This window comes from Shewanella sp. GJ50-10 (genome assembly GCF_055808815.1).
This window is the reverse complement of the sequence record NZ_JBVVSS010000001.1, coordinates 1,730,144-1,787,814: the sequence shown is the minus strand read 5'-3', so window position 1 is coordinate 1,787,814 and position 57,671 is coordinate 1,730,144. Positions and strand designations below refer to the sequence as shown.

The window sequence follows — 57,671 nt, the reverse complement described above, 5'->3', positions numbered from 1 at the left end:
TATCGAAAAAGCCAACAAGCTGCTTCGTTTAGAGCTAGATTTAGGCGGCGAAACCAAACAAGTATTTGCTGGTATTAAATCGGCTTATGCGCCTGAAGACTTAATTGGTAAGCACACTGTTATGGTCGCTAACCTTGCACCGCGTAAAATGAAATTCGGCGAATCTGAAGGCATGGTTTTAGCTGCTGGTCCTGGTGGTAAAGATATCTGGATTTTAGAGCCTCATGCAGGTGCTAAACCTGGAATGCGAGTCATGTAATAAGTGATTTCACTTTTACATTAATAAAAAAGCCGTCATTTGACGGCTTTTTAATATCACCAATAAGCTTGGAACAAAGATATTAAGACATTAACTTTGTCTCTGAGGGGGTATTGTTAGCGGTCTTGATGTCGCTGTCATTGCTCTGACCACATTCACCTTTATCAGGATCACAAGGTGCTTCTTGTGCGAAACGCTGGCTTTTATAGGCTTCAGTGTCTGCTTCAATCGCTTGTCTTAAACGATCTTCATATTCAATAAATAACTGAATAAAGTCACCACCAAATTTTTCGCCATCAGAACGGCTCGCCCATTCATTATAAAGCACTTCAGATGCTTCATTTTCAACTCGCATATAGGTGCGCTTTTGTCTTTCGACAAGTTCATTAGAAAAGCCCATTGCCTTCATCGACTCAGCACCAACCTTAAGTGCAGAGCGGAAGGTTTCAGACTCCACATAATCAGCTCCAGCTTGGCGAAGTAAATGCCCGTGTCCACGGTCAAACGCGCGACTAATGACTTTTAGCTGAGGGTATTTGTGTTTGAGGTGTTTAACTAGCTCAACACTACTTTGAGGGTTATCTATCGCCACGACAAAAGCAGATGCCGTTGCAACACCAGCTGTTTCCAATAAATCTGGACGAGTTGCATCACCATAATAAGCTTTAGTGTTAATTTTGCGAAGATTATCGACTTGCGTCGCTTGGTGATCAAGTACCACCGTTTTAACACCATTAGATAATAAAAGTCGATTAACAATCTGCCCAAAGCGACCAATGCCAGCAATGATGACCGTGCCCTGCTCGTCTACAGTATCTTGCTCACGATCGTTTGAGGTTTGCTGGTATTTAGGCAATATGACTTTCTCATAAAATATGAATAAGCCAGGGGTCAAAAACATCGATAACGCCACCACTATCGAAAGAGGCTGAGCAATTTCGGCTGAAATAACATGATTTTGTTGGCTAAAGCTCAATAATACAAAACCAAACTCACCAGCCTGCGCCAAACTTAAAGTGTATAGCCACCTATCACTGCCTTTAATCTTAAATATAAAGCTTAAAAGTAATAGTACCAATGCTTTTACTATCATTACTGCAGCTGTCATACCTATAATCACACCTAGGTATTCCCACAGAATTGCGAAATCAATTCCAGCACCTACGGTGATAAAGAATAGCCCCAGCAATAAACCTTTAAATGGACCAATATGAGTTTCTAGCTCATGCTTAAATTCACTATTAGCAAGGACTACACCAGCTAAAAATGTACCTAGCGCAGGCGACACACCGACTAAACTCATTAATGTTGCAATGCCAATAACCAGTAATAAAGCCGCAGCGGTGGAGATCTCACGGACACCAGAATCTGCAATAAACCTAAACACAGGTCTGCTTAGGTAATGGCCACCAAATACCACAAGCCCTATTGATAGAACTAATATCAAAGCGTATAAGCCGCCATGTAAATCAGCAACCAAAGACAGCTCTTCATGATGTTCTGCAGCAACGGCAACAGACGCTTGCGCCGCCTCTACTAATTCAGGCAGTGCCAACAGCGGTATTAAAGCGAGCATAGGGATCACGGCGATATCCTGAAACAGTAATACCCCAAATGCGTTTTTGCCGGCTGTTGTTTTGGTTAGCCCCTTCTCATTCAATGTTTGCAGCACAATCGCCGTAGAGGATAATGAGAATATTAAGCCGATAGTGAGAGCTACAGTCCACTGCATTTCAAACATCAATGCAATTGCCATCACTATCCCTGTCGAAAGCCCGACTTGAAGACCGCCCATACCAATTAATCGATGGCGCATTGACCAGAGCATTTTAGGTTCAAGTTCTAAACCAACAAGAAACAACATCATCACTACACCAAATTCAGCAAAATGCTGAATAGTGTTAGTCTCGCTGCCAACAAGCCCCACAATAGGACCAATTACAACGCCAGCAATCAAATACCCAAGCACTGAACCTAAACCCATTCGCTGGGCTATTGGGACTGCAATAACAGCTGCTGAAAGGTAAATAAATGCTTGGATAAAATATTCTGTCATGATTCGCTTCCCTATTAGCTAATAATAGCTATGGCCTAATGATAACTTCTAGCGACTAATAATTATGGGCTGATTACAACTTTGAATTAGTGAAATTATGACTGAGTGATAACTACACAGGATTCACAATATCAATAAAATGATGTTTTACACCAAACTCTTGCGCTAAATGCTCACCTAATGCTTGAATGCCAAATTGCTCAGTTGCGTGATGACCCGCCGCAAAGTAATGGATGTTTTGTTCCATAGCGCAATGATATGTGCGCTCTGACACTTCACCACTAATAAATGCATCCACGCCCAATAATGCCGCATGGTCAATATAATCTTGCGCTCCACCAGTACACCAAGCTAATGATGAAATGAGTTTTTGCTTATCACCAATATGAAGCGGTTCTTTATTTAGTTTATCTGATAACAACCCACTCATTTGATCTGCAGTTAATGGCTTAGGTAACTTACCTTGCCATAATAAATTTTGCGGAATGTCAGTACAGACTTCGACGTCAATTAACCCCAGTTTATTAGCAAGTTCAGCATTATTACCCAGTGTTGGATGTGCATCTAATGGTAAATGATAGCCGAATAAATTAATGTCGTGAGTCATTAAGGCCTTAATTCGATTGTATTTCATTCCTGTTATGACTTCTGGCTCACTTTTCCAGAAAAAACCGTGGTGAACCAAAATTGCATCAGCATTTAACGCCGCAGCTTGCTCAATTAACGCTTGGCAAGCAGTAACGCCAGTCACAATGGTTTTAATCTGATCTGTGCCCTGAACTTGAAGACCGTTTGGTGCATAGTCTTTAAATTGGTTTACATTAAGAAAATCATTTAGATATTTGGATAATTGTTGGCGAGATACAGACGTTAATGACATAAAACTAACCCTAAAATGTTTGATACTAACAGTGTAACGCAGTCCAATAGTTATTGAAAAACCCTTGTTAAGATTGATTATTTGCTAGGCTATTTTTGCTTAAATTGGACTTTTGGGTGCATTAAACACTAAAATTAGGCTTAAGGGATGTTGAAAACATTAAATAAACTATTCATTAAAGAAAAATAGGTCTCAAAATGTCTAACTTGACTAAAGAAGCGCTTATCGCCGAATTAAAAGCTGCTCTTGAAAAGCAAACTTCAAAAACTGTTGAAATTGAACAGAAAGGCAGTTGGTATAAAATTGATGGCGGCAAGTCTTTACGCTTTAGCGATCTTGAGCAAATGCACCTTGAAGCGACTCAAGGTCAACCAGCAGATAAAGCTCCTGCGGCTAAAAAAGAAGTTGCTAAAAAAGACGTTGCGAAAAAGCCTGCTGCAAAACCAGCGGCTAAAAAGCCAGTTGCTAAGAAAGCGAATACTTCAGGTGGTAAAACACCTAAAGAATTATGGCGTGAAAAATTAGCAAATGCGGGTAAGAATACTCTGCCACGCGGTTTCTAATAATCGCTAAATCTATAAAAACTAAAAAGGAGCCTCTGGCTCCTTTTTTATTATCGCATTTGTTTACTTGTTAAAGCCTTAAGCGCAAAAGCAAACTACATTGCAATATCAACTCTGACATAACCTTTAAGATAAACCACTCTAACTTCATCGCCAGCAACAAATGTCAAACCAGGATCTAAGTCTTGAATCACCATCACTTGGGTTCCATCATCTAAATTTATCATCATTTCAATCAGCTTATATTCAAGCGTTCGAGTTGAATTACCATATCGATTTGCCGCAGCGCCGCCTAATAAAGCGCCCAATACTGTTGCGACATCTTGACCTGAACCACCACCAAATTGATGGCCTACAACACCGCCGATTAATGCTCCACCAAAGGTTTTCCAACCAAGATTACGATCTTCAACTAATTGAGTTTCAGTGACATGCTTGATGGACTCGACTTGACCGTATACGACCTTCTCAACTGGGACGGCTTGGTTTCTGTCATAAGCTGCCAAGGTGGAAGTGCTAACAATGGACATAAATAACGCAAAAAGCGCACTAAATCTTATCGCTGAGCTGTTTGTGAGTTTCAACATAGACAAAATTCCGCTAACGTAGGCATTAAGGTTTAGTCAATAATATACTTAATTTGAACTCACTGTCTTATTTAAATCATCTTCCGCATTTTCCAGATCCCAAACAAGCACTCGATGATCCTAATGGGTTGCTTGCTGTCGGAGGTGACTTGTCGCCACAGCGTTTAGTTGAAGCATACTATCAAGGAATTTTTCCTTGGTTTAATGATGATGACCCTATTTTATGGTGGTCACCTGAACCTAGAGCTATTTTTACGCCAAAAGCTCAGCCGCTTAATAAAAGCATGAAAAAATATCTACGCAAGACACAGTGGCGTTATACCATCAATCATGCCTTTACCGATGTCATCAAAGCATGTTCAGAGCCTAGACTCACCCAACAAGAGACTTGGATTTCAACTGATATTCAAGAAGCTTACATTCAGCTACATTTATTGGGCAAAGCTCATTCAATCGAAGTTTGGGATGGTAATCAGCTTATTGGTGGCTTATACGGTATTGCTGTTGGCAGTGTGTTTTGTGGCGAATCTATGTTCCATCGTCAAACTAACGCATCAAAAGCCGCTTTTGCCATGCTCAACCAGCATATCGCTAAACACGGTTTTAAATTAATCGATGCGCAAATCATGAATCCACACTTAGAAAATTTAGGGGCTCAAGCATGTCCTCGGGAGGACTTTTTATCTTCTTTGAAGCAATTACGTAATCAAGTTATCGATAATAAGGCTTGGGTAGCACAAGAGGTTTGTTTTGAGTTCTAGAAGTATCAGTGTGGGTATTAGCCACCCTTTTGATTGCAACTACATCGAAGGATTAAAAGAGCAGCTGCTTATCATTCAAGAGTCTCAGCTTGATAGTGCTTTGTTCGAGCAATTGCTCGGCATGGGCTTTAGACGTAATGGTAACTCGATATACAAACCACGCTGCCCTAGTTGCTCAGCATGTCAATCCATTCGAGTTGTTGTGCCAGAATTTAAAATATCTAAAAGGCAAAAGCGTACACTTAAAAATAATCAAGATTTACATTGGAAAGTGACTCATGAAGTCACAGATGCCCATTACGCATTATATGAAAAATACATTACTGGTCGTCATTCAGATGGACCTATGTATCCGCCCAGTGAGAATCAATATAAAGATTTTTTATTGTGTGACTGGCTAAAGCCCACGTATATCGAAGTGTACCAAGAAAATAAATTAATTGGGGTCGCCGTCACTGACGCTATGAATGACAGTCTATCGGCGATTTACAGCTACTTTGATCCCGACTACGCGAAACGCTCGCTTGGGGTTTATATGATTTTATTACAATGTGAATTAGCCCAGCAGTTAGGCAAGCAATTTCTGTATTTGGGTTATCAAATTGATGAAAATAGAAAAATGAATTACAAACGTTTATATCGCCCTTATCAAATATTAACGGCAAATGGATGGCAACATATTGAAAAAGAACCCACGCTATAGTGTTTCAATCCTTTACAGCAAGCGCTTTTTGGGGCATGATACGGCGAATTTTTTTATATTTGAAGGCATAAAGGTAACCAATTAATGGCGAAAGAAGACAACATTGAAATGCAGGGCACAATCCTTGAGACCTTGCCAAATACAATGTTCCGCGTTGAACTTGAAAATGGTCATGTTGTGATTGCACACATTTCTGGCAAGATGCGCAAAAACTACATCCGTATTTTAACGGGTGATAAAGTTACGGTTCAGTTGACTCCTTACGATTTAAGTAAAGGTCGTATCGTCTTCCGCGCACGTTAATACTGCCTCATCTATTTAAAAACCCGGCTTAAATGTCGGGTTTTTTATTGGCTATAGATTAACGTTGATACAAAAAATGGCTATCTGATTTCAGATAGCCATTTTTATTGAACGATTAACACATCAACGCTAAACCGATTTGCAAATTACGACACTTTTTCTTCGCATTCGCAGTTAATGACAATTTCATTGTCCTTAACATCCACTTTAGCAGTTCCGCCCGCTTCCAATTTACCAAACAGGATTTCGTCAGCTAAAGGTCGTTTAATCAATTCAGTGACAACACGTCCCATAGGTCGTGCACCCATATTTTTGTCGTAACCTTTTTCAGCAAGTAAGGTACGCGCCTCATCAGTCACTTCCAATGTCACCCGTTTTTCGTCAAGTTGCGCTTGTAGTTCAATTAAGAACTTATCAACCACTTTGGCAATAATGGTCATATCTAAATGATTAAACCAAATAATTGAATCTAAACGATTACGAAACTCTGGTGTGAACACCTTATTAATTTCAGACATCGCATTAAGACTATTGTCTTGCTGCTTAAATCCAATTGAAGTGCGAATGGTTTCTTGCACACCAGCATTGGTCGTCATGACTAAGGTAACGTTTCTGAAATCGGCTTTACGGCCATTGTTATCAGTTAATGTTCCGTGGTCCATGACTTGCAGTAGCAAGTTGTAAACATCTGGATGGGCTTTTTCAATCTCATCCAATAGCACCACGCAATGTGGGTTTTTAATCACAGCATCGGTCAACAAACCACCTTGCTCATAACCAACATAGCCTGGAGGCGAACCGATTAGGCGTGAAACCGCATGACGTTCCATGTACTCAGACATATCGAATCGAATTAACTTCATGTTTAAACAAGCAGCTAATTGATTGGTCACTTCCGTTTTACCCACACCAGTAGGCCCCGCAAACAAGAAACTACCAACAGGCTTTTTCTCAGCGCCTAAACCACTTCGAGATAATCGAATGGCTGAACTAAGCCCTTCAATCGCCTTGTCTTGGCCAAACACCAACATTTTAAGGTTACGCTCAAGGTTTTTAAGTAAATCCTTATCAGTCGACGATACGGACTTTTCAGGAATACGAGCAATCTTGGCGATTATCGCTTCAATTTCTGGCTGACCAATGGTTTTCTTACGTTTGCTTTGCGGCAACATCACCATACGAGCGCCCGCTTCATCGATTACATCAATGGCTTTATCAGGCAAGTGACGGTCATTGATGTGTTTCGCCGATAAACTCGCAGCTGAACTTATGGCAGCTTGAGTGTATCGCACACCATGGTGCTCTTCGTATTTGGATTTAAGTCCTAATAGAATTTTAGTGGTCTCAGCAACCGATGGCTCATTAATATCAATCTTTTGGAAGCGTCGTGCTAAAGCGCGATCTTTCTCAAAAATACTTTGATACTCTTGGAAGGTCGTTGACCCCATACAGCGCAACGTACCGTTAGACAGTAATGGTTTTAACAGGTTTGATGCATCCATCACGCCGCCAGAAGCCGCACCTGCACCAATGATGGTATGAATTTCATCGATGAACAAAATAGCATGCTCATTTTTACCCAGCTCTTTAAGTAAGCCTTTAAAGCGCTTCTCAAAATCACCACGGTATTTAGTGCCCGCGAGTAGTGAGCCTAAATCTAATGAGTATACTGTTGCATCTTTGATGACATCAGGCACTTGGTCGTTAACGATACGATAAGCTAACCCTTCTGCAATGGCAGTTTTACCAACACCTGCTTCACCCACCAATAATGGGTTATTTTTACGGCGACGACATAAGGTTTGAATCGCACGCTCAACTTCATCATCACGTCCAATCAATGGATCAATCACACCATCTTTGGACATTTGATTTAAGTCAGTAGCAAATTGCGATAATAGACTTCTGTCTTCAGCAGATTCACCGCCTTCTTCTGATGCTTCTGGATTATTTATTTCACTGTCATCATCATCTTTCGGTAAACCGTGAGAAATGTAATTCACCACGTCTAAACGGGTAATTTCACAACGACGTAATAGATAAACGGCTTGAGATTCTTGTTCACTAAAAATAGCCACTAGCACATTGGCGCCAGTCACTTCGTTACGCCCAGAAGATTGCACATGAAAAACGGCGCGTTGTAGCACACGTTGGAAACCAAGTGTAGGTTGAGTTTCTCGTTCTTCAGTGCTTTCGGCGATTAATGGGGTTGTTTGTTGAATGAAGTTAGATACTTCCTCATGGAGACGAGTAATATCCGCGCCACAAGCCAGTAGTGCTTCTTTGGCCGATGGATTATTGATTAATGCTAATAATAAATGTTCTACCGTCATATATTCATGACGTGAATCTCTAGCTTGTTGAAACGCTAGGTTCAAGGTGACTTCGAGATCTTTGTTTAGCATAAGCACCCCCTAAAAATACTCATAAACTGCAGAGTTACCGTTCGAAAATTAACAAACTCATTATTCGGCTTCTAATGAACACAGTAATGGATGTTGGTTTTCTTTGGCAAATTGATTTACTTGTAACACTTTCGTTTCGGCAATGCCAAACGAATAAACACCACATATTCCCTTACCTTGGTGATGGATAGCCAACATAATATCGGTGGCTTGTTGTTCATCCTTATTAAAAAAGCGTTGTAACACTTCTATCACGAAATCCATCGGAGTGTAATCATCGTTATTTAACACGACTTTGTACATTGAAGGTGGTTGTAGCTCCGATTCAACACGTTCTTCTGTGTGCTCTACGCTGCCTAATCTACCCATGAGTTAATACTAGCCTCTAGTTTGGTACAAGACCAATTGATATTATTAAATTAATTAAATGTTGTCATATTGTTAATTTTTACTTGACATCTTTTCGTACAAATTTCATTCTGTTCTGAGGCGGCAAAAGAGACCGCTGATAAAAATAAGTTTTACTATCTTACTGGTAAGTAGACAACAGAAGGAAGTGGAAGTATGGCAAGCGGAACTGTTAAATGGTTCAACAACGCCAAAGGATTCGGGTTTATTTGCCCAGATCAGGGTGGCGAAGATGTATTTGCACATTATTCAACAATCGAAATGGAAGGTTACAGAACGCTAAAAGCGGGCCAACCAGTAGATTTCGAAACTGAGCAGGGCCCTAAAGGGATGCATGCTTCAGCCATTTCACCAACTAAATAGTCGGTGAAACTATAAAACAAAAAGGCAGAGATTTTAATCTCTGCCTTTTTTATTTAATAATTTTATTGCAAATCACAGCTCGTTCGCCTAAAAAACACTCAATTAGATTTCTTAAACACAAACTTTCTTACAAATTAACGAGGGCCTGTTGATCTTTCAAAGTTGTTTTTGCTTCGAATTGTTGGTCATTTATACAAGGCAAAGACTTTGAGGTGTAGTTACTCTACATAAAAAGTCGATAACGCAGTAAAAATCGCCAACAAACGCTGCCCAAAGGGTTCGACTAAAAGCGTTTTACTCTTTGTTGGATGAATCTATATGAATAAAGAGGTGCTTAGATGACTAGGCATCAACCCATTCGCCTCAATTAAAACGCTTTTATTTCGAACAAAACTTAACCAGCAAAGATCAACAGGCCCTAGTTCAGTAGCCGACACATTTAAGTTTTTTCCAAAATAAGCAGAAACTTTCGTTTCTGCTTTTAATATTTAAGCGTGTTGATGCCCGTTATTAAATTAAGCCGTAATGAAAGAATTCAATAATGCACTTGGGCGCATAGCCGCTTCAGCTTTTGCAGCATCTAAACGGAAGTAACCACCTAAATCAACTGCGGGTCCCTGTGAATCATTTAATTCGGCAACAATTGAAGCTTCATTTGTTGTTAATGATTCAGCTAACGCTGCAAATTCAGTAGCTAATTCAGCATCAGTTGTTTGCACTGATAACGCTTGAGCCCAGTACATAGCAAGGTAAAAATGGCTACCACGGTTATCGAGCTCACCTACACGACGTGAAGGAGACTTGTTGCTATCTAAGAATTGACCAATAGCCGTATCAAGCGTATCCGCTAATACTTGTGCTTTAGGGTTATCCTCAGTTTGGCTTAAATGCTCTAACGAAGCCGCTAACGCTAAAAACTCACCTAATGAATCCCAACGTAAGTGCCCTTCTTTCTCAACCTGCTGAACATGCTTAGGCGCACTACCACCTGCACCTGTTTCAAATAGTCCACCGCCATTCATTAACGGAACAATTGAAAGCATTTTCGCACTTGTGCCTAGTTCAAGAATTGGGAATAAATCAGTTAAGTAATCACGTAATACGTTACCTGTCACTGAAATTGTATCTAACCCTTCATGAACGCGCGCAAGTGTTGCACGAGTTGCTTCAACTGGCGCTAAGATTTGTAAATCAAGACCCGCTGTATCGTGATCTTTTAAGTACAGTTCTACTTTTGCGATAAGCTGAGCATCGTGAGCACGATTACTATCTAACCAGAAAATTGCAGGTGTGTTGCTTAAACGAGAGCGTTTAACAGCTAATTTCACCCAGTCACGAATTGGTGCGTCTTTAACTTGGCACATTCTAAAAATGTCGCCTACTTCAACGTTGTGGCTCATTAGCACGTCACCCGCACTGTTGATAACCTTAACAACACCCGCAGCTGCAACTTCAAACGTTTTATCGTGGCTACCGTACTCTTCTGCTTTTTGCGCCATTAGACCTACGTTTGGCACACTGCCCATTGTAGTTGGGTTAAATGCGCCATTGGCTTTACAAAATGAAATAGTTTCTTGGTAAACGCCGGCGTAACAACGATCTGGGATCATTGCTTTAGTGTCTTTTAGTTGACCATCTGGTCCCCACATTTTACCTGAAGAACGGATCGCAGCAGGCATAGATGCATCAATAATGATGTCACTTGGTACATGCAGGTTAGTAATACCTTTATCAGAATCAACCATCGCTAGTGCTGGACGCTTGGCGTAAACAGCAGCAATATCTGCTTCAACTTCGGCACGTTTAGCCTCTGGTAGCGATGCGATTTTAGCGTAAACATCACCAAAACCATTGTTTACATCAACACCTAGCTCATCAAACAATGCTTGATGCTTAGTGAATACGTCTTTAAAGAACACTTTAACAGCGTGACCAAATAAAATCGGGTCAGACACTTTCATCATGGTCGCTTTTAAGTGAAGCGATAATAAAACATCTTCAGATTTAGCTGCTTCGATTTCACGCTCATAAAAAGCTTGCAGTGCTTTGTTGCTCATTACTGCAGTATCGATGATTTCACCCGCTAGCAAAGGCAAGTTTTGCTTAAGCACAACTTCTTGGCCGTCAGCTTGTGTTAGCACGATATTAACAGTGTCCGCATCAGCTAGAGTAACTGACTGCTCGCTTCCGTAAAAATCACCTTCTTGCATATGAGCAACATGAGATTGTGAGTCACTTGCCCACTTACCCATTGAATGCGGATTTTTCTTAGCGTAGTTTTTAACTGAAGTCGGTGCTCGGCGATCTGAGTTACCTTCACGTAATACAGGGTTTACCGCACTACCTTTAATCTTGTCATAACGACTTTGAGCAACGCGCTCAGCGTCGGTTGTAGGCTCATCCGGGTAATTCGGAATGTCGTAACCTTTAGCTTGTAGCTCAGCAATACACGCTTTTAATTGTGGAATTGACGCACTGATATTAGGTAATTTAATGATATTGGCTTCAGGAGTCCCAGCCATTACACCTAATTCAGTTAATGCATCAGAGATTTTTTGTTCTGCAGTTAACTTTTCAGGAAAGTTTGCAATGACACGGCCTGATAAAGATATATCTCGGGTCTCAACTTTAACACCAGCAGCATTGGTAAATGTGCGGATGATAGGGAGTAATGAAAGCGTGGCTAATGCTGGTGCTTCATCAGTTTCAGTATAAATGATCGTTGGAGAGTTATCTTTCATGCTTTTTCCTACATTATTGAAATAAAAAGTTTTTAAAAATTATTATTGTAATAACTATCTACCTAAAACAGCTTCAATCTTGTCGTCAAAGTCTGCTTATTTGTGGTGCAAATCCATATGAAATAGAAAAATAAACTGTGGCTGCGGTTACAAAAGTGGGCACAGATCACATTTTTTAGGCCAACATCATAGATCATTATCTCGCAGATTCAAATTCCACTAAGGCCCAATGCCAAGTAAACTATGCAAAATAACTTAATTTCGCCCTTAAATAGGCTTATCTATGCCAGCAAATGACAAAGCAAAACGATTTAATACCAAACCGGCATTTGCCCGAACAGCTAAAAAGTCTACCAACAATACCAGAAAACCCGTTAAACGCACCGTGAAAAAAGCAGTTGATAATCCAATAATTGTTTTATTTAACAAACCCTTTGATGTTCTTTGTCAGTTTACTGATGAGTCAGGTAGGCAAACGTTAAAAGATTTTATTCCAGTAAAAGATGTTTACGCTGCTGGTAGGCTTGATAGGGACAGTGAAGGCTTATTGCTGCTTACAAATGATGGCAAGTTACAAGCGCAAATAACACAGCCAAAAAAGAAAACATTTAAAACCTATTGGGCTCAAGTTGAAGGCGAACCCAGCGAGCAAGCTATAAAAGATTTATGCCAAGGTGTTGAATTAAAAGACGGAATGACCTTACCTGCTAAAGTGTCTGTTATGAGCGAGCCTAACGTTTGGGAGCGAATACCACCTGTTAGGGAAAGAAAATCAATTCCGACAACTTGGTTAGAAATTCAAATTTGCGAAGGTCGTAATAGACAAGTTAGAAGAATGACAGCCCACATTGGCCACCCTACTTTAAGATTAATTCGCTATAAAATAGGTCAATGGAGTTTAGATGATATCGACAATGGCCAATATAAGACGATTGCCCAGTAATCGTTTTAAAGCCTTGTGAGTCAACATGATTAGGGCCTGTTGATCTTTCAAGGTTGATTTGTATAACGAGTTTAAGTAGTTAGTCTGTAACGTTTAAACAATTATATTTGAATGTATATAGGATAAATCATGACGAAAGAGCGTTATAAACCTAATACCACGGTCGCTTGTGTTATCCATTGCCAGAATAAGTTTTTATTTGTCGAAGAAATCATTGATGGTGAAGTTCGTTTTAATCAACCTGCAGGCCATATCGAAGCACATGAATCATTGCCGCAAGCTTGTAAACGCGAAGTTAAAGAAGAAACCGGATTAGACGTTGAGCTCGCAGGCTTGATTAGCATCTATCAATTTAGCGCTGATGAGCAGCTTTCATTTGTACGTTTCACCTTTGCAGCAGAAGTTGAAAACTTAATAAACTGCCAGCCTTTAGATAAAGATATCCATGCGTGTCATTGGTTTAATTTAGCTGAAATCAACACACGAAAACATCAGCTTAGAAGCCCATTAGTGATAAAATCCATTGAAGACTTTTTACATAAAGGTCACAGCCCATTATCACTGATTAATAGTGACTTGCAGATGATAGCCGACAACAACAATGCGTGATAGAATATGCGCCGCACATTTTTGAGATTTTCGTGATGTTTTTCATCGATTTTTAAGGTCAGTTTTAAAGATCAATATCAACATCAAATATAGCGACAATTAACTAGCGACTTGAAAAGCGCTAACGTCGACCACATGATCATCTCTTGTATCCGTAAATTCACTGGTTTTTAGGTTTTATGACATCAATCAATCCCAATTCAAATGGTAAAAAAGTCATCGTAGGCATGTCCGGCGGTGTAGATTCTTCAGTTTCAGCTTATCTGCTTATGCAGCAAGGCTATCAAGTTGAAGGATTATTTATGAAGAACTGGGAAGAAGATGACACGGATGAATATTGTCTTGCTGCCGAAGATTTAAAAGACGCTCAAGCTGTCTGTGACAAACTTGGCATCAAATTACACACGGTTAACTTCGCATCAGAGTACTGGGACAATGTATTTGAACATTTCCTTGAAGAGTACAAAGCGGGTCGAACGCCAAACCCCGACATCATGTGCAACAAAGAAATCAAATTCAAAGCATTTTTAGAATTCGCAGATGAAATTCTAGATGCTGACTATATTGCTATGGGCCATTATGTTCGACGTCGTGACAACACAGACGGCACAACACAAATGCTTCGTGGTATCGATAGCAATAAAGATCAAAGTTACTTCTTATACACGTTAAGTGACAAACAAGTGGCTAAAAGTCTGTTCCCTGTTGGTGAATTAGAAAAATTCCAAGTCCGCGATATTGCAAAAGAAATGGGCCTTATCACCCATGATAAAAAAGACAGCACAGGTATCTGTTTTATTGGTGAACGTAAGTTTACTGACTTCTTAGGCACATACTTACCTGCGCAACCTGGTGATATTGAAACTGCAGAAGGTGAAATCATTGGTACTCACCAAGGCTTGATGTATCACACGCTTGGCCAACGCAAAGGTTTAGGCATCGGCGGCTTAAAAAACAGCAACGATAACCCTTGGTATGTGGTCGAAAAAGATTTATTACGCAATGTATTAATTGTCGCGCAAGGGGGTAACCACCCTCGCCTCATGTCGCACGGCATGTTGGTCAGCCAATTACATTGGGTTGACCGTAAAGGTCCAATCTCGCCTGCAACAATTACCGTGAAAACACGTTACCGTCAGCAAGATGTGAAATGTACTGTAACAACTGAGGGCGATGATAATATCAAAGTGATGTTTGACGAGCCTGTTGCGGCAGTAACCCCTGGTCAATCTGCCGTATTCTACGATGGTGAAGTCTGCTTAGGCGGCGGCATTATTGATACCTTAATTAGAGGATAGAGCGTGAGCCAAGTATTATTTGAACGCACTATGGCGTTTGCAGGTATTTTACAAGCCATTGCTCAAGTTCAACATCTCGCTCGCCACGGCGAATCAGACGAGACAGCAATGGCTGCAAGTTTGAACACAATTATGGTGACAGATCCTGATTCTATCGCTGATATTTACCAAGACAAACTCGCCCTCAATAAAGGCTACCAGCTAATTGAAAACCAATTAGGCGACGGTAATAGCAAAGACGTTGAAACAACACGTTATTTAGTTGGCATGCTCGCACTAGAGCGAAAGCTTGCTCGCTCAGCCAATGGCTTAGGCATGCTTGCCGAGCGCATTAACCAAGTTCATAGACAGCTGCATCACTTCGCCATTACCGATGAGCAAATTGTTGCAAGCTTAGCCAGCATTTATAGTGATGTCATCAGCGAACTTGGCCCTAAATTACAAATTTCTGGTAATCCAGCTTGCTTGCAACAACCGCAAGTACAACAAAAAATCCGTGCTTTACTTTTATCTGCTATGCGTAGTGCTGTTTTATGGCGCCAATTAGGTGGCAAACGTCGTCACCTTGTTTTTGCTCGTAAAGCCATTGTGGATACAGCTATTAGTAGCCGTAAAAATAATTAATCGTATCACCCTACAACAAAAGTTCATCAAGGAGCTTCAAATGGATCTTTCTGCACTGACTGCTATCTCTCCGATAGACGGTCGTTACGGTAGCAAAACCACCTCTTTACGAGGCATTTTCAGCGAATTCGGTTTAACTAAATACCGAGTTCAAGTTGAAATTAACTGGTTAAAACTACTTTCTAGTTGCCCAGAGATTGAAGAAGTTCCGCCATTCAGTGAAGAAGCATTAATCTTACTGGATAGCATTAAGGATAACTTCAGCGAAGAAGACGCATTACGCGTTAAAACAATCGAAAGAACCACCAACCATGACGTTAAAGCGGTTGAGTATTTCATTAAAGAACAAATTGCCGATAACGCTGAATTAGTCGCTATCGACGAGTTTGTTCACTTCGCATGTACTTCAGAAGACATCAATAACTTATCTCATGCGTTAATGTTAAAAGAAGCACGTGAGTTAGTCTTGGCACCACAGTGTCTTGAGATTGTTGATGCCATTAAAAAATTAGCGACTGAAAACAAATCAGTTCCGTTAATGTCACGTACTCACGGACAACCTGCTTCACCTACTACATTAGGTAAAGAGATGGCTAACGTTGCTGTACGTCTAGAGCGTCAACTAAACCAAATCAACGCAGTTGAAATCATGGGTAAAATTAATGGTGCTGTAGGTAACTACAACGCACACATCTCAGCTTACCCAGAAGTTAACTGGCATGAACTGTCACAACGTTTCGTGACAAGCTTAGGCATCAACTGGAACCCATACACAACTCAAATCGAACCGCATGATTACATTGCTGAACTATTTGATGCTGTAGCACGATTTAACACCATCCTTATCGATTTCGATCGTGACATTTGGGGTTACATTGCAATGGGTCACTTTAAGCAACGTACTATTGCTGGCGAAATTGGTTCTTCAACCATGCCGCACAAAGTTAATCCTATCGACTTCGAAAACTCAGAAGGTAACTTAGGTATTGCTAATGCGCTTATGCAGCATCTAGCCGCTAAATTGCCAGTTTCAAGATGGCAACGTGATTTAACGGATTCAACCGTATTGCGTAACCTAGGTGTTGGTATGGCTCATTCATTAATTGCTTATCAAGCAACAATGAAAGGCATCAGCAAGCTAGAAGTTAACGAAGCAAACCTATTAGCTGAATTAGACAAAAACTGGGAAGTACTGGCTGAGCCTGTACAAACGGTAATGCGTCGCTATGGCATCGAAAAACCATACGAAAAGTTAAAAGAGTTAACCCGTGGTAAGCGTATTGATGGTGAGCAACTTGCTTTATTCATCGATGGCTTAGAGCTACCAGAGAGTGTTAAAGCTGAACTTAAAACAATGACGCCAGCTAACTACATCGGCCGTGCTGAAGCATTCGTTGACGAGTTAAAATAATCCTCCAAATAAGCACTTAAGGTGACTTATTAGATGAATAAGGAATGGCGACACCTCGTATGAGCTGTCGCCTTTTTTAATACTATGTATACATTAAATTTCGATACTGCTGAGTTCACCCGTGAATATTGGCAAAAGAAGCCTATTGTCATTAAAAATGCCTTTAATGCCTTTGAAGATCCCATTTCAGCAGATGAACTTGCAGGTTTAGCAATGGAAGAAGATATATCTTCACGCATTGTTCAAACACAAGCGCAGGGCTGGAATGTAGTTCAAGGACCATTTGAAGATTATGATGAATATGGTGAAGATGGCTGGCAGTTATTAGTTCAAGCCGTTAATCATTGGTATCCAGAGTCTCAACCATTAGTCGAGGCGTTTCGCTTTTTACCCGACTGGCGTTTTGATGACTTGATGGTGTCATTCGCAACACCTAAAGGCGGCGTCGGGCCACATATCGATAATTACGATGTATTCATTATTCAAGGTGAAGGTGAGCGACGCTGGCAGGTTGGCAATATTGGCAACCACCAACAACGTGGTGGTGATAAAAACAGCCCATTAGTCGATGACTTTGAACCTATTATTGACGTGGTATTAACCAAAGGTGATGTACTTTATATTCCACCTGGCTACCCACATTGCGGTGAAACGTTAACACTTGCTTTAAGTTACTCAATTGGTTTTAGAGCGCCGAGTCAGCAAGAGTTACTGACCGAAATGGCAGATTCATTAATTGATAATAATCTTGGTAAGCAGCGATTTACCTCAACTGAAGAAGTAGCAATTAAAGGCTTCGTGAGTGAGCAACAACAACAAGGGATGATGAATTTATTAACTCAACTTGCCCAAGACCCAAATCAATATCAAACCATGCTGGGTAAATTGTTAAGCCAAAACCGTTTTGAATTAGACCTTAACCCATTTGAGCAACCTATTTCGACTAATGATGTTATTGAAGCCATTGAAGATGGCGCGAGCATTCAGCGTATTGGAGGTTTAAAAGTCCTCAAGTTAGAAGCTGATAAACAAGCGCAGTTATACATCAATGGTGAAGTGGTAACAGTTGCAGGTATCGATGCTGACATTGTGGCAATTGTTGCTAATGAGCACTTTATCGACCAAGAGTTTTTATTGGGTTGGCGTCAACAACCAGCCCTAATGACGCTAGTCGCTCAGTTAATCAATCAAGGTTGGTATTACTTTTCTGAATAGCATTTAACGTTATGAATTGAGTCATTAAAAACAGCTTAAATCCAGTTATAAAAAAGGCACTAAAGAATCAACTTTAGTGCCTTTTTAATCTGTATTAATAATAAACAATTAATATAGATCGGTTTCGCCTATCGGGCGGGTTTTTAAAAACTTCAAAAACCACATGTACTGTTCAGGGTAAGCGTTAATCACCTGTTCAACCATTTGATTTAGCGCGATAGCTTCGTTGTCTTTGCCTTGCATGTCTTCTGGGTTCACCGCTGGCATCACGGTTAAATTAAATTGGCGAGCTTGTTTATCATAGCCAATTTTGACCGGCAACACTTGCGCCTTTCCTGCTTGTGCTAAGCGTCCTACCACTGGCAAAGTAGCTTTAACGGTGCCAAGTAGCGGTGCAAAAACACTTTGCTCGCGGCCTAAATCTTCATCAGGTAGATAAAAGAAACTATTATCTTGTCTTAATTCACTGATTAGAGCGCGTATACCCGCCTCTCGCATGTAAACTCGTCCATTTTGACTACTACGTAGACGATTGCTAAACCAATTAAATAAACCATTCCTGTGAGCTTTAGCCATCGTAACCATTGGTAGCTCAATATTAAGTCTGATCCCAGCATAATCAATCGGCCACACATGGGGCATAATAAAGATGATAGGTTGACCAGCTTGCCTTGCAGACTCGACATGCTCAAAACCTTCAATCGTAACCCGGCTTTTGATATGCGCATTCGAGCGAAGCAGTAATTCTGCTTGTGACATTAAGGTCAATACAAACATATCGACATTGTCTTTAATTAAAGCATCAATTTCAGCCGCAGATTTTTCAGGAAAACAAGTTCGCATATTAATGTGAGCAATATTAATTGGCTTTTTAGCTATGAGCATCACCAGCCTTGCCAGTAATCGAGAAAGAGGATCTCGTATAAACGCAGGCATTAAACCAAATATAAATAAGATGACAATGGCAAGCCATGTGCCCCAATATTTAGGATGCAATAAAGAAAGAGTAAATCGACGATCGAAATGTTTTGCTTGTCTAGCCAAAAGAAACCTCAAAAAATTACATCAATGCTATGAAATAAAGAGCGGAGCCAAAGACGTATAATAACAATTTTCTAGCACTGACAACACGATATTTTTATATCATCTGCATAACTCAAACTGATTTACCTGCCCTAGAAAACAAAAAAGCCACTCAAACGAGTGGCTTTTTTAATCAAGCGAAACTATTTCTTAGCCGAGTTTGATTCTTCAACTCGAGTTTTCAACTTTTGTCCTGGACGGAAAGTCACAACACGTCGAGCTGAAATTGGAATATCTTCACCAGTTTTTGGGTTCCTTCCCGGTCTTTGATTCTTGTCGCGCAGATCAAAGTTTCCAAAGCCAGATAACTTGACCTGCTCACCACTTTCGAGTGCTTCTCTTATTTCTTCAAAGAAAGACTCAACCATCTCTTTGGCAACACGTTTGTTAATGCCCAGCGTTTCAAAAAGATGTTCTGCCATTTCGGCTTTGGTAAGTGCCATACTTTTAGTCCCTCAACGATGCGTTGAACTCGGTCTTAAGTGCAGATACAACTGAATCAACAGTTTCAGTTATGTCCTTTTCTTCAAGCGTACGAGTAATGTCTTGTAATGTAAGTGCTATTGCGAGGCTCTTTTTGCCTGCTTCAACACCTTTACCTCGGTATACGTCGAACAAGTTTAAGCCAACCAACTGATTTTCGCCAACTTTTCTTATCAAATTCATAACATTAGTTGCAGAAACTTCTTCTTCAACAACAACAGCAATATCACGTCGATTTGCAGGAAACTTAGATACAGTCTGGGCTAGCGGCAAACTGGCATGCAGTAAAGCGTCCAGTTCTAACTCAAAAATAATTGTTTTACCATTTAGTCCAAAAGGCTTTTCCAAACTAGGATGGACAGCACCAATGATACCAATGACCTGATTATTTCTTAGTATTTCAGCACATTGCCCCGGATGAAGAGCTGAATGTGTTGCACTTCTAAAAGTAAATTCAGAAGTCGAAACTGTCAAGCCGATAATTGATTCTAAATCACCTTTTAAATCAAAGAAGTCGACAGTTTTTGAATCCATTGACCAATGTTCATCATTTTGAACACCTGAAATCACTGCACCAATCATGGCTTCTTGTCTAACACCAGAATCTGCTTTTGCATCAGGTACAAAGCGTAAACCAGTCTCAAATAAACGCACACGACCTTGCTGACGGCTTTGGTTGTAACCTACTGAGGTCAATAATCCAGTGAACATTGAAAGACGCATTGCAGACATTTCAACCGAAATAGGGTTCGGTAAAATCATTGCTGGCGCATCAGGGTGAACAAGATTTTGTTGCTTAGGATCGACAAAACTATAAGTCACAGCTTCTTGGAAACCGCGAGCAACTAAAACATTACGAACTTTACGCAATGAAATATCCGCTTCTTTGTGATCTGACATGGTTAATGAAGCAACCGGTGCAATATTAGGGATATTGTTATATCCGTAAATACGTGCCACTTCTTCAATTAAGTCTTCTTCAATTGCCATATCGAAACGGTAAGTTGCAGTCACAACATCCCAAGTTTCCGCATTAGCTGTAACAGTAAAGCCTAGACGCTCAAGAATTTCAGTCACATCAGCATCAGGAATGTGATGACCTAAAATTTTATCAAGCTTGCTACGACGTAATGTTAATTCAACAGGCTTAGGTAAATTAGCTTCAGTAACAGCTTCTTCAACAGGACCTGCCTCGCCACCACAAATATCTAATACTAGACGTGTAGCACGATCCATGACCTTGTGTTGTAGCTCTGGGTCAACACCACGCTCAAAACGATGTGAAGCGTCTGTATGAAGGCCTAAACGACGTGATTTACCCATAATCGCAAGAGGAGCGAAAAATGCACACTCTAACAAGATATCTTGAGTCTTCTCAGTCACACCTGTTTTGTCACCGCCAAACACACCAGCTAAGGCAATTGAGCCACTGTCATCTGCGATAACTAAAGTGTCATTAGGTACTGTCACTTCATTACCGTCTAACAATGTTAGCTTTTCAACACCATCACTTAAACGTACTTGAATAGCACCACTTAAGGTTGCTAAGTCAAACGCATGCATTGGTTGACCGTATTCAATTAATACGTAATTGGTAATATCAACAATTGGGTCAATTGAGCGAATACCACTACGACGCAATTTTTCTTGCATCCATAATGGAGTTGCAGCAGCTAAATCTACGTTTTTAACCACACGGCCTAAGTAACGAGGACAAGCTTGTGCATCAATAACATTGATTGCAACTTTATCTTCGATGGTCGCTGTAACTGTTTCCCAAGTTGGCTCTGTTACCGCTTCACGGTTTAATACGCCGACTTCGCGGGCAAGACCTGCCATACCAAGACAGTCTGCACGGTTAGCAGTTAAATCAACATCAATGATGGCATCGTTAAGGTCTAGATATTCGCGAACGTCCTTACCGATTGGCGCATCTGTTGGTAATTCGATAATGCCATCGCTTTCGATGTCGATACCTAATTCACCGTATGAACACAACATACCAAATGAAGGTTGACCACGTAATTTGGCTTTCTTAATTTTAAAATCACCAGGAAGCACTGCGCCAACCATAGCAACAGCAACTTTTAAACCTAAACGGCAATTTGGTGCGCCACAAACGATGTCGATTAACTCTTCTTCACCGACATTAATTTTGGTAACACGTAGTTTGTCAGCATCAGGGTGCTGACCACACTCAACAACTTCACCGACAACAACACCACTAAATGCGGCTGCTACTGGGTCAACGCCATCTACTTCAAGACCGGCCATTGTAATTTGGTGTGATAACTCGTCACGACTTACTGATGGGTTAACCCACTCACGAAGCCAAGATTCACTGAATTTCATCTTTATATTGCTCCGTTATTTGAATTGCTTAAGAAAACGTAAATCGTTTTCGAAGAAGGCACGTAGGTCATTTACGCCGTAACGCAGCATTGTTAAACGCTCAACACCCATACCAAAAGCAAAACCAGAGTATTTTTCAGGGTCGATACCGACACTGCGAAGTACGTTAGGATGCACCATACCGCAACCTAATACTTCTAACCATTTACCGTTTTTACCCATTACGTCAACTTCAGCTGAAGGTTCAGTAAACGGGAAGTAAGATGGACGGAAACGCACTTCTAAATCTTCTTCGAAGAAGTTACGTAAGAAGTCATGCAAAATGCCTTTTAGCTCAGCAAAGTTAACTTTTTCATCAACTAGCAGACCTTCCACTTGGTGGAACATCGGCGTATGAGTTTGATCGTAATCGTTACGGTAAACACGGCCTGGAGAGATAATACGTAAAGGCGGCTTTTCGTGTTCCATTGTACGAATTTGAACACCTGAAGTTTGCGTACGAAGCATTACTTTCGGATTGAAATAGAAAGTGTCATGATCAGCACGAGCAGGATGATGCTCAGAAATGTTCAATGCATCGAAGTTATGAAAGTCATCTTCAATTTCAGGACCATTTTTAACAGAGAATCCTAACTCACCAAAGAAAGTTTCAATACGTTCGATAGTACGTGTCACTGGGTGAAGTCCACCCAATTCAATGGTACGACCTGGTAAGGTTACATCGATTTGTTCAGCGATAAGTTGCGCTTCTAACTCTGCAGCCTTTAAGCCTTCAATGCGCTCAGAAAGTTCTTTCTGTACCGCTTGTTTAGCTTGGTTGACTGCTTGTCCAAAAGCAGGTTTCTCTGCTGGACTTAAGCTACCCATCAATTTCATCATGTCAGTGATCTTACCTTTCTTACCAAGGTAATCGACACGGATATCATCCAATGCCTTTAGATCACTGGCCTTACCAATTACTTCTAAGGCTTGTTCTACGATCTCAGTTAACTGCTGCATTATATCTTCCACTGCATTCTTGCATATCAAATGCGTTTGGGCGCCCAAGGTTCGGACGACATATTTAGTCTAGGTTTTAATGTTAAATTAAACCCAGAGCATGGGGTTAAAACAAAAGATGGGATTTTACGTGACCTAGGCTTATTTTGCTAGTATTTATTGCAATTAAAGCCAGTAAACTCCTGCATTATCATGAGTTAGCTTCATATGATCTTAATTAGATTAAACTTGAAAAAAATTGATATCTAAAATTGTAAATTTTTCTCTTTATGAATGTCTCAATGCTTGTTCAAAAGTTGCCTCCTTTTTTTCAAATTTGTTGAAAGTCCAACTAAAGTTTATGTCGTTACATCCGATACATTTATATTGCGTGATAAAAATAAGAGGCAAGCATGAAAGAAGTAAAATTCAGGTGGGTTGATCAGTTTTTAATTAAGTTATCAATAAAAGCAAAATTTACCATCTTGGCAATTGTTCCTATAGCACTGATTTTATTGCTTACTTTTACACTTACCAATAGTTTTAAAACCACTTTGGCCAAGGCTGAGATTGAAGAAGCTGTGTCACTAAACAATACCTACAATCACGCCGTTGATGTAGCGTTAAATCTACTTGATGAGGATAAGCATCAAGCTTTTTTATCCGATTTAGATGGCTCAAGCCGAGCGGTTAATATTGATACTCTTACCCGCCAAGAGCAACAAATTTCACGTCAAGGCGGTGGTTCAATTGAAACCAGTTCCGGGTTTACAGCATTTAGTGCAGTTAATGCTCACGACATAGTCATCACAACCCAAATAACTCATCAAAATATTACCGACAAAACGAATAATGACAATAATTTAGCTTACTTATTGATGGTTATTATTATTATTATTATTTTATTATTTTCATATTACATTTCTACATTCATTGGTGGTGCGCTATATACTACGGTAATGGCTCTTCGCCGCGCAGCAGATGGTGATTTAACCAGTCGATTAAACTTTTTTGAAGTACCTGACGAATTCAGTTTACTCGCGATAAGCGTTGATACACTCGTCGACAGACAACATAAGCTTGTTTTACAAATGACCCAAGCAACTGAGCAAATAAGACAAGTAGTTCAAGGTTTTAGAACTACTGCAGAAGACGGCCAAGCTGTTGCGGTTAATCAACGTCAGCATCTTGACTCACTCGCAACAGCAATGGAAGAAATGACGGCAGCGGTTAAAGAAGTAGCTCGTAATGCCGAGCAATCTTCATCTGAAACTCAAGAAGCCAATAACCAAGTGACTGCTGGTTCAAATGACATCGAAACCACGGTTCAAGCCATTGATTTACTTTCAACTGAAATTGCCGGCGCATCTGATGCTGTTAATGAGCTAAATGACAATGCCAGTAAAATTGATGCTGTTGTTACCACAATTAATGCTATCTCTGAGCAAACTAACCTATTGGCACTTAACGCAGCAATTGAAGCCGCGCGCGCTGGAGAACAAGGTAGAGGATTTGCCGTTGTAGCAGATGAAGTAAGAACCCTTGCAGGTCGAACCCAATCTGCTACAGTCGAAATCAAATCCATGATTGAAGCCTTACAATCTGGTACTCAGAACCTTACTCAAGTGATGTCACGCACTGTTGATCAGGCTGAAGAAGGTAAAAAGCATGTTCTTCAAACCGGTGAAGATCTGGCAAGCATCGCACATCACAGTGGTAAGGTGTTTGAGATGAGCGTGTTAATTGCAACCTCAGCTGAAGAACAATCTGCTGTTGCAAATGAAATAGCCTCTAATTTAATGGAAATTAGAAATCAATCTCACAATGTTGAAGAATCGGCTAATCTGTCGGTGTCAGGCTGTAATGAACTTAACAGCACAGCTGAAGAGTTAGATAAGTTAATGATTGGACTAAAAATTTAATCTGTTATTTCAGACAGCTAAATTAAACCACAACCTATAAAAAAGCTCGTCACCAATCGTGACGAGCTTTTTTTCTAAAATCTTGAATGTAACCATTGAGATGACAGCTTGATACGTTACCGATTCTTTTCTAAACGCGCTAATAAGCTAGATGTATCCCAGCGATTACCTTTCATTGCCTGTACTTCAGAATAGAATTGATCCACTAATGCTGTAACAGGTAAATGACTGCCATTTCGGCGCCCTTCTTCCAGTGCAATACCTAAATCTTTCCGCATCCAATCAATGGCGAAACCAAAATCATATTCGCCTTGCCACATGGTTTGATAGCGATTTTCCATTTGCCAGCTTTGCGCTGCGCCTTTACTAATGACTTCAACCACTTTTAAACCATCTAAACCAGCACTTTTAGCAAAGTGAAGTCCTTCAGCGAGTCCTTGAACAACACCAGCTATGCAGATTTGATTAACCATTTTAGTTAGCTGACCAGCGCCCACATCACCTAATAATTCGGCGCAGCGACTGTATGACTCAATGACTGCTTTGACTTGATTAAAGACAGATTCTTTACCGCCCATCATCACAGTTAACACACCATTTTCTGCACCTGCTTGCCCGCCTGAAACAGGCGCATCCAAAAACTCGATGTCTTTGTCAGCCAAAATTGCGGCAACGTCACGAGCTACATCGGCGGAAGCAGTTGTATGGTCAACTAAAATAGCGCCAGATTGAATACCGTGTATCACTCCGTTTTCACCAAGTATAACTTGCCTTAAATCATCATCATTACCAACACAAGTAAAGACAATATCTTGATCTTTTGCAGCCAATGCAGGGGTTAGTGCAAATTCACCTTGGTAATCTTGTGTCCATTGCTCAGCTTTCGCAGTGGTGCGATTATAAACCGTGACTTGATGGCCATGCTTAACAAGATGTCCCGCCATCGGGTATCCCATAACGCCAAGTCCAATAAATGCTACCTTCGCCATAATATCCTTCTTATTATTCTAATGTTTGAATGCTATTAACTATGTGAGCTTCTAGTATTAAATAGTTAAAGTGCAGGTTTTACATGGGCTTCCATTTCAGCACCGATGCGTTTACGCATATCCATTAATCTGAGTGCTGAATCTCTTAAACGGATATCATCTTCATTTTGAGGGATCCACTCAGGAACAGAAGTAGGTTTACCATCATCATCCACAGCGACCATAATCACAATACAATGGGTGGTTAAATGACGTTCAGGTTCTTTAGGGTCGCCTGCTTTTACATCAATGCCTAAATGCATCGAAGAAGTACCGGTATAAATGACTTTGGCACTTACCTCAACAATATTACCCACGTGGATTGGTTTAACAAAGCGGATCCCACCTGCATACACAGTAATGCAGTATTTACCACTCCAACCCGCTGCACCTGCATAGGCTGCTAAATCAATCCATTTCATTACGGCGCCACCGTGGACTTTACCGCCAAAATTTACATCAGCAGGTTCTGCTAAAAATCGTAAAGTAATCTCTCTATCTACTCCGGCCATAACGCCTCCTAAATTGTTGCACTCGCAACAGTTTACGATACTTTGCTGCTTAAATGGATAAATTCATCTTGTTTGATTTAATTAACATCTTGGACTGAATATTCGCTAAACAAATCACCTATTTTATAGCGTTGATTTCATATTCTTCATTCTAACTTTCATTATGCAACTGCGTGATATATTTGAAGCAAAAAAAAGCAGCCACCTTAGTGACTGCTTTATCATCAAGCATCTATAAAGCTTTACGATTTACGCATCGCCTTTTTTAAATAAAAGCGATCCGTTAGTCCCGCCAAAACCAAATGAATTACACAAAGCATAATCGAAGGTATGTTCTTTTGCTTTATGGGCAACAAAATCTAAATCGCAACCTTCATCTGGGTTATCTAAATTGATTGTCGGAGGCACGATTTGATCACGCAAAGCCAAAATGGTCACGATTGCTTCAACTGAACCTGCAGCTCCTAATAAGTGGCCTGTCATAGACTTAGTTGAACTCACTAATAAGTCATAAGCATGTGGGCCAAATACTGATTTAACCGCAGCAGCTTCCGCTTTATCACCTGCAGGAGTCGATGTGCCATGTGCGTTGATATAACCCACTTTCTCGTTAGCAATTTGCGCATCATTGATTGCATTGACCATTGCAGCTGCAGCGCCAGCACCATCAGCTGGAGGTGACGTCATATGGAATGCATCACCACTCATCCCAAATCCAACTAACTCAGCATAAATTTTTGCGCCACGGGCTTTAGCGTGCTCATATTCTTCCATCACCATAACACCAGCGCCATCACCAATCACAAAACCGTCACGGTCTTTATCCCAAGGGCGACTGGCTGCTTGTGGGTCATCATTACGAGTTGATAAGGCTTTAGCTGAGCCAAAACCAGCCACAGCGAGCGGAGAAGTTACATCTTCAGCCCCGCCTGCCACCATCACATCAGCATCGCCATAAGCGATAGTTCGAGCTGCAAAACCGATGTTATGCACACCCGTTGTACATGCTGTCGTAACTGCAAAGTTAGGGCCTGTCATGCCATATTTAATTGATAAATGGCCTGAAATCATATTAATAATGGTGCTTGGTACAAAAAATGGAGACACTTTACGCGGGCCTCCTTTTAATAGAGCGGCATGATTTTGCTCAATTAAAGGCATGCCGCCCATACCTGCACCAATTGCAGTACCGACGCGAGAAGGATTTTCTTGTTCCATATCCAAACCAGCATCATTCATCGCTTGGATACCTGCAGCCATGCCGTATTGGATAAACAAATCCATTTTACGAGCATCTTTACGTGATAAGTACTGCTCAACGTCAAAATCTTTAACAGAGCCACTGAAGCGAGTGCCAAACTCAGTTGCATCAAATTTGGTAATGGGTTCAATACCACTCTTACCTGCTAATAAAGATTGCCAAGAAGAATCGACATCGTTACCCACTGGAGTAACTAGTCCTAGGCCTGTAATCACGACACGACGTTTAGACACAGTAGTCACCTTTGAAATAATTAGGCATAAGCCAAAAATAAACAGTATGGGTTAATCCATCATCAATGACTTTGTACTGGGTACATTTAGCATTGAGCAGATAAGAAGCGAGCTGAAGGATTAACACTTTGGAAATAAGTCTAGTCGAAAAGTATCGACTTCAGAAACAAAAACAGGCGGCATAAATGCCACCTGTTTTTGTGAATCTGGGATTACTGATTTTTTGAAACGTAATCGATCGCTGCTTGAACAGTAGTGATCTTTTCAGCTTCTTCATCAGGGATCTCGGTATCAAACTCTTCTTCTAGAGCCATAACCAATTCAACAGTGTCCAGAGAATCTGCACCTAAATCGTCTACGAATGATGCAGCTGATTTAACGTCTTCTTCCTTAACGCCAAGTTGCTCAATGATGATTTTCTTTACACGTTCTTCGATGTTGCTCATTAGTTTTCTTTCCTATTCAAATTACACACTTGCGTAAGATTGCGAGTAGTTTATTCGATCCAGCTGACAATGCAAGCTTAGTTTTCGTGGTCTAACCACGAAAATTATCATACTTTGATATCAAACCAGATTCAATAAAAGTCGTTGCCCTTACAGGCGATTAAACCATGTACATTCCGCCATTTACATGTAGGGTCTCGCCCGTTATGTAAGCAGCAGAGTCAGATGCTAAAAATAATACTGCGTTAGCAATCTCTTGTGCTTGCCCTAAACGCTCCATTGGAACTTGAGACATGATAGCTTGCTGTTGTTCTTCATTCAGCTCATCTGTCATGTCAGTTTGAATGAAACCTGGTGCAATAGCATTCACTGTTATTTGACGAGATGCAACCTCTCTTGCAAGAGATTTTGTAAATCCAATCAAACCAGCTTTAGCAGCTGAGTAGTTAACTTGCCCTGCATTGCCCATGGTTCCTACAACTGAACCAATATTGATGATACGACCATTACGCTTTTTCATCATAGAGCGCATAACAGGTTTTGATAATCTAAATAGCGACGTTAAGTTAGTATCAAGAATATCTTGCCACTCATCATCTTTCATACGCATTAATAAATTATCACGTGTGATACCCGCGCTGTTGACAAGAATATCAACATCACCTGCTTTTTCTTTGATCTGGGCGAATAATTGAGCAACTGACTCTTTATCGGTGACGTTTAATACTAAACCGTGACCTTTATCACCAAGGTATTCTTGGATTGCAGCAGCACCTTTTTCGCTCGTTGCAGTACCAATAACTACAGCGCCGGCTTCGACTAAGGTTTCAGTAATAGCACGGCCAATACCGCGACTTGCGCCAGTCACTAAAGCAACTTTGCCTGTTAAATTAAAGCTAATGCTCATGAAGATTCCTTATTGGATTAAAGCAGATAAAGAAGCCGCGTTGTTTACCGCCTGCCCCTTTAATGATTTATTAATTCTTTTTGTTAAGCCCGTTAACACTTTACCAGGGCCCATTTCTACTAAATCTGTAATACCTTTTTCAGCCATTAATTCAACCGACTCACTCCAACGTACTGGGCAATATAGTTGACGAACTAAGGCATCTTTAATGTCGCTTCCATCGGTTGGTGTCGCAACATCAACGTTATTGATAACTGTGATACTTGGTTCATTAAATGTCAGCTGGGCAAGCGCATCGGCTAATTTATCAGCTGCAGGTTTCATTAATGCGCAATGAGACGGCACACTAACGGGCAATGCAACGGCCATTTTAGCACCCGCAGTTTTACATGCTGCAGCGGCTCTTTCTGTTGCTTCTTTTTCGCCAGCAATAACCACTTGTCCAGGACTGTTAAAGTTAACAGGACTAACAACCGCGCCATTGGCAGATTCTTCACAAGCCTTGGCAATCGCGTCATTATCTAAACCAATAATCGCAAACATAGCGCCTGTCCCTGCTGGAACAGCTTGTTGCATTAATTGACCACGAAGCTCCACTAATTTTACTGCATCAGCAAAATCAATCACGCCAGCACACACTAATGCTGAGTATTCACCTAAACTATGTCCTGCAAGTAAGCTAGGGGTTGCTGCTCCGCATGCTTGATAAGCACGGAAAATTGCCACACTTGCTGTTAATAATGCAGGTTGGGTTTTATCAGTTTCATTAAGCTTTTCTGCTGGGCCATCTTGAGTTAACGCCCATAAATCGTAACCTAATACTGCACTTGCCTCGGCAAATGTATCTGTTACGACTGGGAAGTCAGCGGCTAAATCAGCTAACATGCCAACTGCTTGAGAACCTTGTCCAGGAAAAACAAAAGCCATATTTTCCATTATTTTTATTACCTTTATTCGTTCATGAAAAATGAATTATTTGTCAGATTTTAAAGCATGACTTATCAACACTTTAAAGATAGAAAACAGTTAATCGATGAGTGCACTGTTCAAAACTAAAAATATCTTACTGACGTTTTAACAATAAATCTAGAATCTGGCTCGTACGCTAAGCTAAAAGCGAACAAGCACATTAATACTAGAAACGCACAAGTGCGCTGCCCCAAGCAAAACCGCCGCCAAATGCTTCTAACAGAATAAGCTGGCCACGTTGAATTCGCCCGTCTCTCACCGCTTCATCTAATGCAATAGGCACAGATGCTGCAGAAGTATTACCGTGCTTAGCCAGTGTTAAAACCACTTTATCTAAACTCATATCGAGCTTCTTAGCTGTGGCTTTTATAATTCTAAAGTTAGCTTGATGTGGCACTAACCAATCAATCTCTGACTTATCAATATTATTAATTCGCAACGTTTCAGTCACAACGTGAGACAGCTGAGTGACGGCAAATTTAAAGACATCATTACCTTTCATGGTCATAAAACTAACCGCTTCTGATGACTCATTTGCTCGTGGTGGGAATGAACACTTCAGTAAATCGCCTTGACGGCCATCAGCATAGATATGGGTAGAAATAATACCTGGTTGTTCACTAGCACCAATAACAGCAGCGCCAGCGCCGTCACCAAATAAAATCACTGTAGTACGGTCATCAGGGTCACACAGGCGTGATAATACGTCAGCGCCAATTACCAATACTTTTTTAGCTGCGCCAGTTTTAACAAACTGATCCGCGACTGATAAGGCATAAACAAAGCCTGAACACGCCGCAGCGATATCAAAAGCAGGAATCGTATGAATACCGAGTAATTTTTGAATTTCGCATGCTGCAGCTGGAAATGCATTGCTGGCGCTTGTGGTACCACAGACAATCATGTCTAAGTCACTGGCTTCAATGCCTGCCATTTCTAATGCTTTTAATGCAGCTTGGTAACCCATTGTTGTAACAGTTTCATCTTCAGCAGCAATGCGACGTTCAGAAATACCTGTACGCTCCACAATCCATTGATCTGAAGTGTCGACCATTTTTTCTAGATCGAGGTTACTACGAACTTGCACCGGCAGATAACTACCAGTTCCGAGAATTTTTGTATGCATATAATGAGATCAGCTATTGATGTCTAAAAGAATCGTCTCCAAACGATCTTTAATCATTTCCGGAAGACGACGTTTTGCTTCTGTAGCAGCTAAATTGATTGCTTGTAAGTAAGCGGCTTCATCAGCGTTTCCATGACTCTTTACTACTATTCCGCGCAATCCTATCAGACTTGCGCCATTGTAGTGGTCGGGGTTCATCTTACTGAGTACTGATTGTATACGTGGAGCGAGGAGTTTAGACAACATCCGCACAAACAAACCTTGCGTTAGTCCACGTTTTAATTGGTGAACTAATAACTTGGCAATGCCTTCAGATGTTTTTAACGTGATATTGCCAACAAAGCCATCACACACTATGACATCAACGCTTCCAGTGAATATTTCATCACCTTCAACAAAGCCTGTGTAATTAACTTGTTCAGTATCCATTAGATACTGAGCAGCTTGCTGGACTTGATCGTTACCCTTCACATCTTCAATACCGACGTTCAGTAAGGCAACTTTAGGTTTGGCGCGTTTATGGACAGCTTCACATAACACTGAACCCATGACAGCAAACTGAAATAAGGTTTCAGAATCACAGGATACGTTAGCGCCAAGATCTAATAAATAAACAGGTTTACCAGTTACTGCAGGTAAACAACTCACTAAAGCGGGCCTATCAACGCCAGGAAGCGTTTTTAGTAAAATCTTAGCCAATGCCATTAATGCACCTGTATTACCGGCACTAACGCACGCTTGGGCTTTACCATCTTTAACTAATTCTAACGCCAAACGCATTGAGCTTTGTTTACGCGAACGAATAGCTTGGATAGGTCTATCACACATGGTGATAACTTCAGTGGTATGAATAATTTGAATTCGTGCGCGAATAGCACTGTCAATTTCAACTAGATAAGGATCTATTTCAGCTTGATTGCCGACTAGAATAATGGATAGTTGAGAATTGAATTTCAGTGCCTGCAAGGCTGCAGGCACTGTGACGAGGGGGCCATTATCGCCCCCCATCACATCCAACGCGAGCGTCAGATCCGTCATAAGATTAGCAACAAATTACTTGTTGATAACCTTTTTACCGCGGTAGAAACCATCAGCAGTCACGTTGTGACGTAGATGTAATTCACCGCTAGTAGCGTCTACAGATAATTGAGCTGTGCTCAATGCATCGTGTGAACGGCGCATGCCGCGCTTTGAACGTGATTTTTTATTCTGTTGTACAGCCATTTGACTTGTCTCCTAGATTACTTGCTCTTCAGTTTTTCTAACACTGCAAACGGATTTGGACGCTCCTCTTGAGAGGGCTCGATTTCGCCTACAGCTATGTCACTTGTTCCTAAGTTGCAATCAGCATTCTGATGCATAGGAATAATTGGCATAGCGATTATCAATTCATCTTCGATCAACTGATGCAGACGAACTTCACCAATTTCATTGCACTCAATCGGCTCATACGCATCCGGGAGCTCATCGATTTCTTCTTGTGTCTTACAAAGACCAAAGGAGAAGTCGACCGTAACCTCTGTGGTATATGGTGTCATACAACGTTGACATAGCAGAGTGAGCTCCGTCACAGCCTTCCCGCGAAGGTAGACTATCCCCTGAATATCGACGCCACATTCTAACGACACTGTCACATCGGAACAATCGCCAGCACATAACTCGTTTAATCGCTTATTCTGTTTGCCGGGCACAACACCTTCATAACGAAGGCCGCTGGCTGCAGTTCGAATAGGATCAATTGATACTGGTATCTTTACTGTTTGCATAAGGCGCGCATATTATAGTTTGAAAACGCTAGAGTCAAAGGAAATTTATCCAAATTGCGGTTAATTGCTTAACTAAACAAAATGAACAATTTACTAAAACGCCAACATTAAAATTGATCGAAGCGAAATATTACCTGTCACAGCCTGCGATCACAAGCGCGATCCGGCTAAATTTACTGCATTTGAACGCAATTTTGACTTATTATAGTCGTAATTATCTAAATACATGAATGACGTAACATGAATAGCAAAATCATCTTGGCTTCAACCTCGGTTTATCGCAAAGACATTCTTCAAAAATTACAACTGCCCTTCGACTGTTTATCGCCAGATATAGACGAAAGCCCCTATGAAAATGAAACTGCACAAGCCTTAGTGTTAAGACTTGCAGAAGCTAAAGCCCTCGCAGGGGCCAATCTATACAATGCTATAAATAGTAATGATAACAATGAAAACATACCTGCACTTGTTATTGGCTCTGATCAAGTGGCGGTAATAGATGGTCAAATTATCGGTAAACCCCACACCAACGAAAAAGCCATCAAGCAATTACAACAAGCATCAGGTAAAGCAATTACCTTTTATACAGGACTCAGTGTAATTCATAGCCAAACTAAACAAGCATTCAGTTTAATCGAACCATTCACAGTTCATTTTAGAAATTTGACCTTTTCTGAAATCAGCCGTTATGTCGAGTTAGAGCAACCTTTGTATTGCGCAGGCAGTTTTAAAGCTGAGGGACTGGGTATTGCTCTATTTGAAAAGCTCGAGGGAGACGACCCGAATACATTGATTGGCTTACCATTAATTAAATTAATCGACTTACTTAAACAACACGGAATGGATGTTTTATAAATTAATGCTTGCTCTAACATCATTCGATTTAACGAATGATGTTAGAGCAAGTTATCTTTAGTCGTTTTAAAAATCTAATTTTTTATTAGGGCCTGTTGATCTTTACTGGTTAAGTTTTGTTCGAAATAAAAGTTTTTTAATTGAGGCGAATGGATTGATACCTAGTCATCTAAGCAGCTCTTAATTTAAAAAGATTCATCTAATAGCACTTCATTGCTAGCGTTTCTTTTTCAGCACTTTCCGCCCGTTGCTATCGGCTAGCAATAAAATCTGCCTAACACAGGCTAATACTGAATAAGATTATCTGCGAAGGTTATTTCAACTTCCTTTCACTCTCACCTTTTCGACATGAACGAATCAGTCCCGTTTATAAATATTCCAAATAAAATCAAGCCCACGATTTACTGCATATAAGATCAAATTTACATCAACGCGGCTAATGAAATGCTAACCGAATGTTGCACTTACTCAATAAGAGTGTTGAGTGGCTTTTAAGATGACTTGTTAGCACCATTAGACAAAATCAAAACCTTACCATTAAATATCAATGACTTACCAACCACCTTGTTGAGTGAATTAGAACATGAGTCAACACTAAATCAACGATTAGCTCTCAAGTTTACCTAAAGGTACATTTGGATCACATTGTAAATATTTAAATGCACAATAAGGTGTGAAGTTGACCTTCATCACACACAAGTTTAAAACGAATGGCTATATTCCCCATCAACAGCTAAGCGATTGTTATTAAAGGGTATTATTTCATTTTAGTTCTAATGAGAAAATATGAAATATTGATATTAGCGTCCTTACTTTTAAGAACGCGTTATCAACTTAATAAAGTATCAGTAAATTCAGGGAAAGCTGATCCTACCTTAGCCTAAGGGACTCAATGAACTCAATATCTCAACAACCAAGGGATATTGAAGGCGCAAATAATAGCGTCATGTCTCTATGTAATTTGTAACGGAAGATAATGACTCATTTAATCATTGAAAAGGCTTAACGCTAGAGCAAACAGCACAGTGCTTATTGTAATCAACTCATCCTTAATTCTCTTAAGGCGGTTTTAATTTCAATAAGTGGATTCGTTTTTAGCAAAACGTACTTTGTTTGAATGCTCTAAAGCCAGCAACGTTTGTAGATAAATAAAATATTAAAAATACTAGTCACTAACTAGTAGGGGAACAATGATGAAAAAAACTTTTAAATTAAGCCTTGTGTGTGTTTCAATTTTGGCTTTAAGCGCTTGTAACGATGATGATGCAGTTACAGTCGATCCTAACCCTGAGTTAGAAGTACAAATTGCTGAGTTAACTGAACAAAACCAGCAATTAGATGAAGCAAACAAAAGTTTATTAGAAGACAACGAAAACCTCACTAATACCAACAAAGAATTAGATAATAAAGCAGCTAGCTTCGTCAGTACTTTCCAGCAGCAGTGTGCCAACATTGGTGTCAACTTCGAATACCAAAACCCAAACCCAGATTCACCATATGTTAATAATGGTAAATCACCAGAAGCAAGTTTAGTTGGCGTATTTGGTATGCCTGAAATTCCGTTCGAGCACAATGAAGGTTCAACTTGTACTTCATGTCACACCGACGGACACGATAACGGTATGGCTTGTGATACTTGTCATAGCTTTGCGGCTGAACCAGTCGATCCGGTTGAGCCAACAGATCCAGGTGCCCCAGGAAGTCCTACTCACCCTGCTGATGGCAATTGGGATAGCTACACAGGTGCATCAAATGTAGGTACATTCTATTACAACGCGGATGGTGCTTCATTTGTAAATGCGGCATTCTTAGAAACTCGTATGGGTAAACAAAATACCTTCTATGAGTGGAAAGAAGCTGCTGACGGTGAAGGAGTTGCAACTCTTAAAACGGCTTGTGGATTAGAAAACCGCGAGTTCATCACTCATGAATTCCCAGAAGATGGCAGCTCTTATACATTAAATAGCTACTCAAACTTCAAAGGTGCTTCAACCTTTACCACTCATCGTATGGAAAATGGCACGCCAATCGCTAGTTCAGCGACTTTTGGCCCTGGTATGACTTTAGAAGATGATGGTGAATACTACATCGACCTATTTATTACTAAAAACAATACCTGTAAAAACCTTATCACTAATGGCAGCGGTGAAGTGCACTACTATGAGTACGACACTCGCTCTAATGTGAAAAAAGGTTCACCAGATATGGGACCACGTAACGCAGGTGCTCGAATTCAAGTATCAACAGATTTACATAAATCAGTACTCAAAAGCTTTGACTGGTCAACACCTGTTTATGGTGGTGACGGTCAATCATTTGACCCACAAGTTGTAGATTGGAACACCGTTGGCTCTTGCGATCTAAAACTAAAAGTACAAGTTATCTACCCACTAGGTTAATTAGTCCATCTGTTAATTAACCTAAAGTTTTAGAAACCCCACTAGAATGAAAGTAGAGTTTCGATAACAAAAAAGCCGATGAATGATTCATCGGCTTTTTAATACTTATGAAACTATTGTTCAGAGTATTTGCTACTAAGTTCCACAAGTCTAAAAGTTAAAACTAAAGATGCAAAAGTATATCAGTTGGCTTATTCACCGTTGCTGTCGGATTTTGGCTTAATAAGTCTTCTAAACTATGTGCGCCATAGGTAACGGCAATACTGCTCACTCCGGCGTTATTAGCCATAGCAATATCTAACTTTGAATCACCAATCATAACCGCCTGCTCAGGTGCAATATTCAGCTCTTGCAATAATGAAGTGATCATTGACGGATGAGGTTTTGACTCTGCTTCATCGGCAGAACGCGTCGCAACAAAGTATTTGCCTAAACCGGTTTCGGCAAGCATGCGGTCAAGCCCTGCTCTTCGCTTACCTGTAGCAATTGCTAGGGTATGCCCTGCAGTTTGAATTTCAGTTAATACTGTTTCGATGCCATCAAATAGAGGTGAAGGAGTCACATTTATATTGAGGTAGTAATTTTTATACGCTTCAAGTAACTCATCATATTGGTCAGCGTTATTTGGAAACAATTTCTCCATAGCTGGTAATATTGATAATCCGATGATATCGCGCACTTGCTGCTCACTAGGCACAAGCAGACTTAATTCTTTAGCCACACACTGCATGCAATCAACAATTTTGCCAATTGAATCCATTAATGTGCCGTCCCAGTCAAAAATAACCAGTTGATACTGTTTTGCGGTGTCTAGCTTCATGCGCGTTTTAACTTCTCTAATGTGGATAACAAGATATCATCTAAAGGCGCTTTCACTGTTTTAACTTCGTCGTTTTCAGGATGAATAAACTTAAGCTCAGCAGCATGCAAGAATAAACGGTTAAGCCCCTTTTCTCGCATTGAATCATCAAACTTTTTCTCACTGTACTTATCGTCACATGCAATGGCATGTCCTGCGTACTGACAATGAACACGAATTTGATGGGTACGACCTGTTACAGGACTTGCTTTAACTAAAGTGCAGCCATGATAACGTTGCATAATCTTATAACGGGTTTCAGATGGCTTGCCTTCAGGATTAACTCGGACAATACGTTCACCTGATTTCAACGTGATTTTTAACAACGGCGCTTTAATCACTTTATCTTTAGCTTGCCAGTCACCACGCACTAAGGCCATGTAATCTTTTTGCATGGTCTTTTTACGCAATTGATCATGCAAATGTTTTAGCGCACTGCGTTTTTTAGCAATTAAAAGTACGCCTGAGGTGTCTTTATCTAAACGATGCACTAATTCTAAAAACTTTTGTTGAGGTCGTAATGAACGAAGGCCTTCAATCACACCGAAGTCGACACCACTGCCACCATGCACTGCAATACCAGCAGGTTTATTCAATACGATAAGATGATTATCTTCATGAATAATACGTGCTTCGAGTTGCGTCACTTTCGACAGTTTTGCCGAAGGGGCTGTACGGTGATCTTTTTCAGCCATTCTTACTGGCGGAATACGCACCACATCATCAATCTGTAATTTGTACTCAGGTTTTATCCTTTTCTTATTTACACGCACCTCACCTTTGCGCACGATTCTGTAAATCATGCTTTTAGGAACACCTTTTAATTTGGTGAGGAGAAAATTATCGATGCGTTGCTCAAAATGATCTTCATCAATGGTGACCAATTGAACTTTTGTGGGAGTTTCTGTATTCATGATGCGCCTATAGTAATTACGGCGCACATTGTACCCTAAGTTTTCCCTCGATGGGACAATAAGAATTCGTTGTTTTGATTGCTGTATAAATTGTTTATTGCTATATTTGCGCAGTGATTGAGGATAAACAGTGAATAAAATGTTCACAACCTCAATTTATTAAGGTGTTTTTTCAGTAGAATTCATGAGCACGGCAGGTCGCAAATCATTGATTTGCAAATTGTAAACATCACAAAGCGATAAGAATTGCTTTTACAGTTAAACCGTCTGTTTCATCATTATTTACTAAGTTTTCCTGAAACTTAACACCCCCCAAATTCGAACAAATTTTAGCTTGTTATCAAACAGACAGATTCGACTTGGGCATTACCGGAAAAGAAATTTAAAATTTATGGGGTTGGTTGCTTATTAACAACGAATTCCTTGTTTTTGTAATCATTAAAAAATAAGCCATAAATAGGATGCGACACGCAGCGATGCGTCTTACAGCAATGCGCACCTAACTTGCCTAAAAACCAGCCGCGAGGCTTCGTGAATAATAATTTTAGGCCCGTAATGCAACGATAAGTCTTTGTTTGATGACCTTATTAGAAGAATTAAGTCATCATGAAACGTATGTTAATAAATGCAACTCAATCGGAAGAGTTGCGCGTTGCCCTAGTAGATGGGCAACAATTGTATGATCTGGATATCGAAAGCCCAGGCCATGAACAAAAAAAATCAAATATCTATAAAGGCACCATCACTCGCGTAGAACCTTCTTTAGAAGCTGCGTTTGTAGACTACGGCGCTGATCGTCACGGTTTCCTTCCGCTTAAAGAAATCGCTCGCGAATACTTCCCTAAAGGTTACTCTTTTCAAGGCCGTCCAAATATCAAAGAAGTGGTATCTGAAGGTCAAGAAGTTATCGTTCAAATCGACAAAGAAGAACGTGGTAATAAAGGCGCAGCCTTAACAACCTTTATCTCTCTTGCTGGTTCTTACCTTGTATTAATGCCAAATAACCCACGTGCTGGCGGTATTTCACGTCGCATCGAAGGTGATGAGCGTACTGAACTCAAAGCAGCAATGTCAGAGCTTACTGTACCAAATGGTATGGGTCTGATTGTACGTACTGCTGGTGTTGGTAAAGACGCTGCTGAACTTAAATGGGATCTTAAGGTGCTTCAACACCACTGGGATGCCATTCAAGAAGCCGCTCAAAGCAAACCTGCGCCATTCTTAATTCACCAAGAAAGTAACGTCATTGTACGTGCAATCCGCGATTACTTACGTCGTGACGTAGGCGAAATCTTAATTGATCACCCACGTATTTTTGACGAAGCGAAACAGCATATTGGCCTAGTTCGCCCTGACTTTGTTGACCGCGTTAAACGTTACGAATCTGAAGTGCCGTTATTCACTCACTTCCAAATCGAATCTCAAATTGAGTCAGCTTTCCAACGTGAAGTTCGCCTACCATCTGGCGGTTCAATCGTTATTGACCCAACTGAAGCATTAACCTCTATCGATATTAACTCTGCCCGCGCAACTAAAGGCGGCGATATCGAAGAAACAGCATTAAACACTAACCTTGAAGCCGCTGATGAAATTGCTCGTCAGTTACGTCTACGTGACTTAGGTGGTTTAGTGGTTATCGATTTCATCGATATGACACCAGTTAGACATCAACGTGAAGTTGAAAACAGAATGCGTGATGCGGTTCATTTAGACCGTGCTCGTGTTCAATTAGGCCGTATTTCTCGCTTTGGTTTGATGGAAATGTCACGCCAACGTTTACGCCCTTCTCTTGGTGAATCTGCAGGTCACTTATGTCCTCGCTGTCATGGTCAAGGGACTATTCGTAGTACTGAATCGTTAGCGCTTTCTATTCTTCGCTTAATGGAAGAAGAAGCGATTAAAGAAAACACCTCACAAATTGAAGCTGTTGTGCCAGTTGATGTTGCTGCGTTCTTATTAAATGAGAAACGTAAAGCTATTCGCATCACTGAAGAGCGTCACAATGTTGAAGTGTACGTTATCCCAGATTCGCACATGACAACACCTGACTACCGCGTATCACGTTTAAGAAGCGATGATGAAGTGGTTGAGTCAAGTTACAAACGCGTAGAAAAGCCAGAAGCTAAGTTGTATGAGCCACGTAAACTTGAACGTGCTGAAGCTCAACAACCTGCGATTAAAGGTTTTGGTACACCCAAAACGACTAAGCCAACTCCTGCTGCTGAACAACCAGCTAAAGCTGCAACACCAGCTGCATCAGAGCCAGGTTTCTTCGCTAAAATGGTTTCAGCTATTAGCAAGCTATTCTCATCTGATGAACCAGCTAAAACTGAATCTAAGCCATCTGATAAGAATCGTAAAGAAAACCAAAACAACCGTCGTAACCGTCGTAATGATTCGCGTCGTAATGACAACCGTCGTAACCGCAATGACAGCCGTAACGAAAACCGTAACGATGCTGACAATAAAGGTAGAGACAACAAAGGTCGCAACAAAAAGAATGACAGAGACACTGCAAATAAAGAGCAAGCAGATAAACGTCAACCTAAGAACGACCCTAAAGCGAAAACAAACAAGCCTGCTGCAGATAAACCTCGCAATGACACTGAGAAGTCGCCTAAGCAAGAAGCTGCGAGAGAACGTCGCCAACGTCGTAACATGCGCCGTAAAGTTCGTATCGAAAACGAACAAAACGAAGCTAAGTTAAATGACGTTGAAGCAGCCTCTGCTAATGCTTCTGTTGAAGTGGCAGCAAAACCTGCAGCAACTGAGCAGTCAGCTAAGCCAGCTCGCACTCGTCGCCCTAGAAAGGACAACACTGCGAAAACTGAAAATGTTGAAGTTGTAACCTCAGAATCTTCAAAAGATGCTGAAGTTGTTAAGGTTGAAAAAGCTGAAACGGTTACAGAAGCTAAAGTTGAAAAAGCAGCCGTTGAAGCGCCTGTAACTACTGAAGCTGTGGCACCAGCAACTGACTCAACAAGTTCAGCTCCTGCAGCTGCACCAGAAAAAGTTGAAGCGACGGCTGAAATCACTGAAGAAGTTAATGCAGAAGACAGTGAAGAGAAACAAGGTCAACGTCGTAGCCGTCGTAGCCCGCGCCACCTTCGTGCTGCAGGTCAACGCCGTCGTCGTGATGAAGACGAAACATCTCCAGCAACAGCAGTATTTACGCCAGTTGATGAGCTAGAGAAACAACTTGATGCTGAACAAGCAGCCGAAGCTGTTGAAGTTAAGACTGAGGCTCCTGCTGTCGAAACAGCACCAGTTGTTGAAGAAGTTAAAACTGAAGCACCTGCCGCTCAAGAGCCAGTAGTTGAAGAAGTTAAAACTGAAGCTCCTGCCGCTCAAGAGCCAGTAGTTGAAGAAGTTAAATCTGAAGCGCCTGTTGTTCAAGAGCCTGTAGCTGAAGAAGTTAAAACTGAAGCACCTGTTGCTCAAGAGCCAGTAGTTGAAGAAGTTAAAACAGAAGCACCTGTTGCTCAAGAGCCAGTAGTTGAAGATGTTAAAACTGAAGCTCCAGTAGCACAAGAAACTGTAGTTGAAGAAGTTAAAACTGAAGCTCCTGTTACTCAAGAGCCAGTAGTTGAAGCAGTTAAAGCTGAAGCGCCAAAAGCGCCAGCTAAAGATAATTCAATCGCTTCTGCTCCAATGGCAAAACCTGCTGCTATTCAACGCAAAGTCGTTGCAACTCCAACAGCAACTGCCACTAAGGTTGAAGCGCCAGCTAAAAAACCTGCTGCCGCAAGCCGCTTTGGCTCTATGGTGATGTCAGATACAACAAAACCTGTTTCTGAAGCCCGTACTCAGCAAGCTGTTCCAAAAGGTCGTGAATATGAAAAATCACAGCCTAATACTGAAGCAGCAAAATCTAAAGTAGCAAACAGTGCTTCATCTGATACAACCAAGGCATAAGCCTTTGGGTTAATTCAGATAAAGCTTAACTTTAAAAACCACGCTATTTAGCGTGGTTTTTTTATGTTTACAGTTTGATTAAATATTCTATTTATCCTCAATTAAGCTTAATTTCAGGTTTAGTGCCGCATTAATTTTTGTTAACATACGCACACTTTCATTTTCAAACACATCAATTGTTTTCAGGGGCTAAATGTTCGATTTACTTCGTCACAAAACCAGTAGTAGCAAAGCAGATATCTTATCTGGTTTGACTGTTGCTCTTGCACTTATTCCAGAAGCTGTTGCTTTTGCATTCGTTGCACAAGTTGAACCTATGGTCGGTTTATACGCAGCCTTTATTATGGGCATCATCACCGCTGTAATTGGCGGACGTCCTGGTATGATTTCAGGTGCAACTGGCGCGATGGCCGTTGTAATGGTATCTCTGGTTGTTGAACACGGAGTACAGTACCTATTCGCAGCTGTGGTACTGGCGGGGATAATTCAGATCTCTGCAGGGGTATTCAAACTCGGTAAGTTCATTCGCATTGTTCCTTACCCAGTGATGATTGGCTTTGTGAATGGTTTAGCCATTGTAATTTTCTTAGCTCAGCTTGGACAATTCCAAGTTAAAGATGCTGCAGGAAACATGGTTTGGTTAGGGCAAGAGCCGCTAATGATCATGTTAGGGCTTGTCGCTCTGACCATGGCAATTATTCACTTTTTACCTAAGCTAACAACCGCAATTCCATCTTCACTTGTGGCTATTCTTACAGTAACTGCGTTAGTTGTAGGTTTAGACTTAGATACCCGTAACGTACTCGATTTCTTAAAAACCATGAGCGGTGATGAGCATGCAACTATTGCGGGCAGTTTACCTTCATTTGCAATTCCAAGTGTACCGTTTAACCTTGAAACCCTATACATCATATTGCCATATGCTTGTATTCTTGCAGCCGTAGGTCTAATTGAATCATTACTGACACTAACAGTGATTGATGAAATGACTAACAGCCGTGGTCGTGGTAACAAAGAATGTGTTGGCCAAGGCGTTGGCAACATCACGAGTGGTTTCTTTGGCGCAATGGGTGGTTGTGCGATGATTGGTCAATCAATGATTAACATCAACTCTGGTGGCCGTGGTCGTCTATCAGGTGTTACTGCCGCATTGGCTTTATTAGCCTTTATTTTATTTGGTGCAGCCTTCATCGAGATTATCCCTTTAGCTGCTTTAGTCGGCGTAATGTTCATTGTTGTACTGGGTACATTTGAATGGGCAAGCTTTAAAGTAATGCGAAAAGTGCCGAAACACGATGCATTTGTCATTGTGTTAGTGACCACAGTAACGGTATTCACAGACTTAGCCTTTGCGGTATTTGTCGGTGTTATCGTTTCAGCTCTAGTTTTTGCTTGGGAACATGCCAAGCACATCAATGTTGAAAAAAGCACTGATGCTAACGGCTGGAAAGTTTACAAGTTAAATGGTCCGTTATTCTTTGGTTCAGTTTCTAACTTTTTAGAACTATTTGATGCTGAAAACGATCCTGAAGATGTAATTGTTGACTTCCAAAACTCTCGCGTTGCTGATCACTCGGCATTAGATGCTATTGATACCTTGGCTGAACGTTATGTTGCTGCAGGTAAGCGATTACACTTAAGACATCTAAGTGGCGACTGTAAAGAATTACTACATAAAGCCCGTGACTTAGTTGAGGTTAACGTCATTGAAGATCCACATTACAAAGTGGCCGATGATGCTCTCGACTCTTAATCAATAAGAGTTAAGTAAACTTGAGATAAAATTAACACAACAAAAAAGCGAACTATTTAGTTCGCTTTTTTATGTTTGGAATCTGACATTCACTTGCAAAAGTTAATCTAATGAATAGACCAAAAATTATTAATCTTTTTTCAAGAGCGCTTCGAATTGCTTCATCGCCTTTTCAAATTTAGGTTTAATCAGCAGCTGACAATATGGCTGCTCTGCATTTTTGGCAAAGTAATCATCATGAAAGTTCTCAGCATGATAAAATGCTTCATACATAGTCACTTCAGTCACAATCGGTTTTGGCCAAATTCCCTGCTGTATTAACTTACTGATTGCTATCGTTGCATCGTCTACTTGCTGGGCATTATGAGTAAAAATAACCGAACGATACTGCGGACCTTTATCATTGCCTTGCTGATTCAGTGTGGTGGGATCGTGTATGGCAAAAAACACCGATAATAACGTGTTGTAGCTAATAACCTCAGGGTTAAAAGTCACTTGTATCACTTCAGCATGCCCAGTTACACCACTACAAACAGCATCATAGTGCGCATCTTCTGTTGTGCCGCCGCTATAACCTGAATACACACTCTCAACACCATCAAGCCTTTGAAACACGGCTTCGATACACCAAAAACAACCTGCACCGAATGTCGCCAGTTGTAATGCCTTAGTGGCATTCGATTTTTCCGCTTCAATGTCTTCATAGCTTTTAAACACCATCGACACTGAATTAACGCAATGACGCATGTTTTTACCGGTGAGCATTTCACCTTTAAAAACATGCCCAAGATGACCACCGCAATCATGGCAGGTAATTTCAGTACGCTGTCCATCAGCGTCTAATGTACGTTTTATAGCGCCATGAATTTCATCATCAAAGGCTGGCCAGCCGCAAAAAGCATTAAACTTATGCTCACTTTTATATAAAGGCGCTAGGCATTTTTTACACAGGTATAACCCTTCAGCTTCATGATTGACGTATTCTCCACTAAATGGACGTTCAGTTCCTTTCTGCTCAATGACATACTTTTCAAACTCAGTTAATTCATTCATTTGCATCGTCCTAACTTCAATCTTGACCTTCTCACTGTATCGCAATATCTAAACAGATGGCAGTATGCCTAATAAACATCACTATTTCGACTTATTAGACCTGTTTTCATGTCAAAAAATTGCAGCAAAGTGTGACGAAGGTTAAAATCATCATGGGTCAATAAAACAATAAGTAGAAAATATGAAATTAGAAACAATTGATTACCGCTCAGAAGATTGTGCTAAACAATTTGTTGAGTCATTAAGAGAAACCGGTTTTGGGGTGTTATCCAATCACCCAATCAGTAAAGAACTTGTCGAAACCATCTATAAAGAATGGTACGAGTTTTTTCAATCTGAGCAAAAAAATGATTTTTTATTCAAACCAGAAACACAGGATGGATTTTTCCCTGCATCAATTTCAGAAACAGCTAAAGGTCATAGCGTAAAAGATATCAAAGAATATTTTCACGTTTATCCTTGGGGCCGAATTCCTGAGTCGCTAAAAAGCAATATTTTAGCTTACTACAAACATGCCAATGATTTAGCAGCAGAGTTATTAGGCTGGATTGAAAAATACGCACCTGCCGATGTTGCCGCTAAGTTCTCTATTCCATTACCAGCAATGATCGCCGAAAGTGAAAAAACGCTGCTGCGTGTTTTACATTACCCGCCAATGGCTGGTGATGAAGAGCTGGGTGCTATTCGCGCTGCAGCCCATGAAGACATTAATTTAATTACTGTTTTACCAGCAGCCAATGAACCAGGTCTTCAGGTACAAACCAAAGATGATAGCTGGGTTGATGTACCAAGTGACTTTGGTAATATTATTATTAATATCGGCGACATGCTGCAAGAAGCTTCTGGCGGTTATTACCCTTCAACATCGCATAGAGTGATTAACCCTGAAGGGACGGATAAGACTAAATCGCGAATTTCATTACCGCTATTTTTACATCCAAATCCAGAGGTTGTGCTATCTGAGCGCTATACTGCAGATAGCTATTTAATGGAAAGATTACGCGAACTTGGTGTTATTTAAGTTCTTGTGTGATTCCAACAAGTTTAAAGCGCCAAATGGCGCTTTTTTTTATCATTTCACTGCATAACAAGGTAGAATATGCCCCCTTTGTTAGCAGTGGTTTTAAAAAAGGCAAACACATGGCAATTCAATGGTACCCAGGACACATGCACAAGGCTCGAAAAGAGATTGAAGAGGCAATGCCTCAAGTCGATCTTGTTATCGAAGTATTAGATGCACGTATTCCATATAGTAGTGAAAACCCTATGGTTTCGACCTTAAGGGGCGATAAGCCATGTATAAAACTACTGAACAAATCAGACTTAGCCGACCCTAAAGTGACGGCGCGTTGGATTGAGTATCTCGAACGTGAGCAAGGCGTTAAAGCCACGGCCATTACGACTTTACAACCTGGCCAAGTTAAAAGTATTCCAGATATTTGTCGTAAACTGGTTCCTTCACGGGATAAACTCGAAAAAGATATTCGTACCATGATTATGGGTATTCCTAATGTCGGTAAATCTACCATCATTAACGCCCTCGCTGGACGTACGCTTGCTAAAACAGGTAACGAGCCTGCGGTTACAAAACGTCAGCAACGAATTAATTTGAAAAACGGTATCGTACTGTCTGATACTCCAGGTATTTTGTGGCCAAAAGTTGATAATGAAGCCAGTAGTTATCGCCTTGCTGTTACCGGTGCAATTAAAGATACTGCAATGGAATATGAAGATGTAGCTATGTTTGCCGCAGAATACTTCTTACATGCCTACCCTGATGAAATTTGTGAGCGTTATAAGCTTAAATCGCTACCTGACACTGATATTGAATTACTTGAAGAAATTGGTCGTAAACGCGGTGCACTAAGACCTGGCGGTCGAATCGACTTACACAAAGCATCTGAATTATTACTTCATGAATTCCGTTCGGGTAAAACTGGTTTATTGACCTTGGAAACGCCAGAAATGGCAGAAATTGAAAAGGCAGAAGTGGCGCGAGTGCTCGCAGAAAAAGAAGCTATTAAGCAACAAAAGCTTGAACAAGAAAGATTAAAACGCTCCGGTAAACGCCATCAAAACGACTAAAAGTTCCTGGTCCTTACTAAAATAGCGTTAGCGATAAAGTAAACTTCAACGTTATTTAAAGATGAAAACAAAAGGCTTATCAGTTGATAAGCCTTTTGTTTAAGCTGTTGTAACCGCTATTCGTTATTAATCTTCTGCGCCAAACGACCTAAACTTGAATCTAATAAATCTAATACAATTTCAAAACCATTTTCGCCGCCATAATACGGATCAGGCACTTCTTCTACCCCATTAAGCTCATAATCGGCAAAAGATAATATCAGCCTAATTTTATGTTGATACTCAACAGGGCTACGACTAATTAAATCCTCGAAATTACTGTTATCAGCAGCCAGAATTAAATCAAACTGGTTAAAATCGTCATCTGTGATTTTTCTAGCTTGCATACCACTGAAATCGAGTCCTCTAGCTTCTCCGGCTTTTATTGAACGTGGATCTGGAGGATTGCCTTGATGATAGGCTGCAGTACCTGCGGAATCGATTTGCAATTCAAGTTGTAATTCGTGGGCTTTATCTTTAAATACTGCCTCAGCGCTTGGAGAGCGACAAATATTACCAAGGCAAACAAACAACACAGATTTTACCTCAGCCAAATTTAATGGATTATCACTATTCTTTATGTTTTTAGATGTAGGCTTGGAGTTCAATGTCGTGCCCTTTTGTTTTGTTTAAGCTCAAAATTACAATTTATTATTTCTAGTCTAATTATTCAGATCTAAATTATTCCGGTCTTAGTCGTAAAAAATGCGCAAAACGAGGAATACCATTTTTAGTGAATCCCAAATATTGGTAAGTCACTACTGCACCTATCGCTGGCGGCTGCGCTCTTTCTTTATCACTAAAACCACTACCAATATTAAACCTTTTACCATCAGGCATTTCAACTGTGATTGAACCCAACAAGCCAGAATACTTACCCTTACCTTCATTATGGGCAACTACCACCGCCTCTGCATCATATTTGGGCTTAAGTTTGACAATATTTGGGCTACGGCCAACTTTATACAGCGCAGTTTTTTTATGTAGCATCAAACCTTCGCCTTGGTTTTCTATCACCCTATCAAGTTCGTTGTATAACTGTGCTTGAGTAGTAAATTCTTGCTGAGGTATTTGTTGTATATGACTGGAATTAACAGCTATCTGCACCATCTTCGTAACTCGCTCACTGAATACACCGCCATGTTCTGGCAAGTCGAAAATCATAAACTTCACTTGCTGCCATAACGGACTTTCAGCTTTATGACTTCTCGATAGCGCAGAAACGGCCTCAAAGTCATTTCGCTTTATCCATAATTCGCCATCTATTTTATCTTTCGGAAAATCGGCTATAAACCACTCGGGGATTGCAATAACTCTACCCGAACGCGAGAGCATGTTTTTGCCATTCCAATAACCTCTTACTCCATCAAGCTTTTCACTCACAAAATAGTCATTAACATTAATGTCATTTTGAAAACGGCTAGCCAGTTGTATTGGTAGAGTGTCAGTGGCAAAGCCACGAATAGGGAATAATAAATAGATGAACAGAAATATAATAGACAGTAAATATCTTGGCATAGTAGCATCCTTGCTAGTCATGTTAACGAAATTGCGCCGCAATCAATTGCATTTTTACAATACCGATTCTAGTTAAGACTGTTGATTGTAGTCAGAAAATAAGGCTTTGCTATTTTTATGGCCAGTAAAACCTTTTTCATGGCTAGTAAACCAATTTCGCGGATAAAAATAAAATACTAAGGCTAAAAATGAAACCAGTGAATAATCATGGGATAAAGCGGATCATACGCGCCACAGGCTTTTCGATTCAAGGGTTAATGAGTGCGTGGAAAAACGAAGCTGCATTCAGACAAGAGCTTATTCTTGTGGTAATACTGCTACCTGTCGCGCTATTCGCCAATGTCAGTTTGGTTGAATCCATTTTGATGATAATGACGCTTTTTATTGTACTGATTACAGAGTTATTAAACTCAGCCATTGAGGCGGTCGTCGATCGCATCAGCGATGAAATCCATCCTCTGAGTGGTCAAGCCAAGGATGTAGCTTCTGCAGCAGTATTTTTAAGTCTCGCTTTATGCAGCATTACCTGGTGCGCAATACTAGTGAATGCCTATATTTTATAAGTTTTAATTGTTACTAAAAGTTGTTAATTAAATGTTTAATAAGTCATGTGCATATGAGGGGTTGTTGTAAATGAAACAAGCCTGCAGCTATTGATAAGCTTTATCAGTAAGCAGTATCAACGCTTGTTCAATTTGATCTAAACGCTCGTTTTTGCCCCAATGAGCCGCATAAATATGGCGGCGCATAGGGTTTACCCCCTCGACTAAAAATAAGTCGTTATTTTGGATTTTTGCCTTAACCATAGTTTCAGGCAAAAAAGCACAACCTCCATTAGTCAGCATAAATTCACATGCAATTTGGGCTGAACTGGTATGTAACTTTGGTACAGGTAAGTTTGTTAACTCTTGCGCATGCATGATATTAAACGCCGTTCCCCAATCTACTTTTATATATTGAGACTGTTTAAGACTATCAATGAATTGCCCTGCTTCATGGCTCACCAACACCAAGTTGACTCGGTTTAACTTAGTGATTTCAATATCATCAATTCGCAATGGATCAAAACTTAATGCAATATCTAGCGTTCGTTCAGACAACTGTTTCGACATCACAGCAGTCGAAATTACATCCGTTCTTAGGGAAACATCTTGTAAACCAGAACTTAATGGCTTCATAACATCGTTTAAGTAACTATCCCAGACATTATGGCCGATACCAATAGTGAGCTGCATAGATTGTACCTCCGATAACGACACATCTTGCTTCGCCCGTTCAACCGCAGTTAATACTGCATTGGCATGTTCTAACATTCGCTCACCAGCAGGCGTTGGCTGAATATTGTTACGCTGGCGATCAAATAAAGACACACCTAACAATGTCTCTAGTTGTTTAACCCTAAAACTTACCGCGCTGCGAGTTAAAAATAAATTATCAGCAGCTTTGCCAAAATGCCGAGTTCGATAAACTTCTAAGAATGTTTTTAGTAAATCTGTATCCATAATGGATTAATGCTCAAACGTGAATGTACTTAACCATGTTAATAGCGTTTTATAGCAAAAATATTGCAAAGAGTAATCAGCTTTTATTTTTGATTGTGAACTAGGAATTTATAATTGTGAGCTAGGGATTTGTAATTTTGAGCTAGGGATTTGTAATTGTGAGCAAGGCATTTGTCATTGAAATTTCTATTCAAAATCCTGACTTGATTCAAATGATGCCAATCAACAGTTTTTTGACAAAGAATAACAACTCATAAAAATTAACATCTTGTCAAAATAATGACTGTGAATTTGTTGAATAAACAGCAGATTTTATAATTGTCATATAAATAAATACAGTGTTTTCACGATTAAAAACATAACTCATATGTTACTTTAAAAATCAACATTAATGAAACTTTAGTATTATTTAACAGTAACTTACAGGAGTGAATCGAAAGGCGTAGTTTACTATCCAAAAATTAGCTACACACAAACATTGATCTAGGATCATTTTAAGTCAAATTTACACTAACAAAAACTTCACATTTAGTTGCATAATGCTAGTATAAATACACAAAAAGATATAACCCTGATTATCCAATAAAAATAAAAAGCACGAATGGCTCAAATTGAGCACATATTAAGTGCGGAGAGAAAATGTTTAAGCGAGCCTCTTTAGGACTTTTAGCTGCGGTTTGTACTACAGGCCACGTAAAAGCAGATGAATATAAAATTACCATTGGTGCATTTTACGCTAGCTCAGATTCAACCATGCTAGTAAAAAGTGCAAAGGATACTGGTAACTACTATTTACTCGATTTTGAAGATGACTTGTTACTTACAGAAGAACAGTTTCTGCCTTTCTTTGAATTCCAATACAGTTTTAATGACCGCCATAATATCTACCTCGATTGGAAGTCACTTCACCGTAATGCCGATACACCGCAATTAGGTTTTGATATTGAAATCCCTGAGTTCGGCGACAATGATCAAAGTTATTTGATTGATGGTAACGCTAAACTAGCCACTACACTCAATATTGATATTTTACGTTTAGGTTATGGTTATGATATTTGGGAAGGTGATAACTATACTGTAGGTGCCTCAATCGGTTTACACACCATGTTTATCGAAACCGTTTTCGAAGGCACTATTGGTTTATGTGAAGCCAACACCGATGCCAATAGCTTGTGTGACACCGCAACCCTAACACCTAGAATTGTTGATAACGCCCTCACAGCTCCTCTTCCCGATATCGGTGTGTATGCCAGTTACGAATTTTATCCTGGCTGGGTTTTTAACACCCACGCGCAATACTTTGCGATTAAATACGATAATATCAAAGGTTCATTGGTCGATATTCGAGCTGGTGTTCAAGCAGAAATCTGCGAAGATTGGCACTTATCTTTAGCCTATAATTATTACGATGTAGACATTGACCTTGAACGCTCACGAAGTATTTTAGACAAAGAATTTAGAACCTTAGACTACAATATTAATTACAGTTTCACTGGCCCCATGTTCGCCGTATCCTACTCGTTTTAATTTAAACTAAGCACCTAATGACAGGTGCTTTTTTATGGATTATGATTTAATAATTATGTCACTTTCAAACATCTTCGCTCATTATTAATTTGCTAAGTGGCCCATTCACATTTGAGGGATTGAATGTCAAATGATCTACTAAAATCTGCCGCTTTGAATTTAAAAAAGGCAGTTCCTTTGATGTTAAAACACAGCATACCCACCACGCCGACAAACTATGCTCTTTGGTATGCCTATGTTGCTGAATCAAATCCAAAACTTAATGTCGCACTTGATACTGTGATTGCACAGAATCAACAATATTCGCCTATCTCCAGCGAATTACTTTACCGTGAGCACATCTCGGATCCTGTTGAATTAGATGTCCGCGACATGAGACAAAACCTTGATGCTATGGTTTGTGAATTATCGCAATCATTAAAAGACACCAACCATGACACCAGTAATTTTCAGTCAAAAATAGAAAAAGAGTTCAACAAACTAAGCGAACTTGAAAGTAAGGGGTTTTCCCTTGAGCAAGTGATTAAAGTGGTTCGTGGCATAGTGAATGAGTCAGCGAGTATTCATTCAAGTACGGTTAGCTTTACGCAGCAACTAACCAAAGCTCAAACTGAAATCGATGCACTCAAACAGCGTTTGGCTGAAACAGAAAAAGATGTGTTATTCGATGCGCTAACAGAAGCTCTTAACCGCCGCGCTTTCAATGAAGACATTAATGCCATGGTCAATCAGTCACCTGCTGGATGTTGTATGATCCTTGCTGATATTGACCACTTTAAGCAATTTAATGATACCTATGGCCACCAGCTTGGTGACTTAGTTCTAAAGGTGGTCGCTAAACGTTTAAAAGAATCTTGCCGAGATGGGGTTAAACTTTACCGCTTTGGTGGTGAGGAGTTTGCTATTTTACTGCCAAATAGCAACCAACGTATCGCAAGACAATTAGCTGAAGCGATGCGCCGCTCTATTGAAAAACTCAGTGTTAAAGACCGACGCAGTGAAACTCGTATCGATAATATTACCGCTTCATTTGGTGTAGCGCAGTGGCAAGAAAAGCAAACAACCAGCCAGCTTATTGAAGCCACTGACAAGTTGTTATACGAGGCAAAACGACTTGGACGAAATAGGGTTATGCCCATCTCTAGCTAATCGTTAAACATTAGTTACTAATAGCTAAAAAATAGTTTGTCATTAATGAGTTTTATATTAATCGATGTCCGCTATTCACTTTTTTCGCCGTGACCACATAGCGATAATCACTATTAGCGGACAAGTCTTCAAACGGGTAGCAAGTAATTAACGTCAGCTGGTTATCCGTTGTCATATTAAGTACTTCAGTTTGCGTTTCATGAACAATATCAATCTGAGTAATCAAATAGTTTTGTTGAATACCATGTGATGTTTCTAACTCTATAATATCGCCCTTTTTCACTTTTTGTAGCGGTAAAAAGTGAGTATCGCGATGACCTGCGATAATTGTATTACCCTGCTCACCGACTCCTGCGCCGCTCAATAATAAACTGGGACCAAAGGCGAGATTTCTGCCTGAAGCGCCAGCCAATACAAACATTGGCTGACCAATAGGATACAAATCAGTTTCTTTGTCGGCGTAAAGCTTTAACTTCCCCACAGGGTGAGTGTCTGCCCAGCTCCATGGCTTGTGGGGTAATTGATCTACTAATGTTTTACTCCATGCTTGCTCAATCAAATATTGAGCAAAATTGGCTTTAATTTGCATATATGCTCCTTGTGATAAAAAACTCACTCCTATAAGCGCCACACAACACGGTAAAATCCACTTGTACGACATCATAACGCCTCCAACTTGCCACGCTTGGGTAAAACCAATCTCTGGCCTGGTAAATAGCCCTGTAACCAAAGTCCATGTAATAGCGCGATAATCAGTAAGCTCAGGCCAATAAGTATGTTCAACCGACTCGAGGTTGCCGTTTGAGGTAACACACCTTGTGGCCGTTGCCAGCCATCAGGTAAATGCCTCTTAGCTTGTAGATTTTGATTAAATTCAGCCATTGGGTTCACAGGTGTTTTATCGACAGCCACTAAACTGGTTTGTGATGTCACTAAATGATATTTCATCCCTAAGGCTTCAACTTGAGATTTAACCCTAGGTAAGTTAGCTCTGGTTTGTGTGGCTTCAATTGCGCTTATCTGCGCATTTGCCCATATCAAATCTAGACCTGCGGCTTGTTTAGGGTTATTGCGACTAATGTGTTGCTGCCAAAACTGGCCTTGGCTATAACCTGAAACAATCAAATCTTGCTGGTTATATGAAGGCGATTTAAAGCTCACCATTAATGGCTCATCTTGATATAAGTCAGGAATTTGAACAGGCCAGTAATCAGGAACAGTTCCATCTTGATAATTGAGCTTAATGTCGGTGCTTACTGGCTTTTCGATTTTTGCTAGTAGCTTAGCAATCTTGGTTTTAACTTCTGATGTTTTACCTATGTAGGTGTAAGTTCCACGGCCAAACATGGCTGCACGTTCCATAAAGTAAGCATTAGGTGCTGAGCCTATGCCCACTGTAAATAATCTACTGTCACCTAATTCGGCTTCAATTTGTTGAAACAACCCATGCTCGTTACTGACTGCGCCATCGGTAATAAAAATAACTTGCCTTAAATGGTTCTGTACAGAAACACTGTCTTGTGAGCTATCACCATAATTTGCTACTGCTTTTTTATTTTGTACCGTTTCATTAGTTATTAGTGAAGTCGACAGTGCTTTCCCTATTTCAGTACCACCGTTAGCCTCTAGCCCTCTCACAAATTGATTCGCTTTACCGATATTCGAGCTTGTACCTAGCAAAGATATCGCCGATAGCTGACTGACCGAATGGTTAAATTCAATGACATTGAACTTATCTTGACTGGTTAATCCCGCTAAAGCATACAACATGGCTTGTTTAGCTTGTTCAAGTGAGCCGCCAGACATAGAGCCTGATGTATCAATCACCAGAATCAATTCGCGAGCGACATGAGATTGACCAATCCCTTCAGATTTACCTTCTGATTGACCATTGCGATGATCGTGTGAATAACGGCTATTAGTAGCAAAAGGTGGGGTTAACATAACTAAACCATATTCAACGTCATTTGGAGCTTGATAGGTGCTAACTGTCGGCTGCTTACTTTGAAACTTATCACTTCCTTTAACCTGTCCTGAACTAGTATCAAACGATGGTGCATGGGTTTGACCTCGCTGAGTAAATACCGCAGTCAGTGGCTGCGCACTTTCAATAACAGACTCATCTGCACGCCAGGTTAATACAAAGTCTTTATTGGCTTTTTCTTGTTTAACAAATTCAATTTGCCACTTATCGCCGGCACCTTTTGTTGTCACCTGTTGATAAGGGCTGTCGATATCCGCCACATTAAAGCCCGCATCTAAATCAATTGATAAGCTCACCATTAATGAATCCGTTGCAGTTTCTCTGTCTTCATAAACGTCAAAGTTATCTGCAATAAAAAACTCATTAGAAAAACTTAATATCAAAGCCGGCAAACTTGGCGATAATGACTCATAAAATGAGTTAGATAATGAGTTAGATAATGAAGGCTCACTTGCTGACGCTTCTCCAGCACCTTTAATCGCTGGCGAGTAACGCGGATTAATGGTCATTGGGAAGCGAAGGCTAAATTCACCCTCTTTATAGACCAACTTTTCTTGGTAACTGATCTCTACGGTCAAGGTTTCACTGGGGCCTAAGTTAGCCACTTCAGTAGTAAAAATATTTGGACGTTGCTGCGATACCAGACTGGCTCTTTTCCCCTGCGCTTTGGCTTTTTCAAAAGTGGCTTTAGCGACCTTCTTCGGTTGAATATCCCCTTCGATAACGCGTTCCCCAATAATTAAACGCATCTGATCTACCGCGCCATTGTGCGGTAATGGAAATATATAACTGCCATTAATCCAAGCTGTCGAGTCATTAGTAAATGTTTGTTTAACACTGACTCTGTTTGTCCAACCCGAGACTTTCATTTGCACATCTGTGCTCAAAGGCAAACTCTCAAACTGCTGACCATTATGCTGATAACGCAAAATACCTTGTGTTACCTTGTCGCTGCCTGCTTGCCCTTCGACTTCAACCATACGAGTATTGTTCGATGACATTGCATGCACTGGAAATAACACATTCAATATCATCAACACCACCAGGATTAATCCTGAGCAGCCATAAGCAGCTATATTGTTAAATTGGCGAATATTTTCATCGTCTCGCTTGTCATTTTCTCGCTTGTCATTTGCGGATTGACTCACCTGATAACGGGTTACCCTTTTCATTATTTTCTCTCCATGAACTCAGCACTCTCCTTCGTAAAAACAATTCATACAAAACCTGATAAAGAGATATTTATGCGAAATGTTTCACGAAGGCTTGTTCGGTAATTTAGCTAAATTAATTTGCAGCGAGCGCTTCACCAACTGGCATGATTTTTAAGGTTACGCGGCGATCAAAAAAGTCATTCTCAAAACTTTGCTGCGCATGTAATGGCGCTGATGCACCAAAAGCTTTCGCATGGAGGCGCTCAGATGACACACCTTGGCTGACTAAATAATTTGTGACTTCAATTAAACGTTGCTCTGAAAGTGCTTGGTTAAATGTGCTATCACCGCGGCGATCAGCATAGCCAGTTAAGTCCAACATCAGCTCTGGAGATAACGCCATTAAATAGGCAACATCGTCCAGCTGTTGTACAAAGTGAGGTTCGATAGTGGAAGAGCCCGTCTTAAACTGAACATTCAGACCAATAGCTAGCTCTTGTAACTGTTGTTGCTGCGCTTCACGTAAATCTGTTAACTGCGATTGCACTAATAAATACTCATCTGTCACTTCCGCTAAAGACTGTTGTTTCTCATGTAATGCAGTTAACTCTGAGGTTTGAATCTCGATAGATTGCTGTTGCTGAGCCAATAACTCTTTTTGAGTTTTAATTTCAGAGTCATCCCCTACTGTTTTACCAATTAGCGTCCCCGCAAATGCACCAATAATTGCTCCAACTGGGCCACCAACAACGGCGCCTAATACAGCTCCTGAAGTCAGACCAACTAACTCTTCTGTATGTTCACGCTCATCGGTTACTCCAGTTTGTTCAGTCATTAGATTGCTATCGTTTAGCATTTCATCATTAGCCACTGAAATGTTTGAGATAAATAGGCTACTGATAACGGCGACTGCGATTAATTGCTTTTTCATGGTGTTTTCCTTTTAAGTGCTATTAATGTCGTTTCATAAATGAGGCTTAAAATGTGTGTCTCATTCGATGTAGCTATTAAACACAATTGAAATGGCAACTAAGGGGCATAAAAATGGCAATGTGAGGATGAAATGTGGCAACAATATGGCAATTGCTTTGCGGCGATTTTTTTGGATTAGAAATCATGTATAGTCAGCCATATAAGTCACAATCAATGCTATTACATGAAAAGAATTGCCATCGTTGAAGATGAAGTCGCTATCAGAGAAAACTACAAAGAATTGCTACAACAGCAAGGCTATAATGTCCAAGGTTATGCTAACCGCCCTGCGGCTATGCTCGCCTTTAACGCCCGCCTACCTGATTTAGCTATTATTGATATCGGCCTAGAGAATGAAATCGATGGTGGTTTTACCCTATGCCAATCATTGCGCTCTATGTCTAGCAGCTTGCCTATTATTTTTTTGACCGCTAGAGACAGCGACTTTGATACAGTGTGCGGTCTGCGCTTAGGAGCTGACGATTACCTATCAAAAGATGTGAGCTTTCCTCATCTTATTGCACGAATTGCCGCGCTGTTCAGACGCTCAGAATTAATTGGCGCCGCTACGGTGGAAGACAACCTTATCGAACATGGGTCTTTAACCATTGATGGCAATCGTATTCAAGTGTATTGGAACCAACAACCGATTGAGTTAACCGTTACTGAGTTTTGGATGGTGCATGCGATGGCAAAACACCCTGGGCATGTTCGAAGTCGTCAAGACTTAATGCAAGAAGCAAAAATCTTTGTCGATGACAGTACAATTACCTCGCACGTAAAGCGCATACGTAAAAA

52 protein-coding genes (2 of these 52 running past the window's edge) are annotated in these 57,671 nt (G+C 40.5%); 23 read left to right on the top strand and 29 right to left on the bottom strand.

The window, feature by feature from the left end; translation table 11 throughout:
• Positions 1-259: the 3' end of a methionine--tRNA ligase gene (gene metG, locus AC0L4E_RS07440; protein WP_473678659.1), read on the top strand. It extends 1,799 nt beyond the left edge of the window; only the last 259 of its 2,058 coding nucleotides appear in the window; its start codon lies off the left edge, out of view; its stop codon occupies positions 257-259.
• An 82-nt stretch (positions 260-341) separates the two neighbouring features.
• Here the strand turns inward: metG and AC0L4E_RS07435 are convergent, their stop codons facing one another.
• Together AC0L4E_RS07435 and AC0L4E_RS07430 are read right to left on the bottom strand one after the other, a co-directional pair.
• Positions 342-2,315: a monovalent cation:proton antiporter-2 (CPA2) family protein gene (locus AC0L4E_RS07435; RefSeq protein WP_473678658.1), complete on the bottom strand. Its 1,974-nt coding sequence runs from the start codon at positions 2,313-2,315 to the stop codon at positions 342-344.
• A gap of 112 nt (positions 2,316-2,427) precedes the next feature.
• Positions 2,428-3,195 (bottom strand): Nif3-like dinuclear metal center hexameric protein, encoded by a 768-nt coding sequence (locus tag AC0L4E_RS07430; RefSeq protein ID WP_473678657.1) that lies wholly within the window; start codon positions 3,193-3,195, stop codon positions 2,428-2,430.
• 197 nt (positions 3,196-3,392) lie between these two features.
• On the opposite strand from AC0L4E_RS07430, the gene AC0L4E_RS07425 reads away from it, so the two are divergent.
• Positions 3,393-3,758, top strand: coding sequence for a hypothetical protein (locus tag AC0L4E_RS07425; RefSeq protein WP_473678656.1), 366 nt, complete (start codon positions 3,393-3,395; stop codon positions 3,756-3,758).
• Positions 3,759-3,853: 95 nt separating this feature from the next.
• On the opposite strand, the gene AC0L4E_RS07420 is transcribed toward AC0L4E_RS07425, so the two are convergent.
• Complete coding sequence (locus tag AC0L4E_RS07420; RefSeq protein WP_473678655.1) at positions 3,854-4,345, bottom strand: outer membrane lipoprotein; 492 nt, start codon at positions 4,343-4,345, stop codon at positions 3,854-3,856.
• 53 nt (positions 4,346-4,398) lie between these two features.
• On the opposite strand from AC0L4E_RS07420, the gene aat reads away from it, so the two are divergent.
• The 3 genes from aat (at position 4,399) to infA (ending at position 6,112) form a co-directional block, all read left to right on the top strand.
• Positions 4,399-5,106, top strand: a complete 708-nt coding sequence (gene aat / locus AC0L4E_RS07415) for a leucyl/phenylalanyl-tRNA--protein transferase (protein ID WP_473678654.1) — start codon at positions 4,399-4,401, stop codon at positions 5,104-5,106.
• Positions 5,096-5,809 (top strand): arginyltransferase, encoded by a 714-nt coding sequence (locus AC0L4E_RS07410; protein WP_473678653.1) that lies wholly within the window; start codon positions 5,096-5,098, stop codon positions 5,807-5,809. Before aat ends, AC0L4E_RS07410 begins: the two co-directional genes overlap by 11 nt.
• An 84-nt stretch (positions 5,810-5,893) precedes the next feature.
• Positions 5,894-6,112: a translation initiation factor IF-1 gene (gene infA, locus AC0L4E_RS07405; RefSeq protein WP_011496276.1), complete on the top strand. Its 219-nt coding sequence runs from the start codon at positions 5,894-5,896 to the stop codon at positions 6,110-6,112.
• Between the two features lie 146 nt (positions 6,113-6,258).
• Here the strand turns inward: infA and clpA are convergent, their stop codons facing one another.
• A complete protein-coding gene (clpA, locus tag AC0L4E_RS07400) occupies positions 6,259-8,517 on the bottom strand; it encodes an ATP-dependent Clp protease ATP-binding subunit ClpA (RefSeq protein ID WP_473678652.1) in 2,259 nt (752 codons plus the stop codon).
• A gap of 60 nt (positions 8,518-8,577) precedes the next feature.
• Positions 8,578-8,886, bottom strand: a complete 309-nt coding sequence (clpS, locus tag AC0L4E_RS07395; protein ID WP_473678651.1) for an ATP-dependent Clp protease adapter ClpS — start codon at positions 8,884-8,886, stop codon at positions 8,578-8,580.
• A gap of 195 nt (positions 8,887-9,081) precedes the next feature.
• Here clpS and cspD point away from each other — a divergent pair, with 195 nt between their 5' ends.
• A complete protein-coding gene (gene cspD / locus AC0L4E_RS07390) occupies positions 9,082-9,288 on the top strand; it encodes a cold shock domain-containing protein CspD (protein WP_055024439.1) in 207 nt (68 codons plus the stop codon).
• A 515-nt stretch (positions 9,289-9,803) separates the two neighbouring features.
• On the opposite strand, the gene AC0L4E_RS07385 is transcribed toward cspD, so the two are convergent.
• A complete protein-coding gene (locus AC0L4E_RS07385) occupies positions 9,804-12,029 on the bottom strand; it encodes an NADP-dependent isocitrate dehydrogenase (protein ID WP_473678650.1) in 2,226 nt (741 codons plus the stop codon).
• Between the two features lie 283 nt (positions 12,030-12,312).
• On the opposite strand from AC0L4E_RS07385, the gene AC0L4E_RS07380 reads away from it, so the two are divergent.
• The 6 genes from AC0L4E_RS07380 to AC0L4E_RS07355 all read left to right on the top strand — a co-directional run bounded on the left by AC0L4E_RS07380 (position 12,313) and on the right by AC0L4E_RS07355 (position 18,129).
• On the top strand, positions 12,313-12,972 hold the full coding sequence (locus tag AC0L4E_RS07380; RefSeq protein ID WP_473678649.1) for an rRNA large subunit pseudouridine synthase E: 660 nt from the start codon (positions 12,313-12,315) through the stop codon (positions 12,970-12,972).
• Between the two features lie 129 nt (positions 12,973-13,101).
• Positions 13,102-13,581: an NUDIX hydrolase gene (locus tag AC0L4E_RS07375; protein WP_473678648.1), complete on the top strand. Its 480-nt coding sequence runs from the start codon at positions 13,102-13,104 to the stop codon at positions 13,579-13,581.
• Between the two features lie 179 nt (positions 13,582-13,760).
• Positions 13,761-14,879: a tRNA 2-thiouridine(34) synthase MnmA gene (gene mnmA, locus AC0L4E_RS07370; RefSeq protein WP_473678647.1), complete on the top strand. Its 1,119-nt coding sequence runs from the start codon at positions 13,761-13,763 to the stop codon at positions 14,877-14,879.
• Between the two features lie 3 nt (positions 14,880-14,882).
• Positions 14,883-15,503, top strand: a complete 621-nt coding sequence (gene hflD, locus AC0L4E_RS07365; protein WP_473678646.1) for a high frequency lysogenization protein HflD — start codon at positions 14,883-14,885, stop codon at positions 15,501-15,503.
• Positions 15,504-15,543: 40 nt separating this feature from the next.
• Entirely contained in the window at positions 15,544-16,914 is a 1,371-nt protein-coding gene (gene purB, locus AC0L4E_RS07360) for an adenylosuccinate lyase (protein WP_473678645.1), read from the top strand.
• 84 nt (positions 16,915-16,998) lie between these two features.
• Positions 16,999-18,129: a ribosomal protein uL16 3-hydroxylase gene (locus tag AC0L4E_RS07355; protein WP_473678644.1), complete on the top strand. Its 1,131-nt coding sequence runs from the start codon at positions 16,999-17,001 to the stop codon at positions 18,127-18,129.
• A 108-nt stretch (positions 18,130-18,237) separates the two neighbouring features.
• On the opposite strand, the gene lpxM is transcribed toward AC0L4E_RS07355, so the two are convergent.
• The 4 genes from lpxM to pheS all read right to left on the bottom strand — a co-directional run bounded on the left by lpxM (position 18,238) and on the right by pheS (position 23,046).
• Entirely contained in the window at positions 18,238-19,173 is a 936-nt protein-coding gene (gene lpxM, locus AC0L4E_RS07350) for a lauroyl-Kdo(2)-lipid IV(A) myristoyltransferase (RefSeq protein WP_473678643.1), read from the bottom strand.
• Between the two features lie 182 nt (positions 19,174-19,355).
• Entirely contained in the window at positions 19,356-19,655 is a 300-nt protein-coding gene (ihfA, locus tag AC0L4E_RS07345) for an integration host factor subunit alpha (RefSeq protein WP_055024430.1), read from the bottom strand.
• 4 nt (positions 19,656-19,659) lie between these two features.
• Positions 19,660-22,047, bottom strand: a complete 2,388-nt coding sequence (pheT, locus tag AC0L4E_RS07340) for a phenylalanine--tRNA ligase subunit beta (protein WP_473678642.1) — start codon at positions 22,045-22,047, stop codon at positions 19,660-19,662.
• A gap of 15 nt (positions 22,048-22,062) precedes the next feature.
• Positions 22,063-23,046 (bottom strand): phenylalanine--tRNA ligase subunit alpha, encoded by a 984-nt coding sequence (gene pheS / locus AC0L4E_RS07335; protein ID WP_220754669.1) that lies wholly within the window; start codon positions 23,044-23,046, stop codon positions 22,063-22,065.
• A 392-nt stretch (positions 23,047-23,438) separates the two neighbouring features.
• Between pheS and AC0L4E_RS07330 the strand changes: the two genes are divergently transcribed.
• Positions 23,439-24,947 carry a methyl-accepting chemotaxis protein gene (locus AC0L4E_RS07330; RefSeq protein ID WP_473678641.1) on the top strand — a complete coding sequence of 503 codons (1,509 nt, stop codon included), beginning with the start codon at positions 23,439-23,441 and terminating at the stop codon, positions 24,945-24,947.
• A gap of 116 nt (positions 24,948-25,063) precedes the next feature.
• Here the strand turns inward: AC0L4E_RS07330 and AC0L4E_RS07325 are convergent, their stop codons facing one another.
• The 10 genes from AC0L4E_RS07325 to yceD all read right to left on the bottom strand — a co-directional run bounded on the left by AC0L4E_RS07325 (position 25,064) and on the right by yceD (position 33,195).
• The gene (locus AC0L4E_RS07325) at positions 25,064-25,936 is read right to left on the bottom strand and encodes an NAD(P)-dependent oxidoreductase (RefSeq protein WP_473678640.1); all 873 of its coding nucleotides are present in this window, start codon (positions 25,934-25,936) and stop codon (positions 25,064-25,066) included.
• A 65-nt stretch (positions 25,937-26,001) separates the two neighbouring features.
• Positions 26,002-26,487 (bottom strand): acyl-CoA thioesterase, encoded by a 486-nt coding sequence (locus AC0L4E_RS07320; RefSeq protein ID WP_473678639.1) that lies wholly within the window; start codon positions 26,485-26,487, stop codon positions 26,002-26,004.
• Positions 26,488-26,736: 249 nt separating this feature from the next.
• The gene (gene fabF / locus AC0L4E_RS07315) at positions 26,737-27,981 is read right to left on the bottom strand and encodes a beta-ketoacyl-ACP synthase II (RefSeq protein WP_473678638.1); all 1,245 of its coding nucleotides are present in this window, start codon (positions 27,979-27,981) and stop codon (positions 26,737-26,739) included.
• Positions 27,982-28,193: 212 nt separating this feature from the next.
• Positions 28,194-28,427: an acyl carrier protein gene (acpP, locus tag AC0L4E_RS07310; protein WP_011496723.1), complete on the bottom strand. Its 234-nt coding sequence runs from the start codon at positions 28,425-28,427 to the stop codon at positions 28,194-28,196.
• Positions 28,428-28,587: 160 nt separating this feature from the next.
• Complete coding sequence (fabG, locus tag AC0L4E_RS07305; protein ID WP_220754664.1) at positions 28,588-29,334, bottom strand: 3-oxoacyl-ACP reductase FabG; 747 nt, start codon at positions 29,332-29,334, stop codon at positions 28,588-28,590.
• Between the two features lie 9 nt (positions 29,335-29,343).
• Positions 29,344-30,270 (bottom strand): ACP S-malonyltransferase, encoded by a 927-nt coding sequence (gene fabD / locus AC0L4E_RS07300; RefSeq protein WP_473678637.1) that lies wholly within the window; start codon positions 30,268-30,270, stop codon positions 29,344-29,346.
• Positions 30,271-30,469: 199 nt separating this feature from the next.
• Positions 30,470-31,429, bottom strand: coding sequence for a beta-ketoacyl-ACP synthase III (locus tag AC0L4E_RS07295; protein ID WP_473678636.1), 960 nt, complete (start codon positions 31,427-31,429; stop codon positions 30,470-30,472).
• Positions 31,430-31,438: 9 nt separating this feature from the next.
• Positions 31,439-32,467 (bottom strand): phosphate acyltransferase PlsX, encoded by a 1,029-nt coding sequence (plsX, locus tag AC0L4E_RS07290; protein WP_473678635.1) that lies wholly within the window; start codon positions 32,465-32,467, stop codon positions 31,439-31,441.
• 15 nt (positions 32,468-32,482) lie between these two features.
• A complete protein-coding gene (gene rpmF / locus AC0L4E_RS07285) occupies positions 32,483-32,653 on the bottom strand; it encodes a 50S ribosomal protein L32 (RefSeq protein ID WP_011496728.1) in 171 nt (56 codons plus the stop codon).
• A gap of 17 nt (positions 32,654-32,670) precedes the next feature.
• On the bottom strand, positions 32,671-33,195 hold the full coding sequence (yceD, locus tag AC0L4E_RS07280) for a 23S rRNA accumulation protein YceD (RefSeq protein ID WP_220754660.1): 525 nt from the start codon (positions 33,193-33,195) through the stop codon (positions 32,671-32,673).
• 240 nt (positions 33,196-33,435) lie between these two features.
• Here yceD and AC0L4E_RS07275 point away from each other — a divergent pair, with 240 nt between their 5' ends.
• Positions 33,436-34,050, top strand: coding sequence for a Maf family protein (locus tag AC0L4E_RS07275; RefSeq protein ID WP_473678634.1), 615 nt, complete (start codon positions 33,436-33,438; stop codon positions 34,048-34,050).
• Between the two features lie 1,190 nt (positions 34,051-35,240).
• Positions 35,241-36,449, top strand: coding sequence for a hypothetical protein (locus tag AC0L4E_RS07270; protein ID WP_473678633.1), 1,209 nt, complete (start codon positions 35,241-35,243; stop codon positions 36,447-36,449).
• Positions 36,450-36,612: 163 nt separating this feature from the next.
• Here AC0L4E_RS07270 and AC0L4E_RS07265 read toward each other — a convergent pair whose 3' ends face one another.
• A complete protein-coding gene (locus AC0L4E_RS07265) occupies positions 36,613-37,269 on the bottom strand; it encodes an HAD family hydrolase (RefSeq protein WP_473678632.1) in 657 nt (218 codons plus the stop codon).
• Positions 37,266-38,222: a 23S rRNA pseudouridine(955/2504/2580) synthase RluC gene (gene rluC, locus AC0L4E_RS07260; protein WP_220754656.1), complete on the bottom strand. Its 957-nt coding sequence runs from the start codon at positions 38,220-38,222 to the stop codon at positions 37,266-37,268. Before rluC ends, AC0L4E_RS07265 begins: the two co-directional genes overlap by 4 nt.
• Before the next feature lie 606 nt (positions 38,223-38,828).
• Here rluC and rne point away from each other — a divergent pair.
• Together rne and AC0L4E_RS07250 are read left to right on the top strand one after the other, a co-directional pair.
• Positions 38,829-42,137, top strand: coding sequence for a ribonuclease E (rne, locus tag AC0L4E_RS07255; protein WP_473678631.1), 3,309 nt, complete (start codon positions 38,829-38,831; stop codon positions 42,135-42,137).
• A gap of 193 nt (positions 42,138-42,330) precedes the next feature.
• A complete protein-coding gene (locus AC0L4E_RS07250; RefSeq protein ID WP_473678630.1) occupies positions 42,331-43,890 on the top strand; it encodes a SulP family inorganic anion transporter in 1,560 nt (519 codons plus the stop codon).
• Between the two features lie 129 nt (positions 43,891-44,019).
• Here AC0L4E_RS07250 and AC0L4E_RS07245 read toward each other — a convergent pair whose 3' ends face one another.
• Positions 44,020-44,943, bottom strand: coding sequence for a bifunctional methionine sulfoxide reductase B/A protein (locus AC0L4E_RS07245; RefSeq protein WP_473678629.1), 924 nt, complete (start codon positions 44,941-44,943; stop codon positions 44,020-44,022).
• A 181-nt stretch (positions 44,944-45,124) separates the two neighbouring features.
• Here AC0L4E_RS07245 and AC0L4E_RS07240 point away from each other — a divergent pair, with 181 nt between their 5' ends.
• Together AC0L4E_RS07240 and ylqF are read left to right on the top strand one after the other, a co-directional pair.
• Positions 45,125-45,964, top strand: a complete 840-nt coding sequence (locus AC0L4E_RS07240; RefSeq protein WP_473678628.1) for an isopenicillin N synthase family dioxygenase — start codon at positions 45,125-45,127, stop codon at positions 45,962-45,964.
• Between the two features lie 119 nt (positions 45,965-46,083).
• A complete protein-coding gene (gene ylqF / locus AC0L4E_RS07235; protein ID WP_220754493.1) occupies positions 46,084-47,028 on the top strand; it encodes a ribosome biogenesis GTPase YlqF in 945 nt (314 codons plus the stop codon).
• Positions 47,029-47,144: 116 nt separating this feature from the next.
• On the opposite strand, the gene AC0L4E_RS07230 is transcribed toward ylqF, so the two are convergent.
• On the bottom strand, positions 47,145-47,603 hold the full coding sequence (locus AC0L4E_RS07230; protein WP_473678627.1) for a low molecular weight protein-tyrosine-phosphatase: 459 nt from the start codon (positions 47,601-47,603) through the stop codon (positions 47,145-47,147).
• A 145-nt stretch (positions 47,604-47,748) separates the two neighbouring features.
• The gene (locus AC0L4E_RS07225; protein WP_473678626.1) at positions 47,749-48,585 is read right to left on the bottom strand and encodes a DNA ligase; all 837 of its coding nucleotides are present in this window, start codon (positions 48,583-48,585) and stop codon (positions 47,749-47,751) included.
• 188 nt (positions 48,586-48,773) lie between these two features.
• Between AC0L4E_RS07225 and AC0L4E_RS07220 the strand changes: the two genes are divergently transcribed.
• A complete protein-coding gene (locus AC0L4E_RS07220) occupies positions 48,774-49,148 on the top strand; it encodes a diacylglycerol kinase (RefSeq protein ID WP_473678625.1) in 375 nt (124 codons plus the stop codon).
• A gap of 87 nt (positions 49,149-49,235) precedes the next feature.
• On the opposite strand, the gene AC0L4E_RS07215 is transcribed toward AC0L4E_RS07220, so the two are convergent.
• Positions 49,236-50,087 (bottom strand): LysR family transcriptional regulator, encoded by an 852-nt coding sequence (locus tag AC0L4E_RS07215; RefSeq protein ID WP_473678624.1) that lies wholly within the window; start codon positions 50,085-50,087, stop codon positions 49,236-49,238.
• 639 nt (positions 50,088-50,726) lie between these two features.
• Between AC0L4E_RS07215 and AC0L4E_RS07210 the strand changes: the two genes are divergently transcribed.
• Both AC0L4E_RS07210 and AC0L4E_RS07205 read left to right on the top strand, forming a co-directional pair.
• Positions 50,727-51,614: a hypothetical protein gene (locus AC0L4E_RS07210; RefSeq protein ID WP_473678623.1), complete on the top strand. Its 888-nt coding sequence runs from the start codon at positions 50,727-50,729 to the stop codon at positions 51,612-51,614.
• A 123-nt stretch (positions 51,615-51,737) separates the two neighbouring features.
• Positions 51,738-52,763: a GGDEF domain-containing protein gene (locus AC0L4E_RS07205; RefSeq protein ID WP_473678622.1), complete on the top strand. Its 1,026-nt coding sequence runs from the start codon at positions 51,738-51,740 to the stop codon at positions 52,761-52,763.
• 52 nt (positions 52,764-52,815) lie between these two features.
• Here the strand turns inward: AC0L4E_RS07205 and AC0L4E_RS07200 are convergent, their stop codons facing one another.
• The 3 genes from AC0L4E_RS07200 to pdsO form a co-directional block, all read right to left on the bottom strand.
• A complete protein-coding gene (locus AC0L4E_RS07200) occupies positions 52,816-53,424 on the bottom strand; it encodes a class GN sortase (protein WP_473681560.1) in 609 nt (202 codons plus the stop codon).
• Positions 53,424-55,919 (bottom strand): marine proteobacterial sortase target protein, encoded by a 2,496-nt coding sequence (locus AC0L4E_RS07195; RefSeq protein WP_473678621.1) that lies wholly within the window; start codon positions 55,917-55,919, stop codon positions 53,424-53,426. The genes AC0L4E_RS07200 and AC0L4E_RS07195 overlap by 1 nt, the downstream gene beginning before the upstream one ends.
• A 115-nt stretch (positions 55,920-56,034) precedes the next feature.
• Complete coding sequence (pdsO, locus tag AC0L4E_RS07190) at positions 56,035-56,832, bottom strand: sortase-associated OmpA-like protein PdsO (protein ID WP_473678620.1); 798 nt, start codon at positions 56,830-56,832, stop codon at positions 56,035-56,037.
• A gap of 225 nt (positions 56,833-57,057) precedes the next feature.
• Here pdsO and pdsR point away from each other — a divergent pair, with 225 nt between their 5' ends.
• On the top strand, positions 57,058-57,671 hold the 5' portion of the coding sequence (gene pdsR, locus AC0L4E_RS07185; RefSeq protein WP_473678619.1) for a proteobacterial dedicated sortase system response regulator. Its footprint extends 79 nt past the window's final position; only the first 614 of its 693 coding nucleotides appear in the window; the start codon lies at positions 57,058-57,060; its stop codon lies off the right edge, out of view.

Excerpts from the sequence above, each read along its gene's own strand:
- AC0L4E_RS07435 (WP_473678658.1), bottom strand. The coding sequence starts at position 2,315 with ATGACAGAATATTTTATCCAAGCATTTATTTACCTTTCAGCAGCTGTT.
- AC0L4E_RS07430 (WP_473678657.1), bottom strand. The coding sequence starts at position 3,195 with ATGTCATTAACGTCTGTATCTCGCCAACAATTATCCAAATATCTAAAT.
- AC0L4E_RS07425 (WP_473678656.1), top strand. The coding sequence starts at position 3,393 with ATGTCTAACTTGACTAAAGAAGCGCTTATCGCCGAATTAAAAGCTGCT.
- AC0L4E_RS07420 (WP_473678655.1), bottom strand. The coding sequence starts at position 4,345 with ATGTTGAAACTCACAAACAGCTCAGCGATAAGATTTAGTGCGCTTTTT.
- infA (WP_011496276.1), top strand. The coding sequence starts at position 5,894 with ATGGCGAAAGAAGACAACATTGAAATGCAGGGCACAATCCTTGAGACC.
- clpA (WP_473678652.1), bottom strand. The coding sequence starts at position 8,517 with ATGCTAAACAAAGATCTCGAAGTCACCTTGAACCTAGCGTTTCAACAA.
- clpS (WP_473678651.1), bottom strand. The coding sequence starts at position 8,886 with ATGGGTAGATTAGGCAGCGTAGAGCACACAGAAGAACGTGTTGAATCG.
- cspD (WP_055024439.1), top strand. The coding sequence starts at position 9,082 with ATGGCAAGCGGAACTGTTAAATGGTTCAACAACGCCAAAGGATTCGGG.
- AC0L4E_RS07385 (WP_473678650.1), bottom strand. The coding sequence starts at position 12,029 with ATGAAAGATAACTCTCCAACGATCATTTATACTGAAACTGATGAAGCA.
- AC0L4E_RS07380 (WP_473678649.1), top strand. The coding sequence starts at position 12,313 with ATGCCAGCAAATGACAAAGCAAAACGATTTAATACCAAACCGGCATTT.
- AC0L4E_RS07375 (WP_473678648.1), top strand. The coding sequence starts at position 13,102 with ATGACGAAAGAGCGTTATAAACCTAATACCACGGTCGCTTGTGTTATC.
- mnmA (WP_473678647.1), top strand. The coding sequence starts at position 13,761 with ATGACATCAATCAATCCCAATTCAAATGGTAAAAAAGTCATCGTAGGC.
- purB (WP_473678645.1), top strand. The coding sequence starts at position 15,544 with ATGGATCTTTCTGCACTGACTGCTATCTCTCCGATAGACGGTCGTTAC.
- AC0L4E_RS07355 (WP_473678644.1), top strand. The coding sequence starts at position 16,999 with ATGTATACATTAAATTTCGATACTGCTGAGTTCACCCGTGAATATTGG.
- ihfA (WP_055024430.1), bottom strand. The coding sequence starts at position 19,655 with ATGGCACTTACCAAAGCCGAAATGGCAGAACATCTTTTTGAAACGCTG.
- pheT (WP_473678642.1), bottom strand. The coding sequence starts at position 22,047 with ATGAAATTCAGTGAATCTTGGCTTCGTGAGTGGGTTAACCCATCAGTA.
- pheS (WP_220754669.1), bottom strand. The coding sequence starts at position 23,046 with ATGCAGCAGTTAACTGAGATCGTAGAACAAGCCTTAGAAGTAATTGGT.
- AC0L4E_RS07330 (WP_473678641.1), top strand. The coding sequence starts at position 23,439 with ATGAAAGAAGTAAAATTCAGGTGGGTTGATCAGTTTTTAATTAAGTTA.
- AC0L4E_RS07325 (WP_473678640.1), bottom strand. The coding sequence starts at position 25,936 with ATGGCGAAGGTAGCATTTATTGGACTTGGCGTTATGGGATACCCGATG.
- AC0L4E_RS07320 (WP_473678639.1), bottom strand. The coding sequence starts at position 26,487 with ATGGCCGGAGTAGATAGAGAGATTACTTTACGATTTTTAGCAGAACCT.
- acpP (WP_011496723.1), bottom strand. The coding sequence starts at position 28,427 with ATGAGCAACATCGAAGAACGTGTAAAGAAAATCATCATTGAGCAACTT.
- fabG (WP_220754664.1), bottom strand. The coding sequence starts at position 29,334 with ATGAGCATTAGCTTTAATTTAACAGGCAAAGTTGCTTTAGTGACTGGC.
- fabD (WP_473678637.1), bottom strand. The coding sequence starts at position 30,270 with ATGGAAAATATGGCTTTTGTTTTTCCTGGACAAGGTTCTCAAGCAGTT.
- AC0L4E_RS07295 (WP_473678636.1), bottom strand. The coding sequence starts at position 31,429 with ATGCATACAAAAATTCTCGGAACTGGTAGTTATCTGCCGGTGCAAGTT.
- plsX (WP_473678635.1), bottom strand. The coding sequence starts at position 32,467 with ATGACGGATCTGACGCTCGCGTTGGATGTGATGGGGGGCGATAATGGC.
- rpmF (WP_011496728.1), bottom strand. The coding sequence starts at position 32,653 with ATGGCTGTACAACAGAATAAAAAATCACGTTCAAAGCGCGGCATGCGC.
- yceD (WP_220754660.1), bottom strand. The coding sequence starts at position 33,195 with ATGCAAACAGTAAAGATACCAGTATCAATTGATCCTATTCGAACTGCA.
- AC0L4E_RS07275 (WP_473678634.1), top strand. The coding sequence starts at position 33,436 with ATGAATAGCAAAATCATCTTGGCTTCAACCTCGGTTTATCGCAAAGAC.
- AC0L4E_RS07270 (WP_473678633.1), top strand. The coding sequence starts at position 35,241 with ATGATGAAAAAAACTTTTAAATTAAGCCTTGTGTGTGTTTCAATTTTG.
- AC0L4E_RS07265 (WP_473678632.1), bottom strand. The coding sequence starts at position 37,269 with ATGAAGCTAGACACCGCAAAACAGTATCAACTGGTTATTTTTGACTGG.
- rluC (WP_220754656.1), bottom strand. The coding sequence starts at position 38,222 with ATGAATACAGAAACTCCCACAAAAGTTCAATTGGTCACCATTGATGAA.
- rne (WP_473678631.1), top strand. The coding sequence starts at position 38,829 with ATGAAACGTATGTTAATAAATGCAACTCAATCGGAAGAGTTGCGCGTT.
- AC0L4E_RS07250 (WP_473678630.1), top strand. The coding sequence starts at position 42,331 with ATGTTCGATTTACTTCGTCACAAAACCAGTAGTAGCAAAGCAGATATC.
- AC0L4E_RS07245 (WP_473678629.1), bottom strand. The coding sequence starts at position 44,943 with ATGAATGAATTAACTGAGTTTGAAAAGTATGTCATTGAGCAGAAAGGA.
- AC0L4E_RS07240 (WP_473678628.1), top strand. The coding sequence starts at position 45,125 with ATGAAATTAGAAACAATTGATTACCGCTCAGAAGATTGTGCTAAACAA.
- ylqF (WP_220754493.1), top strand. The coding sequence starts at position 46,084 with ATGGCAATTCAATGGTACCCAGGACACATGCACAAGGCTCGAAAAGAG.
- AC0L4E_RS07225 (WP_473678626.1), bottom strand. The coding sequence starts at position 48,585 with ATGCCAAGATATTTACTGTCTATTATATTTCTGTTCATCTATTTATTA.
- AC0L4E_RS07220 (WP_473678625.1), top strand. The coding sequence starts at position 48,774 with ATGAAACCAGTGAATAATCATGGGATAAAGCGGATCATACGCGCCACA.
- AC0L4E_RS07215 (WP_473678624.1), bottom strand. The coding sequence starts at position 50,087 with ATGGATACAGATTTACTAAAAACATTCTTAGAAGTTTATCGAACTCGG.
- AC0L4E_RS07210 (WP_473678623.1), top strand. The coding sequence starts at position 50,727 with ATGTTTAAGCGAGCCTCTTTAGGACTTTTAGCTGCGGTTTGTACTACA.
- AC0L4E_RS07205 (WP_473678622.1), top strand. The coding sequence starts at position 51,738 with ATGTCAAATGATCTACTAAAATCTGCCGCTTTGAATTTAAAAAAGGCA.
- AC0L4E_RS07200 (WP_473681560.1), bottom strand. The coding sequence starts at position 53,424 with ATGTCGTACAAGTGGATTTTACCGTGTTGTGTGGCGCTTATAGGAGTG.
- AC0L4E_RS07195 (WP_473678621.1), bottom strand. The coding sequence starts at position 55,919 with ATGAAAAGGGTAACCCGTTATCAGGTGAGTCAATCCGCAAATGACAAG.
- pdsO (WP_473678620.1), bottom strand. The coding sequence starts at position 56,832 with ATGAAAAAGCAATTAATCGCAGTCGCCGTTATCAGTAGCCTATTTATC.